Annotated in this window: 50 protein-coding genes (2 of these 50 cut by a window edge); 19 read left to right on the top strand and 31 right to left on the bottom strand. The window is 58.8% G+C overall.

The features are described from left to right. Positions 1–1,057, bottom strand: partial view of an S-(hydroxymethyl)glutathione dehydrogenase/class III alcohol dehydrogenase gene (locus KGB18_RS19185; protein ID WP_007907184.1) — the 5' portion only. The gene continues 56 nt to the left of window position 1, outside the view; only the first 1,057 of its 1,113 coding nucleotides appear in the window; its start codon is at positions 1,055–1,057; its stop codon lies beyond the left edge, outside the window. 106 nt (positions 1,058–1,163) lie between these two features. Between KGB18_RS19185 and KGB18_RS19180 the strand changes: the two genes are divergently transcribed. After that, positions 1,164–2,060 carry a LysR substrate-binding domain-containing protein gene (locus KGB18_RS19180; RefSeq protein WP_123719841.1) on the top strand — a complete coding sequence of 299 codons (897 nt, stop codon included), beginning with the start codon at positions 1,164–1,166 and terminating at the stop codon, positions 2,058–2,060. Positions 2,061–2,138: 78 nt separating this feature from the next. On the opposite strand, the gene ispD is transcribed toward KGB18_RS19180, so the two are convergent. The 23 genes from ispD to rpsB all read right to left on the bottom strand — a co-directional run bounded on the left by ispD (position 2,139) and on the right by rpsB (position 28,291). Continuing rightward, positions 2,139–2,846, bottom strand: coding sequence for a 2-C-methyl-D-erythritol 4-phosphate cytidylyltransferase (gene ispD / locus KGB18_RS19175; protein WP_201059890.1), 708 nt, complete (start codon positions 2,844–2,846; stop codon positions 2,139–2,141). Then, on the bottom strand, positions 2,843–3,121 hold the full coding sequence (gene ftsB, locus KGB18_RS19170; protein WP_007907178.1) for a cell division protein FtsB: 279 nt from the start codon (positions 3,119–3,121) through the stop codon (positions 2,843–2,845). Before ftsB ends, ispD begins: the two co-directional genes overlap by 4 nt. 170 nt (positions 3,122–3,291) lie before the next feature. Next, a complete protein-coding gene (gene eno, locus KGB18_RS19165) occupies positions 3,292–4,581 on the bottom strand; it encodes a phosphopyruvate hydratase (RefSeq protein ID WP_007907175.1) in 1,290 nt (429 codons plus the stop codon). 156 nt (positions 4,582–4,737) lie between these two features. Further along, the gene (gene kdsA, locus KGB18_RS19160) at positions 4,738–5,583 is read right to left on the bottom strand and encodes a 3-deoxy-8-phosphooctulonate synthase (RefSeq protein ID WP_008072675.1); all 846 of its coding nucleotides are present in this window, start codon (positions 5,581–5,583) and stop codon (positions 4,738–4,740) included. Positions 5,584–5,588: 5 nt separating this feature from the next. Then, positions 5,589–7,220, bottom strand: a complete 1,632-nt coding sequence (locus tag KGB18_RS19155; protein ID WP_007907172.1) for a CTP synthase — start codon at positions 7,218–7,220, stop codon at positions 5,589–5,591. Between the two features lie 274 nt (positions 7,221–7,494). Further along, positions 7,495–8,823 (bottom strand): tRNA lysidine(34) synthetase TilS, encoded by a 1,329-nt coding sequence (gene tilS, locus KGB18_RS19150; RefSeq protein ID WP_223570349.1) that lies wholly within the window; start codon positions 8,821–8,823, stop codon positions 7,495–7,497. A 151-nt stretch (positions 8,824–8,974) separates the two neighbouring features. After that, complete coding sequence (locus KGB18_RS19145) at positions 8,975–9,922, bottom strand: acetyl-CoA carboxylase carboxyltransferase subunit alpha (RefSeq protein ID WP_030127981.1); 948 nt, start codon at positions 9,920–9,922, stop codon at positions 8,975–8,977. Positions 9,923–10,074: 152 nt separating this feature from the next. After that, positions 10,075–13,596, bottom strand: coding sequence for a DNA polymerase III subunit alpha (gene dnaE, locus KGB18_RS19140; RefSeq protein WP_123719843.1), 3,522 nt, complete (start codon positions 13,594–13,596; stop codon positions 10,075–10,077). Between the two features lie 82 nt (positions 13,597–13,678). Then, entirely contained in the window at positions 13,679–14,320 is a 642-nt protein-coding gene (gene rnhB / locus KGB18_RS19135; RefSeq protein ID WP_201121226.1) for a ribonuclease HII, read from the bottom strand. Continuing rightward, positions 14,320–15,447 (bottom strand): lipid-A-disaccharide synthase, encoded by a 1,128-nt coding sequence (gene lpxB / locus KGB18_RS19130; protein WP_007907162.1) that lies wholly within the window; start codon positions 15,445–15,447, stop codon positions 14,320–14,322. The genes rnhB and lpxB overlap by 1 nt, the downstream gene beginning before the upstream one ends. A 2-nt stretch (positions 15,448–15,449) precedes the next feature. After that, a complete protein-coding gene (gene lpxA, locus KGB18_RS19125) occupies positions 15,450–16,226 on the bottom strand; it encodes an acyl-ACP--UDP-N-acetylglucosamine O-acyltransferase (protein WP_008010226.1) in 777 nt (258 codons plus the stop codon). Further along, positions 16,223–16,663, bottom strand: coding sequence for a 3-hydroxyacyl-ACP dehydratase FabZ (gene fabZ / locus KGB18_RS19120; RefSeq protein ID WP_007907157.1), 441 nt, complete (start codon positions 16,661–16,663; stop codon positions 16,223–16,225). The genes lpxA and fabZ overlap by 4 nt, the downstream gene beginning before the upstream one ends. A 108-nt stretch (positions 16,664–16,771) precedes the next feature. Further along, positions 16,772–17,827, bottom strand: a complete 1,056-nt coding sequence (lpxD, locus tag KGB18_RS19115; RefSeq protein ID WP_223570348.1) for a UDP-3-O-(3-hydroxymyristoyl)glucosamine N-acyltransferase — start codon at positions 17,825–17,827, stop codon at positions 16,772–16,774. 3 nt (positions 17,828–17,830) lie between these two features. Next, positions 17,831–18,334, bottom strand: a complete 504-nt coding sequence (locus KGB18_RS19110; RefSeq protein ID WP_007907155.1) for an OmpH family outer membrane protein — start codon at positions 18,332–18,334, stop codon at positions 17,831–17,833. Between the two features lie 45 nt (positions 18,335–18,379). Beyond that, positions 18,380–20,755 (bottom strand): outer membrane protein assembly factor BamA, encoded by a 2,376-nt coding sequence (gene bamA / locus KGB18_RS19105; protein WP_123719845.1) that lies wholly within the window; start codon positions 20,753–20,755, stop codon positions 18,380–18,382. 72 nt (positions 20,756–20,827) lie between these two features. Then, positions 20,828–22,180 (bottom strand): RIP metalloprotease RseP, encoded by a 1,353-nt coding sequence (gene rseP, locus KGB18_RS19100; RefSeq protein ID WP_123719846.1) that lies wholly within the window; start codon positions 22,178–22,180, stop codon positions 20,828–20,830. 50 nt (positions 22,181–22,230) lie between these two features. Beyond that, positions 22,231–23,421, bottom strand: coding sequence for a 1-deoxy-D-xylulose-5-phosphate reductoisomerase (gene ispC, locus KGB18_RS19095; RefSeq protein ID WP_123719847.1), 1,191 nt, complete (start codon positions 23,419–23,421; stop codon positions 22,231–22,233). Next, positions 23,418–24,221 (bottom strand): phosphatidate cytidylyltransferase, encoded by an 804-nt coding sequence (locus KGB18_RS19090; RefSeq protein ID WP_123719848.1) that lies wholly within the window; start codon positions 24,219–24,221, stop codon positions 23,418–23,420. The genes ispC and KGB18_RS19090 overlap by 4 nt, the downstream gene beginning before the upstream one ends. Further along, on the bottom strand, positions 24,221–24,976 hold the full coding sequence (gene uppS, locus KGB18_RS19085; protein ID WP_008015050.1) for a polyprenyl diphosphate synthase: 756 nt from the start codon (positions 24,974–24,976) through the stop codon (positions 24,221–24,223). The genes KGB18_RS19090 and uppS overlap by 1 nt, the downstream gene beginning before the upstream one ends. Positions 24,977–24,989: 13 nt before the next feature. Beyond that, on the bottom strand, positions 24,990–25,547 hold the full coding sequence (frr, locus tag KGB18_RS19080) for a ribosome recycling factor (protein ID WP_007907979.1): 558 nt from the start codon (positions 25,545–25,547) through the stop codon (positions 24,990–24,992). Next, on the bottom strand, positions 25,544–26,287 hold the full coding sequence (pyrH, locus tag KGB18_RS19075) for a UMP kinase (RefSeq protein WP_003172271.1): 744 nt from the start codon (positions 26,285–26,287) through the stop codon (positions 25,544–25,546). The genes frr and pyrH overlap by 4 nt, the downstream gene beginning before the upstream one ends. A 210-nt stretch (positions 26,288–26,497) precedes the next feature. Next, positions 26,498–27,361 (bottom strand): translation elongation factor Ts, encoded by an 864-nt coding sequence (tsf, locus tag KGB18_RS19070; protein WP_123719849.1) that lies wholly within the window; start codon positions 27,359–27,361, stop codon positions 26,498–26,500. A 192-nt stretch (positions 27,362–27,553) separates the two neighbouring features. Further along, positions 27,554–28,291 (bottom strand): 30S ribosomal protein S2, encoded by a 738-nt coding sequence (gene rpsB / locus KGB18_RS19065; RefSeq protein ID WP_007907989.1) that lies wholly within the window; start codon positions 28,289–28,291, stop codon positions 27,554–27,556. A gap of 373 nt (positions 28,292–28,664) precedes the next feature. Here rpsB and map point away from each other — a divergent pair, with 373 nt between their 5' ends. The 8 genes from map (at position 28,665) to KGB18_RS19025 (ending at position 38,008) form a co-directional block, all read left to right on the top strand. Then, complete coding sequence (map, locus tag KGB18_RS19060; RefSeq protein ID WP_123719850.1) at positions 28,665–29,447, top strand: type I methionyl aminopeptidase; 783 nt, start codon at positions 28,665–28,667, stop codon at positions 29,445–29,447. 45 nt (positions 29,448–29,492) lie between these two features. Next, a complete protein-coding gene (locus KGB18_RS19055; protein ID WP_201059895.1) occupies positions 29,493–32,195 on the top strand; it encodes a [protein-PII] uridylyltransferase in 2,703 nt (900 codons plus the stop codon). A 168-nt stretch (positions 32,196–32,363) separates the two neighbouring features. Beyond that, positions 32,364–33,563, top strand: coding sequence for a succinyldiaminopimelate transaminase (gene dapC, locus KGB18_RS19050; protein ID WP_223570347.1), 1,200 nt, complete (start codon positions 32,364–32,366; stop codon positions 33,561–33,563). Between the two features lie 224 nt (positions 33,564–33,787). After that, positions 33,788–34,555, top strand: coding sequence for a hypothetical protein (locus KGB18_RS19045; RefSeq protein ID WP_223570346.1), 768 nt, complete (start codon positions 33,788–33,790; stop codon positions 34,553–34,555). A gap of 269 nt (positions 34,556–34,824) precedes the next feature. Further along, entirely contained in the window at positions 34,825–35,187 is a 363-nt protein-coding gene (locus KGB18_RS19040; RefSeq protein ID WP_201059898.1) for an ArsC family reductase, read from the top strand. A gap of 33 nt (positions 35,188–35,220) precedes the next feature. Next, complete coding sequence (gene dapD / locus KGB18_RS19035) at positions 35,221–36,255, top strand: 2,3,4,5-tetrahydropyridine-2,6-dicarboxylate N-succinyltransferase (protein ID WP_123719855.1); 1,035 nt, start codon at positions 35,221–35,223, stop codon at positions 36,253–36,255. Between the two features lie 146 nt (positions 36,256–36,401). After that, entirely contained in the window at positions 36,402–37,607 is a 1,206-nt protein-coding gene (locus KGB18_RS19030; protein WP_123719856.1) for an aminotransferase class V-fold PLP-dependent enzyme, read from the top strand. After that, the gene (locus tag KGB18_RS19025) at positions 37,604–38,008 is read left to right on the top strand and encodes a SufE family protein (protein ID WP_223570345.1); all 405 of its coding nucleotides are present in this window, start codon (positions 37,604–37,606) and stop codon (positions 38,006–38,008) included. Before KGB18_RS19030 ends, KGB18_RS19025 begins: the two co-directional genes overlap by 4 nt. A 36-nt stretch (positions 38,009–38,044) precedes the next feature. Here KGB18_RS19025 and tcdA read toward each other — a convergent pair whose 3' ends face one another. Continuing rightward, positions 38,045–38,854: a tRNA cyclic N6-threonylcarbamoyladenosine(37) synthase TcdA gene (gene tcdA, locus KGB18_RS19020; RefSeq protein ID WP_187326390.1), complete on the bottom strand. Its 810-nt coding sequence runs from the start codon at positions 38,852–38,854 to the stop codon at positions 38,045–38,047. Positions 38,855–39,141: 287 nt separating this feature from the next. Between tcdA and KGB18_RS19015 the strand changes: the two genes are divergently transcribed. The 4 genes from KGB18_RS19015 (at position 39,142) to KGB18_RS19000 (ending at position 44,367) form a co-directional block, all read left to right on the top strand. Further along, positions 39,142–41,733 (top strand): glycosyltransferase, encoded by a 2,592-nt coding sequence (locus tag KGB18_RS19015; RefSeq protein ID WP_123719918.1) that lies wholly within the window; start codon positions 39,142–39,144, stop codon positions 41,731–41,733. A 211-nt stretch (positions 41,734–41,944) separates the two neighbouring features. Continuing rightward, the gene (gene dapE / locus KGB18_RS19010; RefSeq protein ID WP_123719859.1) at positions 41,945–43,096 is read left to right on the top strand and encodes a succinyl-diaminopimelate desuccinylase; all 1,152 of its coding nucleotides are present in this window, start codon (positions 41,945–41,947) and stop codon (positions 43,094–43,096) included. Continuing rightward, the gene (locus KGB18_RS19005; protein WP_123719860.1) at positions 43,096–43,905 is read left to right on the top strand and encodes a putative RNA methyltransferase; all 810 of its coding nucleotides are present in this window, start codon (positions 43,096–43,098) and stop codon (positions 43,903–43,905) included. Before dapE ends, KGB18_RS19005 begins: the two co-directional genes overlap by 1 nt. An 84-nt stretch (positions 43,906–43,989) precedes the next feature. Beyond that, positions 43,990–44,367 carry a hypothetical protein gene (locus KGB18_RS19000; RefSeq protein ID WP_038979139.1) on the top strand — a complete coding sequence of 126 codons (378 nt, stop codon included), beginning with the start codon at positions 43,990–43,992 and terminating at the stop codon, positions 44,365–44,367. 136 nt (positions 44,368–44,503) lie between these two features. Here the strand turns inward: KGB18_RS19000 and KGB18_RS18995 are convergent, their stop codons facing one another. Further along, positions 44,504–44,713 carry a cold-shock protein gene (locus tag KGB18_RS18995; protein WP_007964248.1) on the bottom strand — a complete coding sequence of 70 codons (210 nt, stop codon included), beginning with the start codon at positions 44,711–44,713 and terminating at the stop codon, positions 44,504–44,506. A 164-nt stretch (positions 44,714–44,877) separates the two neighbouring features. Here KGB18_RS18995 and plsB point away from each other — a divergent pair, with 164 nt between their 5' ends. From plsB to KGB18_RS18975, 4 genes are all read left to right on the top strand, one after another. Then, complete coding sequence (plsB, locus tag KGB18_RS18990; RefSeq protein WP_201059901.1) at positions 44,878–47,376, top strand: glycerol-3-phosphate 1-O-acyltransferase PlsB; 2,499 nt, start codon at positions 44,878–44,880, stop codon at positions 47,374–47,376. Positions 47,377–47,473: 97 nt separating this feature from the next. After that, entirely contained in the window at positions 47,474–48,160 is a 687-nt protein-coding gene (locus tag KGB18_RS18985) for a hypothetical protein (RefSeq protein WP_123719862.1), read from the top strand. A gap of 51 nt (positions 48,161–48,211) precedes the next feature. Next, positions 48,212–48,610, top strand: coding sequence for a YbaY family lipoprotein (locus KGB18_RS18980; RefSeq protein ID WP_123719863.1), 399 nt, complete (start codon positions 48,212–48,214; stop codon positions 48,608–48,610). A 27-nt stretch (positions 48,611–48,637) separates the two neighbouring features. After that, positions 48,638–49,327, top strand: coding sequence for a DUF4197 domain-containing protein (locus KGB18_RS18975; RefSeq protein ID WP_123719864.1), 690 nt, complete (start codon positions 48,638–48,640; stop codon positions 49,325–49,327). Positions 49,328–49,437: 110 nt separating this feature from the next. Here KGB18_RS18975 and KGB18_RS18970 read toward each other — a convergent pair whose 3' ends face one another. From KGB18_RS18970 to KGB18_RS18960, 3 genes are all read right to left on the bottom strand, one after another. Continuing rightward, entirely contained in the window at positions 49,438–50,784 is a 1,347-nt protein-coding gene (locus KGB18_RS18970) for a Fic family protein (RefSeq protein ID WP_123719865.1), read from the bottom strand. 160 nt (positions 50,785–50,944) lie between these two features. Continuing rightward, on the bottom strand, positions 50,945–54,016 hold the full coding sequence (locus KGB18_RS18965) for an efflux RND transporter permease subunit (protein WP_123719866.1): 3,072 nt from the start codon (positions 54,014–54,016) through the stop codon (positions 50,945–50,947). Between the two features lie 6 nt (positions 54,017–54,022). Next, complete coding sequence (locus KGB18_RS18960) at positions 54,023–55,123, bottom strand: efflux RND transporter periplasmic adaptor subunit (protein WP_052967484.1); 1,101 nt, start codon at positions 55,121–55,123, stop codon at positions 54,023–54,025. Positions 55,124–55,216: 93 nt separating this feature from the next. On the opposite strand from KGB18_RS18960, the gene KGB18_RS18955 reads away from it, so the two are divergent. Continuing rightward, positions 55,217–55,861 (top strand): TetR/AcrR family transcriptional regulator, encoded by a 645-nt coding sequence (locus KGB18_RS18955; protein ID WP_123719867.1) that lies wholly within the window; start codon positions 55,217–55,219, stop codon positions 55,859–55,861. A 120-nt stretch (positions 55,862–55,981) separates the two neighbouring features. Here KGB18_RS18955 and KGB18_RS18950 read toward each other — a convergent pair whose 3' ends face one another. Next, entirely contained in the window at positions 55,982–56,764 is a 783-nt protein-coding gene (locus KGB18_RS18950) for a class I SAM-dependent methyltransferase (protein WP_008012270.1), read from the bottom strand. 93 nt (positions 56,765–56,857) lie between these two features. Here KGB18_RS18950 and KGB18_RS18945 point away from each other — a divergent pair, with 93 nt between their 5' ends. Beyond that, positions 56,858–57,478, top strand: a complete 621-nt coding sequence (locus KGB18_RS18945) for an energy transducer TonB (protein WP_123719869.1) — start codon at positions 56,858–56,860, stop codon at positions 57,476–57,478. A gap of 3 nt (positions 57,479–57,481) precedes the next feature. Here the strand turns inward: KGB18_RS18945 and KGB18_RS18940 are convergent, their stop codons facing one another. Continuing rightward, positions 57,482–57,671, bottom strand: the 3' end of a protein-coding gene (locus KGB18_RS18940; protein ID WP_123719870.1) for an extensin family protein. Its footprint extends 506 nt past the window's final position; the window shows 190 of its 696 coding nt (coding positions 507–696); its start codon lies off the right edge, out of view; it ends in the stop codon at positions 57,482–57,484.

Here is a 57,671-nt window from a genome sequence, read left to right as displayed (position 1 = left end):
TGTTGATATCTTCCAGGCCCATCGTGTGGGTGATGAAGGTATCCAACGGGATCTCGCCGGTCTGGGCCATTTCAACATAGCTCGGCAACTCGGTACGCCCACGCACACCACCGAACGCCGAACCGCGCCAGACGCGACCGGTCACCAACTGGAACGGACGAGTGGAGATTTCCTGACCGGCGCCGGCCACGCCGATGATCACCGACTCACCCCAACCTTTGTGGCAGCACTCAAGTGCAGCACGCATCAACTGGACGTTGCCGATGCATTCGAAGGAAAAGTCGACGCCGCCATCGGTCATGTCAACGATCACTTCCTGAATCGGACGATCGAAGTCTTTCGGGTTTACACAATCGGTCGCGCCCAATTGCTTGGCGATCTCGAACTTGGCCGGGTTGATGTCGATGGCGATGATCCGCCCTGCCTTGGCTTTGACCGCGCCAATCACCGCCGACAGACCGATGCCGCCCAGACCGAAGATGGCGACGGTGTCACCTGGTTTGACCTTGGCAGTGTTGATTACCGCGCCGATACCAGTGGTGACACCACAACCCAGCAGGCAGACTTTTTCCAAGGGTGCTTCTTTAGGAATTTTGGCGACGGAGATTTCCGGCAGCACGGTGTACTCGGAGAAGGTCGAGGTGCCCATGTAGTGGAAAATCGTTTCGCCCTTGTAGGAAAAACGCGAAGTGCCATCCGGCATCAGGCCTTTACCCTGAGTCGCACGAATCGCCTGACAGAGGTTGGTTTTGCCCGACAGACAGAATTTGCACTTGCCGCATTCCGGGGTGTACAGCGGGATCACATGGTCGCCGACCGCGACCGAAGTCACGCCCTCGCCGATCGCTTCGACCACCGCGCCACCTTCGTGACCCAGGATCGACGGGAAAATACCTTCCGGGTCTGCGCCCGAGAGGGTGTAGGCATCGGTATGGCAAACACCGGAGGCAACTACACGCAGCAGGACTTCACCAGCCTTGGGCATGGCGACATCGACTTCAACGATCTCGAGGGGTTTCTTGGCCTCGAAGGCAACGGCGGCGCGCGACTTGATCATGCTGGCTCTCCAGTGAATAAAAACAAGACAAGGAGTGTAATACAGCGGCTTACGATGAATAATCAGGACAAAAGCAAAACATTATTGCCATACAGGGATAATCATGATGTCCGAAAATCGCTGGGAAGGCATCGATGAGTTCGTTGCCGTGGCCGAGTGCAGCCAATTCACCGCTGCGGCTGAACGCCTCGGGGTGTCTTCCTCTCACATCAGTCGCCAAATCGTACGACTGGAAGAGCGCCTGCAAACCCGTTTGCTCTATCGCAGCACCCGCCGTGTCACACTGACCGAGGCCGGGCAAACCTTCCTGCAACATTGCCAGCGTTTGCAGGACGGTCGCGAAGAAGCACTGCGCGCGGTCGGCGACCTGACCAGCGAACCCAAGGGCATGCTGCGCATGACCTGTGCCGTGGCCTACGGCGAACGATTCATCGTGCCACTGGTGACTCGCTTCATGGGGTTGTATCCGCAACTGCGCGTCGACATCGAACTGAGCAACCGCCCGCTCGACCTTGTGCATGAAGGGTTGGACCTGGCCATCCGCCTCGGCCGTCTGCAGGATTCAAGATTGGTCGCCACACGTCTGGCACCACGGCGCATGTACCTGTGCGCCTCACCGTCCTACCTGGAAAGGTATGGTCGCCCACACAGCTTGTCGGAATTGAGTCGCCATAACTGCCTCATCGGTAGCTCGGACATCTGGCAACTGGAACAGAACGGGCGGGAATTTTCCCAGCGAGTGCAGGGAAACTGGCGCTGCAACAGTGGGCAGGCAGTGCTGGATGCCGCGCTACAAGGGGTTGGGTTGTGTCAGTTACCGGATTACTACGTGCTGGAATACCTGAAAAACGGCGAATTGATCTCGCTGCTGGAAGCCCATCAACCGCCAAACACAGCGGTTTGGGCGCTTTATCCACAGCAACGGCATCTGTCACCGAAGGTGCGCAAGTTAGTGGATTACTTGAAGGAAGGGTTGGCCGAACGGTCGGAGTATCGAACTTAAGATCAAAAGATCGCAGCCTTCGGCAGCTCCTACAAGGTTATGTGTACACCCGTAGGAGCTGCCGAAGGCTGCGATCTTTTAGCGGCGGTTAGCCCAACGCTGCCGCAACCACTCCAGGTCTTCGGGGCGAGTGACTTTGATGTTATCGGATCGCCCTTCAATCAGACGCGGCGCCTGGCCCGACCATTCCATGGCCGAGGCTTCATCGGTGACGACAACGTCCGCCACCAGACTGTCCGCCAACGCCCGATGCAACGCGCCAAGGCGAAACATTTGCGGCGTATAGGCCTGCCAGATCACGCTGCGATCCACCGTTTCCAGCACGCGCCCATGCTGGTCGACCCGCTTGAGAGTGTCGCGTGCAGGCACGGCCAACAGACCGCCCACCGGATCGTCGGCCAGCTCACTGAGCAATTTATCGAGATCATCACGTGCCAGATTCGGTCGTGCGGCATCGTGAACCAACACCCAGTCCTCATCGTCAGCGCCTTGGGCATGCAGATGCAGCAAGGCATTGAGCACTGACCCGGAACGCTCGGCGCCACCCTCGACCCGTTGAATACGCGGATCAGCAGCACATGCCAGGTTCGGCCAGTAAGGATCGTCGATTGCAAGACTGACCACCAACCCCTTCAGGGCAGGATGATCGAGGAAACAGCCAAGGCTGTGTTCGAGAATAGTGCGCCCGCCCAGTTGCAAGTATTGCTTGGGACGGTCCGCGGCCATACGGGCACCGACGCCCGCGGCAGGAATCACGGCCCAGAAGGCCGGTAACGAATTAATCATTGGGCCAACTGGTAAAGGGTTTCACCGTCCTTGACCATGCCCAACTCATGACGAGCCCGTTCTTCAACGGTCTCCATGCCCTTTTTCAATTCGCTGACTTCGGCGTCCATCACCCGATTGCGCTCCAGCAACGCCTCGTTTTCGGCGTGTTGATCCGCAATCTGCTGCTTCAGCTCGGCCACTTGCGCCAGACTGCCATTACCCACCCACAGGCGGTACTGCAGGCCAGCCAGCAGCAAGAGCAAGACGAGGAACAACCAATTGGGACTGCGCATCGAATATCAGGTATCCAGTGAAAAAAGACAGCCATGCCAAAACTTGAAGCTTCTGATAGCACGAAGCCTGGAAGAACCAGGCTTGTGCTCTTAAGGCATCAGATTAGTGGCAAATCCATCGCTGCTGCGATTTTTTCGACACAATCCGGTGTCTTTTTACCAGTTAACGATTAACCGCGAAATTCGCTGCGACCGTTGTACTTGGCTTTGCCATTCAACTGCTCTTCGATACGCAGCAGTTGGTTGTACTTGGAAACACGGTCGGAACGGCACAGGGAGCCGGTCTTGATCTGGCCAGCCGCAGTGCCCACAGCCAGGTCGGCAATGGTCGAATCTTCGGTTTCGCCGGAGCGGTGCGAGATTACGGCGGTGTAACCAGCAGCCTTGGCCATCTGGATCGCTTCCAGAGTTTCGGTCAGGGTGCCGATCTGGTTGAACTTGATCAGGATCGAGTTGGCGATCTTTTTATCGATGCCTTCTTTCAGGATCTTGGTGTTGGTCACGAACAGGTCGTCGCCCACCAGCTGAGTCTTCTCGCCGATTTTGTCGGTGAGGATTTTCCAGCCAGCCCAGTCGGACTCGTCCAGACCGTCTTCGATGGAGATGATCGGGTAACGCTCGGTCAGACCTTTCAGGTAATCGGCGAAACCTTCAGCGGTGAACACCTGGCCTTCGCCGGACAGGTTGTACTTGCCGTCTTCGTAGAATTCGCTGGCTGCGCAGTCCAGAGCCAGGGTCACGTCGGTGCCCAGCTTGTAACCGGCATTGGCCACGGCTTCGGAGATCACTTTCAAAGCGTCTTCGTTGGAGGCCAGGTTCGGCGCGAAACCACCTTCGTCACCGACGGCAGTGCTCAGGCCGCGAGCCTTCAGTACAGCTTTAAGGTGATGGAAAATCTCGGTGCCCATGCGCAGACCTTCCGAGAAAGACTTGGCGCCTACTGGCTGAACCATGAATTCCTGGATGTCGACGTTGTTATCGGCGTGCTCGCCACCGTTGATGATGTTCATCATCGGAACCGGCATCGAGTAAACACCCGGGGTGCCGTTCAGGTTAGCGATGTGTGCGTACAGCGGCAGGTCCTGGTCCTGTGCTGCTGCCTTGGCCGCGGCCAGGGAAACGGCGAGGATCGCGTTGGCGCCCAGGGTCGCTTTGTTTTCGGTGCCATCCAGCTTGATCATCGCGTGATCCAGCGCTTTCTGGTCGCTTGGGTCTGCACCCAGCAACAGGTCGCGGATTGGACCGTTGATGTTGGCGACGGCTTTCAGAACGCCTTTGCCCAGGTAACGGCTCTTGTCGCCATCACGCAGCTCGAGTGCTTCACGCGAGCCAGTGGAAGCACCGGATGGCGCGCAAGCGCTGCCGATGATGCCGTTATCGAGAAGCACGTCTGCTTCCACAGTGGGATTGCCACGGGAGTCGAGAACTTCACGACCTTTGATGTCGACGATTTTTGCCATTGTTGTAAACACTCCAAAGTTGACGAAAACGACGCAGCTGAAGGAAATCTTTTATCGTCGGCAAGTGATAGACAGCGGGCAGGCTTGCGGACGACAAGGCTCAAGCCCGAGGGCTTGAGCATTAAATCGTGCGGTACTTTACCGGAGAATTGAGGTTTACGCGGTTTCTACCGTCGGAAAACTCTTCACCAGTTCGTCCAGTGCTTTGAGCTGGGCCAGGAAGGGTTCCAGTTTGTCCAGACGCAAGGCGCAAGGGCCGTCGCATTTGGCGTTATCAGGGTCCGGGTGCGCTTCAAGGAACAAACCGGCCAGCGACTGGCTCATGCCGGCCTTGGCCAGGTCGGTAACCTGGGCGCGACGACCGCCAGCGGAATCGGAGCGACCGCCGGGCATTTGCAGCGCGTGGGTCACGTCGAAGAACACCGGGTATTCGAACTGCTTCATGATGCCGAAGCCAAGCATGTCGACGACCAGGTTGTTGTAGCCGAAGCTCGAACCACGTTCGCAGAGGATCAACTGATCGTTACCGGCTTCTACGCATTTGTTCAGGATGTGTTTCATTTCCTGAGGCGCAAGGAACTGGGCTTTCTTGATGTTGATCACCGCGCCAGTCTTGGCCATCGCGACCACGAGGTCGGTCTGGCGCGACAGGAAGGCCGGCAACTGGATGATGTCGCAGACTTCAGCGACAACCGCGGCCTGATCAGGTTCGTGGACGTCGGTGATGACTGGCACGCCGAAGGCTTGCTTGATGTCCTGGAAAATCCGCATGCCCTCTTCCAGGCCGGGGCCACGGTAAGAGGTCACAGAAGAACGGTTCGCCTTGTCGAAACTGGCCTTGAACACGTAAGGGATACCGAGTTTTTCGGTGACCTTTACGTACTCTTCGCAGACCTGCATCGCCATGTCGCGGCTTTCCAGCACGTTCATGCCACCGAACAGCACCATTGGCTTGTCGTTGGCAATCTCGATGTTGCCTACGCGGATGATCTTCTGCGCCATCAGGTTTATGCCTTCTTCTGGTGTTGGGTCAAAGCGGCTTTAACGAAGCCGCTGAACAATGGGTGACCGTCACGTGGCGTCGAGGTGAACTCAGGGTGGAACTGGCAAGCGACGAACCATGGATGGTCCGGCGCTTCGACCACTTCAACCAGTGCGCCATCACCGGAACGACCGGAGATTTTCAGACCGGCCTCGATGATTTGCGGCAGCAGGTTGTTGTTCACTTCGTAGCGATGACGGTGACGCTCGACGATCACGTCCTTGGCGTAGCAATCGTGCACCAGGGAACCTGGCTCAAGCAGGCAATCCTGAGCGCCAAGGCGCATGGTGCCGCCCAGATCAGAGGTTTCGGTGCGGGTTTCGACTGCGCCGGTGGCATCTTCCCACTCGGTGATCAGACCCACGACCGGATGACCGCTGGTGCGATCGAACTCGGTGGAGTTGGCGTCTTTCCAACCCATGACGTTACGAGCGAACTCGATAACGGCCACTTGCATGCCCAGGCAGATACCCAGGTATGGAACCTTGTTTTCGCGAGCGTATTGAACGGCAGTGATCTTGCCTTCAACGCCACGCAGACCAAAGCCGCCCGGTACCAGAATCGCGTCGACGCCTTCCAGCAGCGCGGTGCCCTGGTTTTCGATGTCTTCGGAATCGATGTAGCGCAGGTTGACCTTGGTGCGGTTGCTGATGCCGGCGTGACTCATCGCTTCGATCAGCGACTTGTAGGCGTCCAGCAGTTCCATGTACTTGCCGACCATCGCGATGGTGACTTCGTGTTCCGGGTTCAGCTTGGCATCAACCACCGCTTCCCACTCGGACAGATCGGCGCTGTCGCATTGCAGGCCGAAACGCTCGACAACGAAATCATCCAGGCCCTGGGAGTGCAGAATGCCCGGGATCTTGTAGATGGTGTCGGCGTCTTCCAGCGCGATCACCGCACGTTCTTCAACGTTGGTGAACTGGGCGATCTTGCGACGCGAAGAGATGTCGATCGGGTGATCGGAACGGCACACCAGCACGTCTGGCTGCAGGCCAATGGAACGCAGTTCCTTGACCGAGTGCTGAGTCGGCTTGGTTTTGGTTTCGCCTGCAGTGGCGATGTACGGCACCAGCGTCAGGTGCATCAGCATCGCGCGCTTGGCGCCGACTTCGAAACGCAATTGACGGATCGCTTCGAGGAACGGTTGCGACTCGATGTCACCCACGGTGCCACCGATCTCGACCATGGCCACGTCGGCATCGCCGGCGCCCTTGATGATCCGGCGCTTGATTTCGTCGGTGATGTGCGGGATCACCTGAATGGTTGCGCCCAGGTAATCACCACGGCGCTCTTTGCGCAGGACGTGTTCATAGACACGGCCGGTGGTGAAGTTGTTGTTCTGGGTCATGGTCGTGCGGATGAACCGCTCGTAGTGGCCCAGGTCCAGGTCGGTCTCGGCGCCGTCGTGGGTGACGAACACTTCACCGTGCTGGAACGGGCTCATCGTGCCCGGGTCAACGTTGATGTACGGGTCCAGCTTCAGCATGGTGACCTTAAGTCCCCGCGCCTCCAGGATGGCCGCCAATGAAGCCGAGGCAATGCCTTTCCCCAATGAAGAAACAACACCGCCCGTGACGAATATGTAGCGCGTCATGAAAAACCCTAGAAGTCTGCGTTAAAGCGGTCCGAGCCGCCGGGGAAAGCGAAGGAAGGCCGAAGCCCCCGATCACCTGCATTAATCACAGTGCACCTTTCAAAAAAACCGCCGCGTTGGGACAGACCGGTAGATGAAACACCGGTAGGTTGCTCGCTACACATTTTTTGGAATCGCCCAGCAAAGACTGCTTGGTAATCGGCAACTCCTGCGATTCAGGCGAATCCACAGAAGTTGTATCAAGAAGGGAGCGTAGTCTACCGGAAAGCCCCTTTCAGCTCAAACCTTGATCTTCGATCAGCGGCTGCCAATGCAAATACCAGCCACCTTGCTCACCGCCATTTAGCCCCCGCAGGTTCGCCACCGCCAGCAATTGCTGGCCTCTGTAGACCAGCGGCAATCTGCCACGGGCAAAGCCCGGCACACCGCTTTCGTTGAGCAAACGCTTCAAGTCACGGTGGCCGCGATCGGGCAGATTCATGACCTCGCCACCTTCACGATAGCGGATCTGCAGCGGGCCAACGGGGATCTGACCGGTGAACTTAAGGACACCGTTATCCGGCAACGCCAGTGATACCGTGGGATCAGCCCAAGACACTGGGGGTGGTGGAATGTGCAGCCAGCCACCAGACAACCACCAGAGACGCCCGCCTGCGCGATGCAATTCACCCGCCGCGAGCCGCCAGACCGGATGCGCATCGCCGGTCGCATCACGCAAACTTTCCCAACCCGACCAATGGTCACTGTCAGGCAAAGTCGTCAACGGTTTGAGCCAGTGACTTAGCGCGTTGCGCTGGCGCGCATCAGACAGTTTTTCCAGTGGTGCCAGCGCCAGCGACGGCAAGCCCAGCCAATCGAAATCGCTGACCGTGGTGGCATGGGCCAGATCGATTTGCGCCAATTCGTCGAGCAGTCCCTGAGCTTCGCTCAGATGCGCTGCGCTGCGGGCCATGGTCGCCACCGCTTGCGGCCAGCGCGCGATCAACACCGGGAACACCTGATGTCGCAGATAATTGCGCGAGAACTGGCGGTCCTGGTTCGACGGATCCTCGATCCAGCTCAACCGATATTCCGTCGCGTAGGCCTCAAGCTCGGCGCGAGTGACGTCGAGCAACGGTCGCAGCAGATGCCCCCCGCCCAAAGGACGCTCGTTCGGCATCCCCGACAAGCCTCTCACCCCTGCCCCACGCATCAGCCGAAACAACAGGGTTTCCGCCTGATCGTCACGGTGTTGGCCTGTGAGCAGCACTTCACCAGCATGAGTCGCCGCATTGAAGGCGCCATAACGCGCATCCCGCGCCGCACGCTCAAGGCTGGCGCGGGGTTCAACCTGAACACGCACGACCTCTAGCGGCACTCCCAGCGCATCACAGACCGACTGACAATGTTCCGGCCACGCATCAGCCGCAGCCTGGAGGCCGTGGTGGACATGGATGGCGCTCAGCGCCGGCAGGGGTTGGGTTTTCGCAAGGTGCGCGAGAAGGTGCAGCAGGACGGTGGAGTCGAGACCACCGGAGAACGCGATGCGCCAGGTTGTGGCGGTGCGCCAAGGTGCAAGATTCAGCAGGAGCCTGGTAGGCAAATCAATCTTCGAAGGATTCATAGACGTCGACACTTCACATAGACCCAATGTGGGAGCGAGCCTGCTCGCGAAGGCTGCTTAACATTCAACAAATTCGCTGTCTGTTATACCGCTATCGCGAGCAGGCTCGCTCCCACATTGGTTTTGCGTCGCTTGCCGAAGCAGCGTCAGATCAGAGACCGTAGCTCATCAGACGCTCATAACGACGGGCCAACAGCGCCTCGTTGTCGAACTTCTTCAGCATCGCCAGTTGCGAGCTCAGCTCGGCGCGGATCGAGGCAGCCGCAGCGGCCGGATCACGATGAGCGCCGCCCAATGGCTCGCCGATCACTTTATCGACAATGCCCAGGCCCTTCAGACGCTCGGCAGTAATACCCATGGCTTCAGCAGCATCCGGGGCTTTCTCGGAAGTTTTCCACAGAATCGAAGCGCAACCTTCCGGCGAAATCACCGCGTAGGTCGAGTACTGCAGCATGTTCAGCTGATCGCAGACACCGATCGCCAGTGCACCACCGGAACCACCCTCACCGATCACGGTGGCGATGATTGGGGTTTTCAGGCGAGCCATGACGCGCAGGTTCCAGGCAATTGCTTCGCTCTGGTTGCGCTCTTCGGCGTCGATGCCTGGGTAAGCACCCGGGGTGTCGATGAAGGTCAGGATCGGCATTTTGAAACGCTCGGCCATTTCCATCAGACGGCACGCCTTGCGGTAGCCTTCCGGACGCGGCATGCCGAAGTTGCGGCGAACCTTCTCGCGCACTTCGCGGCCTTTCTGGTGACCGATGATCATCACCGGCTGGTCGTCCAGACGGGCAATGCCGCCAACGATCGCAGCGTCGTCGGAGAAGTGACGGTCGCCGTGCAGTTCGTCGAACTCGGTGAAGATGTGTTCGATGTAGTCCAGGGTATACGGACGTTTCGGGTGACGCGCCAGACGAGCGATCTGCCAGCTGGTCAGCTTGCCGAAGATGTCTTCGGTCAGCGTGCTGCTCTTGTCCTGCAGGCGGGAGATCTCATCGCCGATATTCAGCGAATTGTCATTACCGACCAAGCGCAACTCTTCGATCTTGGCTTGCAGGTCGGCGATCGGCTGTTCGAAATCTAGAAAATTCGGGTTCATAGGCGTCCGTCTTGGGTCGACCTTCCAAGAGAGCTTGGGCCGGCCGGTTGTCTATTCGCGCCCTACCTTAAGGGACAGGCGCGTTCAGGTCGAGATTAAAAATTTGGGTCGGGATCAGGCGCGCTCTAATGGTAAAGAATGGCACCTGACCGTCAACGGTATTGGAGGAAGACGTTGTCTCGCCCGAACTGGTCACGCAAGGCTTGAATCAAGGCATCCGCCGGGTCGATCCGCCAGGTCTCGCCGAACTGCAACAAAGCCTTCGCATCGGGACTGGTGTACTCCATGGTGATCGGGCACGCGCCGCGGTGGCGCTTGAACAGCTCACCCAGCCAGCGCAGCTGATCGCCCTTCAAATCCTTGGTGTGCAATTTCAGGCGCAGGCTTTCGGCCAGGTTGGTGCGCGCGTCTTCCATGCTCATCACACGCTTGACCCGCAACCGCAGGCCACCAGAGAAGTCGTCGTTGCTGACTTCGCCTTCGACCACCACCATCGCGTCGGTCTGCAACAGCGACTGCGCGGAGTGGAAGGCGTCGGCGAACAGCGAGGCTTCGATCCGTCCGGAGCGGTCATCGAGGGTGATGAAACCCATCTTGTCGCCCTTTTTGTTCTTCATCACTCGCAGGGCGATGATCATGCCCGCGACCGTCTGCGTATCGCGAGCCGGCTTCAGGTCGATGATGCGCTGACGGGCGAAACGACGGATTTCGCCTTCGTATTCGTCGATCGGGTGACCGGTCAGGTACAGGCCGAGGGTGTCTTTCTCCCCTTTCAGGCGCTCCTTGAGGGTCAGCTCCTTAGCCTTGCGATGATTGGCGTAGACATCCGCGTCTTCTTCAACGAACAGGCCCCCAAACAGATCGGCGTGACCACTGTCATGGGTGCGAGCAGTTTGTTCGGCAGCCTTGATCGCCCCTTCCATCGCGTTCAACAAGACCGCGCGGTTCTGGTCGATGCTGGCTTGATAGGCTTTTGGTTCGTCATGGAAATACGGGCCCAGACGATCCAGCGCGCCGCTGCGGATCAAACCGTCCAGGGTGCGCTTGTTGATCCGTTTGAGATCGACACGGGCGCAGAAATCGAACAGATCCTTGAACGGTCCATCCTGACGCGCCTCGGTGATCGCTTCCACCGGCCCTTCGCCCACACCCTTGATTGCGCCGAGGCCATAAATAATGCGGCCTTCGTCATTCACCGTGAACTTGAACTCCGAAGTATTCACATCCGGCGCGTCGAGACGCAGCTTCATGGTGCGAATTTCTTCGATCAAGGTCACGACCTTGTCGGTGTTGTGCATATCCGCCGACAGTACCGCGGCCATGAACGGCGCCGGGTAGTGGGTTTTCAGCCACGCTGTCTGGTACGACACCAGGCCGTAAGCGGCGGAGTGGGATTTGTTGAAGCCGTAACCGGCGAACTTTTCTACCAGGTCAAAGATGTTACCGGCCAGGTCGGCGTCGATATTGTTGGTGGCGCAACCCTCAATGAAACCGCCGCGTTGTTTGGCCATTTCTTCGGGTTTTTTCTTACCCATGGCTCGACGCAGCATGTCTGCACCGCCAAGGGTGTAACCGGCCATGACCTGGGCAATCTGCATCACCTGTTCCTGATACAGGATGATGCCGTAAGTCGGCGCCAGGACTGGCTTGAGGCCTTCGTACTGGTAATCCGAGTGCGGGTACGCGAGCTCCGCGCGACCGTGCTTACGGTTGATAAAGTCGTCAACCATGCCTGATTGCAACGGGCCCGGACGGAACAGGGCCACCAGTGCGATCAAGTCTTCCAGGCAGTCGGGCTTGAGCTTTTTGATCAGCTCTTTCATGCCGCGCGACTCGAGCTGGAACACCGCGGTGGTTTCAGCTTTTTGCAGCAGCGTGTAAGTCGGTTTGTCGTCCAGCGGAATGAACGCGATATCCAGCGGCGGCTCGTTGACCTTGGCGCGATCGCGGTTGATGGTTTTCAGCGCCCAGTCGATGACCGTCAGGGTCCGAAGTCCCAGGAAGTCGAACTTCACCAGACCGGCAGCCTCGACGTCATCCTTGTCGAACTGGGTAACCAGGCCATCGCCCGCTTCGTCGCAATAAATCGGCGAGAAGTCGGTCAGCTTGGTCGGCGCGATTACCACACCACCGGCGTGCTTGCCGACGTTACGCACAACGCCTTCAAGCTTGCGCGCCATCTCCCAGATTTCCGCAGCCTCTTCATCGACCTTGATGAAGTCGCGCAGGATTTCTTCCTGCTCGTAGGCCTTTTCCAGGGTCATGCCGACTTCGAACGGAATCATCTTCGACAGACGATCCGCCAAGCCGTAGGACTTGCCCTGCACCCGCGCCACGTCACGGACCACCGCTTTCGCCGCCATGGAACCGAAGGTGATGATCTGGCTAACCGCGTTACGGCCGTATTTCTCGGCCACGTAATCGATCACCCGGTCACGGCCGTCCATGCAGAAGTCGACGTCGAAGTCGGGCATGGAAACCCGTTCCGGGTTAAGGAAACGTTCGAACAGCAGGTCATATTCCAGCGGGTCGAGGTCGGTGATCTTCTGCACATAGGCCACCAGCGACCCGGCACCCGACCCACGACCCGGACCTACCGGCACGCCGTTGCTCTTGGCCCACTGGATAAAGTCCATCACGATCAGGAAGTAACCGGGAAAGCCCATCTGGATGATGATATCCAGCTCGAAATTCAGCCGGTCGACATAGACCTGACGCTTGGCTTCGTAGTCTTCGGTGGTGTCCTTGGGCAGCAGAACGCTGAGGCGCTCTTCCAGACCGTCGAAGGAAACCTTGCGGAAGTACTCGTCGATGGTCATGCCATCGGGAATCGGGAAGTTGGGCAGGAAGTGCTTGCCCAGTTTCACGTCGATGTTGCAGCGCTTGGCGATCTCGACGGTGTTTTCCAGCGCCTCGGGCAAGTCGCTGAACAGCTCGGCCATTTCCTCGGCGCTTTTGAGGTATTGCTGATCGCTGTAATTCTTCGAACGCCGCGGATCGTCGAGGGCGCGGCCCTCACCGATACACACGCGGGTTTCGTGGGCTTCGAAGTCTTCCTGCTTGATGAAGCGCACATCGTTGGTCGCCACCAGCGGCGCGCCGATTTTCGCCGCCAGGGCCACGGCGCCGTGCAGTTGCTCTTCGTCATTGGGGCGGCTGGTGCGCTGGACTTCCAGATAGAAACGATCCGGGAACACCGCCATCCACTCGCGCGCAAGGTTTTCGGCTTCGTCCGGGTTGCCGCTGAGCATGGCCAGACCGATCTCGCCCTCTTTCGCCGCCGACAGCATGATCAAGCCTTCGCTGGCTTCAGCCACCCACTCGCGCTCGATGATGACCGAGCCATTGCGCTGGCCGTCGATGAAGCCGCGAGAGATCAGTTCGGTGAGGTTGCGATAGCCCACGGCGTTCATCGCCAGCAGGCTGATCCGGCTCAAGGAGTTGTCCGGATCCTTGTTCGACAGCCACAGGTCGGCGCCGCAGATTGGCTTGATCCCCGCACCCATGGCAGCTTTATAGAATTTGACCAGGGAACACATGTTGTTCTGGTCGGTGACCGCCACGGCAGGCATGTTCATGCCGACCAGGGTCTTGACCAGCGGTTTGATCCGCACCAGACCGTCGACCAGGGAATATTCAGTGTGCAGGCGTAGATGAACGAATGAAGCCGGCATAGTGATCCTGTCTAGAAACTAGAAACGTAAAGACAACAAGGCCCGGATTGTACCGGGCCTTGAGTAAAACATCAGCCTGCGACTAACTACCGATCAGGTTTTCCCGCGCTTCATACGCCAAGCGGACCGGGGCGAACGAGCGGCGATGAATCGGGGTCGGCCCCAAGCGGGCCAGCGCTTCCAGATGAACGGGCGTCGGGTAGCCTTTATGGCCTCCGATCCCGTAACCCGGATAAATCAATTCGAACGCCGCCATTTCTCGATCACGGCTGACCTTGGCCAGAATCGATGCCGCGGCAATGGCCGGCACCTTGCCGTCACCCTGAATTACCGCTTCGGCGCGCATAGAGAGTTTCGGGCAACGGTTGCCGTCGATCATCGCCAGTTTCGGCTGAATGTGCAGCCCCTCGACGGCACGCTGCATGGCCAGCATGGTGGCGTGAAGAATGTTCAGTTCGTCGATTTCTTCTACTTCAGCGCGAGCGACATACCAGCTCAGGGCCTTTTCGCAGATTTCGTCGTAAAGCGCATCACGGCGAGCTTCGGTGAGCTTCTTCGAGTCGTTGAGGCCCTGGATGGGGCGGCTCGGATCGAGGATCACTGCCGCCGTCACCACTGCGCCACACAGCGGGCCGCGACCGACTTCATCGACACCCGCCACCAGATCTTCAAGTTCATCGACTAGCATAAAATCCAGGCCCAGCTGCTTACTTGCTTTGCTCATTATGCTCTGCCAATCAGGTTCAGTACCGCGTCCGCTGCCTGATTGGAGGCGTCCAAGCGCAGGGTTCGGTGGATTTCGTCAAAGCCTCGGGTCTGCTCCTGGCCACCTTCGATCAGCGGCGACAGGGTTTGGGCCAAGGCCTCTACCGTCGCATCGTCCTGCAACAACTCCGGCACCAGCAGGCGCTGGGCCAGCAAATTCGGCAAGGAGACGTAGGGACTTTTCACCATCCGTTTGAGAATCCAGAACGTCAGCGGCGCCAAGCGATAAGCGACCACCATCGGCCGCTTGTACAACAATGCTTCCAGCGTAGCCGTGCCCGAAGCGATCAACACCGCGTCGCAAGCAGCCAGGGCCAGATGGGATTTGCCGTCGAGCAAGGTCAGCGGCAGATCGCGACCGGCCAGCAGCTCTTCAAGCTGGGCCCGGCGCTGCGGGCTCGCGCATGGCATGACGAACCGCACGCCCGGGCGCATGGCCCGCAAGCGCTGGGCGGTGTCGAGGAACAGCGCACCAAGGCGCCCAACCTCACCACCGCGGCTACCCGGCATCAGGGCGACCAGCGGCCCATCCGGCAAGCCAAGTTCGGCCCGCGCTGCGGCGCGATCAGCCTCAAGCGGAATCGCATCGGCCAGGGAATGGCCGACAAACCGCACCGGCACGCCCTTCTCTTCATAAAATTTAGCTTCGAACGGGAACAGCGTCAGCATCAGGTCGCAACCTTCGCGAATCTTCAGCACCCGCTTCTGCCGCCAGGCCCAGACCGACGGACTGACGTAATGCACGGTCTTGATCCCGGCCTGACGCAGCTTGAGTTCGATATTGAGGTTGAAGTCCGGGGCATCGATACCGATGAACACGTCCGGCTTCTCGGCGATCAGGTCCGCGACCAGTTTCTTGCGACGCGCCAACAGCTCGCGCAAACGGCCCAGCACTTCCACCAAGCCCATGACAGAAAGGCGCTCCATGGGGAAATACGACGTCAGGCCTTCGGCCTGCATCAGCGGACCGCCGACACCGATGAACTCGACTGCCGGATGCCGAGCCTTGAGCGCGCGCATGAGGCCCGCACCCAGAATGTCACCGGAAGCCTCTCCCGCCACCAGCGCAATACGCAAATTGGCCATGGTTAACGGGTGATGCCGCGAGTCGAAGACTGGATGGAGTCACGGAATACCGCGACTTCCGGGAACTGAAGCGAGGGTTCGGCCAGCTCGGCAAGCGCCTGTTCGACCGTCAGGCCCTGGCGGTAAACCACCTTGTAGGCACGACGTAGCGCGTGGATCGCATCTTCGCTGAAACCACGACGGCGCAGGCCTTCGAAGTTCATGCTGCGGGCTTCGGCAGGGTTGCCAAATACCGTGACGTAGGCTGGAACGTCCTTGCCAATGGCAGTGCCCATGCCCGAAAAGCTGTGGGCGCCAATGTGGCAATACTGGTGAACCAGGGTAAAACCGGACAGGATCGCCCAGTCTTCAACGTGCACATGGCCCGCCAACGCGGTGTTGTTGACCAGAATGCAGTGGTTACCGATAACGCTGTCGTGACCGATGTGGGCATAGGCCATGATCAGGTTGTGATCGCCCAGGGTCGTTTCCGAACGATCCTGAATGGTCCCGCGGTGGATCGTCACACCTTCGCGAATGACGTTATGGTCACCGATGACCAGACGCGTTTCTTCGCCCTTGTATTTCAAATCGGGCGTGTCCTCGCCTACCGAAGAAAACTGGTAGATGCGGTTGTGCTTACCGATTCGGGTCGGGCCCTTGAGAATCACATGCGGCCCGATCACTGTCCCCTCGCCGATTTCCACACCTGCGCCGATGATCGACCAAGGGCCGACTTCGACGTCGTCGGCCAGAATGGCCGTCGGATCGATGATTGCGCGAGGGTCAATCAAACTCATAGTTTGCGTTCCGCGCAGATGATTTCAGCGGAGCAGACTGGTTTGCCATCGACCGACGCCTGGCATTCGAACTTCCAGATCTGACGCTTGCAGCTCAGGAACTTGGCTTCCAGGATCAGCTGATCGCCTGGCAGCACGGGCTGACGGAAGCGCAGCTTGTCGGAGCCGACGAAGTAATAAAGCGTGCCGTCGGCAGGCTTCACGTCGAGCATTTTGAAACCAAGGATCCCGGCAGCCTGAGCCATCGCTTCGATGATCAATACGCCCGGCATGATTGGATGCGCAGGGAAGTGACCATTGAAGAACGGTTCGTTGATGCTGACATTCTTGTAGGCGCGAATGCGCTTGCCTTCCACATCCAGATCCACGACCCGATCCACCAGCAGGAACGGGTAACGGTGAGGCAGGTATTCGCGAATCTCGTTGATGTCCATCATTTCGGGGGGAAGCCTATGTAAAGATTGGGAGCGCGCGACTGACGCGCACTCCTCTAGCAAATCAAGGAGGCAGTCTAGCGGCTGTGCACACTTGATATGGAAATGGTATCAGCCATCTGATGAAGCATTACCGTCAGGGGTCACGTCCCCTACACGCTTTTCCAGCTGTCGCAGTCGTCGCGCGATGTCATCGAGCTGACGGATACGTGCCGCGCTTTTGCGCCATTCGGCTGCCGGTTGCATCGCCGTACCGGAAGAATAGGAACCCGGCTCGGTAATCGAGTGGGTCACCATGGTCATCCCGGTCAGGAAAACGTTGTCGCAAATCTCGATATGCCCCACCAGCCCTACACCACCGGCGAGCATGCAATGCTTGCCGATTTTGGTGCTGCCGGAGATCCCCACACACGCGGCCATGGCGGTGTGGTCACCGACCTGGACGTTGTGAGCAATCTGAATCTGGTTGTCGAGCTTCACACCATTGCCGATAACGGTATCGGCCAGTGCGCCGCGATCGATAGCGGTATTTACGCCTATTTCCACGTCATCGCCGATCGAGACACCACCGATCTGCGCGATTTTCTGCCAGACACCTTTCTCGTTGGCAAAACCGAAGCCTTCACCGCCGAGCACGGCACCGGATTGAATCACCACCCGTTTGCCGATGCGCACGTCGTGATATAGCGTGACCCGCGGGGCCAACCAGCCGCCCTCGCCGATTTCGCAGCGCGCACCGATGAAGCAATGAGCCCCTACGGTCACACCTGCGCCAATACGCGCTGCACTTTCGATCACCACAAAAGCACCGATGCTCGCCGCCGGGTCGACCACTGCATCCGCTGCCACCACCGCTGTCGGATGAATACCGGCAGGCGCTTTGGGCTTGGGATCGAACAGATGGGAAACGCGCGCGTAGGCCAGATACGGATCCGGCACCACCAATGCATCACCGGCAAAACCTTCAGCGTCAGCGGCCTTCAGCAATACAGCTGCGGCCTGACTGTCAGCCAGGTATTTACGGTATTGAGGATTTGCCAGAAAGCTCAACTGAGCTGGGCCAGCCTCTTGCAAAGTGGCTAGCCCAGTAATTTCTTTCTTCGGGTCGCCACGTAAAGTGGCGCCGAGGAACTCGGCCAACTGGCCGAGCTTTATAGTCGCTGTCATGGGTTACTTCAGCTGATTCATGCGCTCGATAACCTGGCGAGTGATGTCGTACTGAGGCTTGACATCAATCACTGCGCCACGCTCGAAGACCAGGTCAAAAGCACCTTTCTTGATAACTTCTTCCACAGCGCTGTCCAGTTTCGGCTTGAGCTGTTTCAGCATTTCACGGTCGGCAACGGCCTTGGCTTCGTTCAGTTCCTTGGACTGGAACTGGAAATCACGGGCCTTTTGCTTGAATTCGAGTTCCAGACGCTCACGCTCGCCTTGTTGCATTTTATCGCCGCCAGCCATCAGACGGTCCTGGATACCTTTGGCGCTGCTTTCCAGGCTTTTGAGCTTGGTCAGTTGCGGGCCGAACTTCTTCTCGGCATCCACGGCGTATTTTTTCGCCGCGTCGGATTCCAGCAATGCCATTTGATAATTCAGCACGGCGATTTTCATGTCGGCAAAAGCCGGACCTGCTACCAGTACGGTCGCCAGGAGAACCAATTGAGTCAACTTACGCACGATGCACTCCTACAAAATCCATTGTCGTTATCTTGGGTCAGACGCTTAGAACGTCTGGCCGAGGGAGAATTGGAACACTTGAGTCTCAGCGTCATCCGGTTTCTTGACCGGCATCGCCAGCGCAAAGCTCAAAGGACCGAGCGCGGTAACCCATGTCACGCCGATACCAACGGAACTGGCCATGTTGCTCAGGCTAATGTCGTTGCACTGCGTATTGGACTTCGAACCGTCAGCGTTCCTGGTTTCTTTGCACGTCGAGTCGAACACGTTACCCACGTCCCAGAATACCGAAGTACGCAGGGAGCGCTGATCCTTGACGAACGGCAGAGGGAACAGAACCTCAACACCACCCTGGATCAGGACATTACCACCGAATGGCAGTGGATCCTGATCAGGATCTCGAGACGTACCCGGGTTAGTGCCCTGGCTTGGTGTACTGCGAGGACCAAGGGTACTGTCCTTGAAGCCACGAACCGAGTTGAAACCACCAGCATAGTAGTTCTCATAGAACGGCAGGCCGTCGGTAGAACCGTAACCATCGCCGTAACCCAGTTCAGTGTGCAGGCGCATGGTGTAGTTTTCAGACAACGGCTGGAACAACTGGCCACGGTAATCGAGTTTGAAGAACGACAAGTCACTGCCAGGGGTGGTGGCTTCCAGGGTCAGGCTCTGGGAACGACCACGGGTCGCCAATACACCTTTGTTCAGCGTGGACTCGGACCAACCGGCCGAGGCCTTGAAGTTCAGATAGTTATCGCCTTCCTGGTTAACGAAGTCGAAAATCTCATCAACGGTGTAGCGACCCGTCTTGATCTTGTCCTGTTGCGCGGTCAGGCCGAAGGTCAGACGCGAAGTCTCGCTGATAGGGTAGCCGACGCTCACGCCCGCACCCAGGCTGTCTACGGCATAGCTGGCCACGTCGACGTCGAGGTCGTCGTAGTCGGTGGTGCGATAGAACGCGTTGTAACCCAGGCTCACACCGTCAGCAGTCCAGTAGGGGTCGACATAACCGAAGTTATAGCGGCTCTGGTATTCACTGCGGGTCAAGCCGACGCTGACTCGGTTACCGGTACCGAGGAAGTTGTTCTGGGTGATCGAACCACCGAGGATCAGACCGGCGCTCTGGGCGAAACCGACGCTGGCGGTAATCGAGCCGGACGCCTGTTCTTCAACGCTGTAGTTCACATCAACCTGGTCATCGACACCGGGCACGGCCGGCGTTTCAACGTTGACTTCCTTGAAGAAGCCCAGACGTTCCAGGCGCGTCTTGGATTGATCGATCAGGTAGGTCGAAGCCCAGCCGCCTTCCATCTGACGCATTTCACGGCGCAGCACTTCGTCTTCGGACTTGGTGTTGCCACGGAAGTTGATGCGGTTCACGTAAGCACGCTTGCCCGGATCGACAGCGAACGTGATGTCGACCGTGTGGTCTTCATCGTGAGGCTGAGGCACGCCGTTGACGTTGGCGAAGGTGTAACCCTCGTTACCCAGGCGACGGGTGATCAGTTCGGACGTGGTGGTCATCAGCTTGCGCGAGAACACCTGGCCTTTCTGAACCAGCAGCAGGGACTTGACCTGGTCTTCAGGCACTTTCAGGTCGCCGCTGAGCTTGACGTCACGAACGGTGTACTTCTCGCCTTCGTTGACGTTGACGGTGATGTAGACGTGTTTCTTGTCCGGGGTGATGGACACCTGGGTCGAAGCGATATCCATATTGATATAGCCGCGATCCAGATAGTAGGAACGCAGACGCTCCAGGTCACCGGAGAGTTTTTCACGAGCGTACTTGTCATCGTTCTTGAAGAACGACAGCCAGTTGCTGGTTTTGAGTTCGAACAGGTCGATCAGGTCTTCATCAGGAAAAACCGTGTTACCCACCACGTTGATGTGCTGGATAGCTGCAACGGTGCCTTCGTTGATGTTGACCTTCAGGCCCACGCGGTTACGCGGTTGCGGCACCACTTCGGTATCGACGGTGGCCGAGTAACGGCCCTGAGCGACATATTGACGCTGCAGTTCGTTACGCACACCTTCAAGGGTGGCGCGCTGGAAGATCTCGCCTTCGGCCAGACCGGATTGTTTGAGGCCCTTCATCAGGTCTTCAGTGGAGATCGCCTTGTTGCCCTCGATCTCGATACTGGCGACCGACGGACGCTCGACTACAGTGATGACGAGGACGTTGCCATCGCGACCCAGCTGGATATCTTGAAAGAACCCGGTTTTGAACAGCGCACGAGTGGATTCCACCAGGCGACGATCATCCGCCTGTTCGCCGACGTTCAACGGCAAGGCACCAAAGACGCTACCCGCGGAGACCCGCTGGAGGCCATTGACGCGAATATCAGAGATAGTGAAGGACTCGGCGTGAACTTCGGCGATCATCAATACGGTGAGAACCGCAGTTAGCAGCAGACGTTTCATGAAGTCCTTTCTTATTCCAACTGGCAATAAAAACTGCCGCAAAATGCGGCAGATTCGCAATTCAGCGAAGCGTTACAGTCGACCCAGATCATTGACCAGAGCAAGTAACATCACCCCGACCACCAAACTGATACCGATCTGTATCCCCCAACCTTGCACCCGATCCGACAAGGGACGACCACGCGCCCACTCGATCAGATAAAACAACAAATGTCCCCCATCCAGTACAGGAATGGGCAACAAATTCAGAACCCCCAAGCTAATACTCAGATAAGCAAGGAAATTCAGGAAATCAGCGACGCCCGACTGGGCAGAAGCGCCCGCCACTTTAGCAATGGTTATCGGTCCACTCAAGTTTTTTACCGAGAGCTCACCGAACAACATTTTCTTGAGCGAATCGAGGGTCAGTACACTCATGGTCCAGGTACGTCGGGCACCCTCGCCAATCGCAGCCACCGGACCGTAACTGACTTCGCGAATCATCTCTGGTGGCCAATCGACCGCTTTCACCCCGGCGCCCAGATAACCACTGGGTGACTTGCTCTCGCCGCGAGCGGCCAACGTCACAGGGACGTCAATTTGAGCACTATCGCGCTCGACACGCAGCATGATTTTGGTATCCGGATGCATACGGACGATGTCGACTACCTGCTGCCAGTCGTCCAGCGCCTTACCATCAAGGGCCAACAAGCGGTCACCCGGCTTCAGGCCCGCAGCCTTCGCCGGCCCTTTCGGATCAAATTCGGCCAGGACTGGAGGCAACGCCGGACGCCAAGGACGAATACCCAGCGAGCGAATCGGATCTGGCTCCTCAGCACCCTTGAGCCACTTGTCCAGCACCAGCTCACGGGGTGAGTCCACCGTGGAGCCCTGTTCGCGGACCAGCAATTGAAGGGAGCCGCTCTCACCCAGACGACGGATCAGCTGCAGGTTCACCGCGGCCCAACCGGAGGTTGGCTCGCCATCGATGGCCATAATTTCCTGGCCCGGGCTCAAACCTGCCTTGGAGGCAATACTGCCGGACTCGACCGCACCGATAACCGGCCGCACCTGCTCGCTGCCCAGCATTGCCAATGCCCAGAAAAACACCATTGCCAATAGAAAGTTGGCGATCGGGCCGGCGGCGACGATGGCGATGCGCTGACGGACAGATTTGCGATTGAAGGATTGATCGACCTGATCGGCCGGGACCTCGCCTTCGCGCTCGTCGAGCATTTTCACGTAGCCACCCAACGGGATGGCGGCGATCACGAATTCAGTGCCTTTGCTGTCGTGCCAGCGCAGCAGCGGCATGCCGAAGCCCACGGAGAAACGCAGCACTTTGACCCCACAGCGACGCGCGACCCAGAAATGGCCGAACTCGTGGAAGGTAACCAGCACACCCAGCGCTACCAGGGTGCCGACAATCATATAGAGCGCGCTCATGTATTTTCTCCGCAACTATCGGTGCTGCATGGGGCAACGTATTGCAGCACTTATCGCCCGTGACGGCTCAGCCATTGCCCGGCCAGTACCCGTGCTTTCGCATCAGCCGTAAACACTGCCTCGAGATCATCTACCGCAACCACAGGCTCGAGGTTCAACACTTCCTCGATAATACTCGCGATTTCCAGGTAGCGAACCCGTCCGTCGAGAAAGGCCGCCACAGCCACTTCATTCGCGGCATTGAGCATGGCCGGCGCGCTGTTGCCAGCCTCGGCGGCTTGACGCGCAAGGCGCAGGCAAGGGAAACGCTCTTCATCCGGCGCCTGGAAATCCAGGCGAGCGATGGCAAACAGGTCCAGCGGCGCAACACCCGAGTCGATTCGCTCTGGCCAGGCCAGGGCATTGGCAATCGGTGTGCGCATGTCCGGATTGCCCAACTGCGCCAATACCGAGCCATCGACGTAGTCGACCAGCGAATGAATCACGCTCTGCGGGTGAATCACCACTTCGACCTGGGAAGGCGTGGCGTCGAACAGCCAGCAGGCCTCGATCAGCTCGAGCCCTTTGTTCATCATGCTGGCCGAATCCACCGAAATCTTGCGCCCCATGGACCAATTCGGGTGCGCACACGCTTGTTCGGGGGAAACATGCGCCAACTCGGCCATGGGTGTCTGCCGGAACGGGCCACCAGAGGCTGTCAGTAAAATCCGACGCACACCGACCGCGCCAAGCCCACGAGCGAAATCCTGTGGCATGCACTGGAAAATCGCGTTGTGCTCGCTGTCGATCGGCAGCAGCACCGAACCGCTTTTACGCACGGCCTGCATGAACAGCGCACCGGACATCACCAGTGCTTCTTTATTGGCCAGAAGAATCTTCTTGCCGGCCTCGACCGCCGCCAGGGTCGGACGCAAGCCCGCCGCACCGACAATAGCCGCCATCACCGCATCGACTTCCGGATCGGAGGCGACCTGACACAGGCCCTCTTCCCCCACCAGAACGCGGGTCGACAGACCGGCCGCGCGCAAATCGTCCTGCAAGCCCCGGGCAGCGCCAGATTCCGGCACGACCGCGAAGCGCGGCGAATGACGCACACACAGCGCCAGCAACTCACTCAAACGAGTGAAACCGCTCAAGGCGAAAACCTGATAACGCTCGGGATGACGGGCAATGACGTCGAGAGTACTCAGACCAATCGAACCGGTCGCTCCCAGCACGGTAATCTGTTGTGGGCGGTTCATACTGCCATCCACAGCAGCACGGCAAATACCGGAATCGCCGCCGTCAGGCTATCGATGCGGTCCAGCACGCCGCCGTGACCGGGCAGCAGATTACTGCTGTCCTTGATCCCCGACTGGCGCTTGAACATGCTTTCGGTGAGGTCGCCCACCACTGAAATGAATACGATAATTGCGGCACCGAACAGGCCCATCAGCATCTGAGCGAAACTCCAGTCCCGCACAAAACCGACGATTGCTGTAATCACCAGGCTCAGCAGCAAGCCACCGTAAACGCCTTCCCAACTCTTGCCAGGGCTGACCTGCGGCGCCAGCTTGCGCTTGCCGAAAGCCCGACCGGAAAAGTACGCACCGATATCGGCCCCCCAGACCAGCACCATCACCGCCATGATCAGCCAATTGCCCAAGGGCTCCTGCTTGATCAACACCAGACCTTGCCAGGCCGGTAACAGAATCAACAAACCGATCACCAGTTTGCAGGCTGCGCTAGCCCAGTGTTCGCTGGACTGTGGATAGGTCAATACCAGATAGGTAGCCGCGCCCCACCAGAGCACTGAAGCGCCCAACACCCAAGGCGCGAGCCCCGGCACGATATGCATGACAAACAGCACCAACGCGACCACAGCCGCATAGGCCACGCGAATCGACTGAGCAGCGAAACCTGCCAGGCGCGCCCACTCCCACGCCCCGAGCGTCACCACCAGCCCGATGAACAGCGCAAAACCGGACCCTTCGAGCAGGAAAAACCCGCACAGGGCAATCGGCAGCAAGATCAGCGCCGTGATGATTCGTTGTTTAAGCATTAAACCCGGGCTCCAGCCTCGACCTGCTCGCTCGTTTTACCGAAGCGACGCTGGCGAGAAGCGAAATCAGCTAGCGCATTGCGCATGGCGTCGTGTTTGAAGTCCGGCCAGAACAGGTCGGAGAAGTACAACTCGGCGTAAGCCAGTTGCCACAGCAGGAAGTTGCTGATGCGATGCTCGCCACCGGTACGGATGCACAAGTCCGGTAACGGCAGGTCACCGGTCGCCAGACAGGTTTGCAACAGCTCAGGGGTAATGTCTTCCGGACGCAGATGCCCGGCCTGAACCTCTCGGGCCAGACGCTGCGCGGCTTGCGCGATATCCCACTGACCGCCGTAGTTGGCGGCGATCTGCAGGACAAAGCGGTTGGCACCGACAGTCATCGCCTCGGCTTCGCGCATGGCGGCCTGAAGCTCCGGGTGAAAACGCGAACGATCGCCAATGATGCGCAAACTGATGTTGTTGTCGTTGAGGCGCTTGGCCTCGCGACGCAACGCCTTGAAGAACAAATCCATCAAGGCGCTGACCTCATCGGCCGGGCGCTGCCAGTTCTCGCTGGAGAAGGCGAACAAGGTCAGTACTTCGACCTTGGCCTCGGCACACACCTCGATTACCGCACGCACTGCATCCACACCCGCTTTATGCCCGGCGACACCCGGCATAAAGCGTTTTTTCGCCCAGCGATTATTACCATCCATGATGATCGCGACATGGCGCGGCACCGCGGACGGCGCAGTCTGCTTTGTCTTATCCATTAAAACGTGACCCTTATACGGCCATCAGGTCTTTTTCTTTCTGCGCCAAATTCGCGTCGATTTCAGCCACGTACTTTTTGGTCAGATCATCAATTTCGCCAGTAGCGCGACGTTCTTCGTCTTCGCTGATTTCCTTTTCCTTGACCAGATCCTTGAGCTGGCTGTTCGCGTCACGACGGATGTTGCGCACCGCAACACGGGCATCTTCAGCGACATCGCGAGCCTGCTTGGTGAAGCCCTTGCGGGTTTCTTCGGTCAGGGCCGGCATGGAGATCAGCAGCAACTCACCCAGGTTTGTCGGGTTGAGGTTCAGACCCGCGCTACCGATGGCTTTGTCGACGGCACCCAGCATGTTGCGCTCAAAGGCAACTACTTGCAGGGTACGGGCGTCTTTAACGGTGATATTCGCCACTTGCTTGATCGGAGTGTCGGAGCCGTAGTACGGAACCATCACACCTTCCAGAATGCTTGGGTGCGCCTGGCCCGTACGAATACGACCGAAGTTATGCGCCAGCGATTCCACGGATTTTTTCATGCGCTCTTGAGCGTCTTTCTTGATTTCGTTGATCATTGTTGGCCTTCCTCGATCAGGGTCCCTTCAGCGCCGCCATGTACGATGTTCAGCAGGGCGCCGGGCTTGTTCATGTTAAATACGCGCAACGGCATCTTGTGGTCGCGGCACAAGCAAATAGCCGTCAGATCCATTACACCCAGCTTGCGATCCAGCACTTCATCATAAGTCAGATGATCGAACTTCTCGGCATGCGGGTCTTTGAATGGATCAGCCGTGTAAACGCCATCGACCTTGGTTGCCTTGAGCACGACGTCAGCGTCGATTTCGATTGCACGCAAGCAGGCTGCCGAATCCGTGGTGAAGAACGGATTACCAGTACCGGCCGCAAAAATCACGACTTCCTTGGCGTTCAGGTGGCGCATGGCTTTGCGGCGATCGTAGTGATCGGTCACACCAACCATGGAAATGGCCGACATCACGATGGCCGAGATATTGGCACGTTCCAGCGCATCGCGCATCGCCAAGGCGTTCATCACAGTGGCCAGCATGCCCATGTGGTCGCCAGTAACCCGATCCATGCCCGCCGCGCTGAGCGCCGCGCCGCGGAACAGGTTGCCACCACCGATCACCAGACCGACCTGAACACCGATGCCGACCAGTTGGCCAACTTCCAGTGCCATGCGATCCAGAACTTTGGGGTCGATCCCGAACTCTTCCGAGCCCATCAGGGCCTCGCCGCTAAGCTTGAGTAGAATGCGTTTATAGCGAGCCTGATAACCACTGCCCTGCTGAGCCATTGCGAATCTCTCCTGCGGCGTATTTTAAAAATTCTTTGCGAGCTGTTTACAGCTGGCGTTCACTCTAGCTTGGCACTGCTTCAGCGCCATCGGAACATGGCTTTGTAAGCCAGTTCCAAAAGGAAACCAATTAAAATTGGCAACCCCATCTGAAAAGAGGCTGCGCGCGTGAGCGGGCAGCCTCTTCAGGGCGACAGTTAAAAAACCGTCTTATTGCTTGGCGGCAGCCAGCTGGGCAGCAACTTCTTCAGCGAAGTTGTCGACCGGCTTCTCGATGCCTTCGCCTACTTTGAAGTAGGTGAAAGAAACGATTTCTGCACCGGCTTTCTTGGCCAGTTCGCCAACCTTGATTTCAGGGTTCTTGACGAACGCCTGCTCAACCAGGCTCGCTTCAGCCAGGAACTTGCTGATACGACCTTTGACCATGTTTTCAACGATGTTTTCTGGCTTGCCAGCGATCTTGTCAGCGTTGAGGGTCAGGAACACGCCTTTCTCGCGCTCGACCGCTTCAGCGGAAACTTCCGATGGCAGCAGGAATTCAGGGTTGGTGGCCGCTACGTGCATAGCGATGTCCTTGGCCAGCTCAACGTTGCCGCCTTTAAGAACAACCGCAACACCGATCTTGTTGCCGTGCAGGTAACCACCAACAACATCACCTTCAACGCGAGCCAGGCGACGGATGTTGACGTTTTCGCCAACCTTGCCGACCAGAACCAGACGATCGGCTTCTTGGGATTCGATCAGCGGAGCGACGTCAGTCAGCTTGTCAGCGAACGCTTTTTCTACGCTGGAAGCAACAAATGCCTTGAAGTCGTCTTGCAGGGCCAGGAAGTCGGTCTGCGAGTTCACTTCCAGCAGAACGGCGGATTTACCGTCTTCTTTAAGAGCGATCGCGCCTTCAGCGGCAACGTTGCCAGCTTTTTTGGCAGCCTTGATGGCGCCCGAAGCACGCATGTCATCAATGGCTTTTTCGATGTCGCCGCCAGCCTTGGTCAAGGCCTTTTTGCAGTCCATCATGCCTTCGCCGGTACGCTCGCGCAGTTCTTTGACCAACGCTGCAGTAATCTCTGCCATTTTAAAATTCCTCTTGGATAGGTTTTCAACCATTCCACCCGATCGAACGGGCGTTCAATTCTTCCCGAACCACCCTTGTTAGCCGCTGCACGTTACAAATGCTGTAGCTGCGCTGCTCACAAATGGTTTTCGAGGTGGCAAAAAGGGGGCCAAGCCCCCTTTTTGCTTACTGAGTCAACGCCAGGGCGTCAATTACTCAGCTGCAGCTGCCGGAGCTTCTTCAACGAACTGCTCGGTGCCGCCAGCAACGTGGTTGCGACCGCGGATTACAGCGTCAGCCATCGAACCCATGTACAGCTGGATAGCGCGGATTGCGTCATCGTTGCCTGGGATGATGTAGTCAACGCCTTCCGGGCTGCTGTTGGTATCGACTACGCCGATAACCGGGATGCCCAGCTTGTTGGCTTCGGTGATCGCGATGCGCTCGTGATCAACGTCGATAACGAACAGAGCGTCTGGCAGACCGCCCATGTCCTTGATACCACCCAGGGAACGATCCAGCTTCTCAAGATCGCGAGTGCGCATCAGCGCTTCTTTCTTGGTCAGCTTGGCGAAAGTACCGTCTTCGGCTTGCACTTCAAGGTCACGCAGACGCTTGATGGAAGCACGGATGGTTTTGAAGTTGGTCAGCATGCCGCCCAACCAGCGGTGATCGACGTACGGCGAACCGCAACGTGCTGCTTCTTCAGCAACGATCTTGCCAGCGGAACGCTTGGTGCCGACGAACAGAATCTTGTTTTTGCCCTGGGCCAGACGCTCTACGAAAGTCAGAGCTTCGTTGAACATTGGCAGGGTTTTTTCAAGGTTGATAATGTGGATCTTGTTACGCGCGCCGAAAATGTATTTACCCATTTTCGGGTTCCAGTAACGGGTCTGGTGACCGAAGTGCACACCGGCCTTCAGCATATCGCGCATGTTGACTTGGGACATGATAGTTCCTTAATAAGTCGGGTTTGGCCTCCACGTATCCCAATGACCAACCAGCAGCATCAGCTGAAGGCACCCAGGTCATCGTGTCGACACGTGTGTGGATTTAAGCTTTCTAGGGTATCCCCGGAAAGCGGCGCATTTTATATCACAAGGCAGAAAAAAACGGAACCCGGATTCTGAAAACCAGGGGAATGCTTTTGGCCCCCACCTTGGAATCCCCCCAGAATGCGCCATCCTATAGAGAGAAGCGATGCACAGAGGCTCAGATTTGCGCTGATCGTCTGATAGAATCGTGTTTTTCAGGGCCGCGACAATTATTCGCGCAATGCCCATTTCGTTTTAGAAGGCGCCATTGAGCGCAGAGAGAGCCTGTATGACCGTCACCCTCAAAACCCCAGAGGACATCGCAAAAATGCGGATCGCCGGCAAATTGGCCGCCGATGTGCTGGAAATGATTGCCGATTATGTCAAACCGGGTGTCACCACCGAAGAGCTGGACCGGATCTGCCACGACTACATCGTCAATGAGCAGAAAGCCATCCCGGCCCCGCTCAACTACAAGGGCTTTCCTAAGTCGATCTGCACCTCGATCAACCACGTGGTCTGCCACGGCATCCCGAACGAGAAACCGTTGAAGGATGGCGACACGCTGAACATCGACGTCACCGTGATCAAAGACGGCTACCACGGCGACACCAGCCGCATGTTCCACGTCGGTTCCGTGCCGGTCTGGGCCGAGCGCCTGTCCCAGGTGACTCAGGAATGCATGTACAAGGCCATCGAGCTGGTCAAACCCGGCTGCCGCCTGGGCGATATCGGTGAAGTGATCCAGAAGCACGCGGAAAAGAACGGCTTCTCGGTGGTTCGCGAGTTCTGCGGTCACGGCATCGGCAAGGTGTTCCACGAAGAACCACAGATCCTGCATTACGGCCGCGCCGGCACCGGCATGGAACTGAAAGCCGGCATGACCTTCACCATCGAGCCGATGATCAACCAGGGCAAGGCCGACACCAAGGTGTTGGGCGACGGCTGGACCGCCATTACCAAGGACCGCAAGCTGTCGGCTCAATGGGAACACACCCTGCTGGTGACCGATACCGGTTACGAGATCTTCACTTTGCGCAGCGACGATACCATCCCGCGCGTTTCGGCCTGATCCCGCCCGCTCCGTTCCCAGCCTTATAGAAAGGAAAGCCAATCGATGCCGCAGGTGGATCCCGAACTCTTCGACCGCGGCCAGTTCCAGGCTGAACTGGCCCTGAAGGCAAGCCCTATCGCTGCTTTCAAGAAGGCGATCCGTCAGGCCCGCGAGGTGCTCGACGAGCGGTTCCGCAGTGGCCGGGACATTCGCCGGCTGATCGAGGATCGCGCCTGGTTTATCGACAACATCCTGCAACAAGCCTGGGAACAGTTTAACTGGAGCGAAGATGCCGATATCGCCCTGGTGGCGGTCGGCGGCTACGGTCGCGGCGAGTTGCACCCCTACTCCGACATCGATCTGCTGATTTTGCTGGACAGCGCCGATCACGAAATTTTTCGGGATTCCATCGAACGCTTTCTGACGTTGCTGTGGGACATCGGCCTGGAAGTCGGCCAGAGCGTTCGTTCGGTGGACGAATGCGCCGTCGAGGCCCGTGCCGACCTGACGGTCGTTACCAATCTGATGGAAAGCCGCACCATTTGCGGCCCCGAGCGGCTGCGCCAGCGCATGCTGGATGTCACCAGCACCGCGCACATGTGGCCGAGCAAGGACTTCTTCCTGGCCAAGCGCGCCGAGCAAAAGGCCCGTCACCACAAATACAACGACACTGAATACAACCTGGAACCCAACGTCAAAGGCTCGCCCGGTGGCCTTCGGGATATTCAGACGATTCTGTGGGTGGCCCGTCGCGAATACGGCACTCTGAACCTGCGGGCCCTGGCGGGTGAAGGTTTCCTGGTGGAGAGCGAAAACGCCCTGCTGGCCTCGTCCCAGGAGTTTCTGTGGAAGGTACGTTACGCCCTGCATATGCTCGCCGGCCGCTCCGAAGACCGCCTGCTGTTCGATCACCAGCGCTCGATTGCGGGGCTGCTGGGTTTCGAAGGCAATGACGCCAAGCAAGCCATCGAAAACTTCATGCAGCAGTACTACCGGGTGGTCATGAGCATTGCCCAGCTCAGCGACCTGATCATCCAGCACTTCGAAGAAGTGATCCTGGCCCCCGAAGACGAAGCACCACCACAACCGATCAATTCGCGGTTCCAGCTGCATGACGGCTACATCGAAGCGCGTAACGACAACGTGTTCCGCCGTACGCCATTCGCCATGCTCGAGATCTTTGTGCTGATGGCCCAGCAACCGGAGATCAAAGGCGTACGCGCCGATACCATCCGCCTGCTGCGCGAGAATCGTCATTTGATCGATGACGATTTCCGCAACGATATTCGTAATACCAGCCTGTTCATCGAACTGTTCAAGTGCAAGATCGGCATCCACCGCAATCTGCGGCGGATGAACCGTTACGGCATCCTTGGGCGCTATCTGCCGGAGTTCGGTTTCATTGTCGGGCAGATGCAGCATGACCTGTTTCACATCTATACGGTCGACGCGCATACCCTGAACCTGATCAAGCACCTGCGTAAGTTGCAGTACACCCAGGTGTCGGAAAAATTCCCGCTGGCCAGCAAGCTCATGGCCAAACTGCCCAAACCCGAACTGATTTACCTGGCCGGTCTGTACCACGACATCGGCAAGGGCCGGCACGGCGATCACTCGGAAATCGGCGCCGTGGATGCCGAAGCCTTTTGCCAGCGCCACCAGTTGCCGATCTGGGACAGCCGCCTGATCGTCTGGCTGGTGCAGAACCACCTGATGATGTCGACCACGGCCCAGCGCAAGGACCTGTCCGACCCGCACGTGATCCACGATTTCGCGCAGACGGTCGGCGATGAAACCCGTCTCGATTATCTGTATGTGCTGACCGTTGCGGACATCAACGCAACCAACCCGACGCTGTGGAACTCCTGGCGCGCGAGCCTGTTGCGCCAGCTCTACACCGAGACCAAGCGCGCCTTGCGTCGTGGCCTGGAAAACCCTGTGGATCGCGAAGAGCAGATCCGCCAGACCCAGAGCGCTGCGCTGGACATCCTGGTACGCGGCGGCAACGATCCGGACGATGTCGAGCAGTTGTGGGCGCAATTGGGCGATGACTACTTCCTGCGCCACACCGCCGGCGACGTGGCCTGGCACACTGATGCGATCCTGCAGCAGCCGGCCGATGGCGGCCCGCTGGTACTGATCAAGGAAACCACCCAGCGCGAGTTCGAGGGCGGTACGCAGATTTTCATCTATGCACCGGACCAGCACGACTTCTTCGCCGTGACCGTGGCGGCGATGGACCAGCTCAATCTGAACATTCACGACGCCCGGGTCATCACCTCCAGCAGCCAGTTCACCCTCGATACTTACATCGTGCTCGACACCGATGGCGACTCGATCGGTGACAACCCGGCACGGGTCAAGCAGATCCGCGAAGGCCTGACCGAAGCCCTGCGCAACCCGGACAACTACCCGACCATCATCCAGCGTCGGGTGCCGCGCCAGCTCAAGCATTTCGCGTTTGCGCCCCAGGTGACGATCCACAATGACGCCCAGCGTCCGGTGACGGTGCTGGAGCTTAGCGCCCCGGATCGCCCCGGCCTGTTGGCGCGGATCGGCACGATCTTCCTTGAGTTCGACCTGTCGCTGCAGAACGCCAAGATCGCCACTCTGGGCGAGCGCGTGGAAGACGTGTTCTTCATCACCGACGCCAACAATCAGCCGCTGTCCGACCCGTTGCTGTGCAGCCGTTTGCAGGATGCAATCGTCGAGCAGCTGAGCGTCAGCCAGGAACCCGATATCAAACTGTCACGCATCAGCATCTGAATTAATAACTTTCCCTGTGGGAGCGCCTGTGGCGAGGGGGCTTGCCCCCGTTTGAGTGCGTAGCGCTCACAAGATCTTTGGTACACCAGAGAATTTGGGGCTGCTTTGCAGCCCAACGGGGGCAAGCCCCCTGACCACAAGCTCGCCCCCACATTGAACGAGGCCTCCATGAACAACGCTCTGAACCAGTTGCAGCCCTACCCGTTCGAAAAGCTCCGCGCCCTGCTCGGCAGCGTCACGCCAAACCCGGACAAACGCGCCATTGCGCTGTCCATCGGCGAGCCGAAACACCGTTCGCCGAGCTTCGTCGCCGAAGCATTGGCGAGCAATCTGGATCAGATGGCCGTATACCCGACCACCCTCGGCATCCCGGCCCTGCGTGAAGCCATTGCCGCCTGGTGCGAACGTCGCTTTAGCGTCCCGAACGGCTGGCTCGACCCTGCGCGCAACGTGTTGCCAGTCAACGGCACCCGTGAAGCGCTGTTCGCCTTCACCCAGACCGTGGTCAATCGTGGCGACGACGCGCTGGTGGTCAGCCCGAACCCGTTCTATCAGATCTACGAAGGCGCCGCGTTCCTGGCCGGGGCCAAGCCGCATTACCTGCCATGCCTGGACGAAAACGGCTTCAACCCGGACTTTGACGCCGTTTCACCAGACATCTGGAAACGCTGCCAGATCCTGTTCCTGTGCTCGCCGGGTAACCCGACCGGTGCACTGATTCCGGTCGAAACGCTGAAGAAGCTGATCGCTCTGGCCGACGAATACGACTTCGTGATCGCCGCCGACGAGTGCTACAGCGAGCTGTATTTCGACGAACAAACCCCACCGCCAGGCCTGCTCAGCGCGTGCGTGGAACTGGGCCGCAAGGACCTCAAACGCTGCGTGGTGTTCCACAGCCTGTCCAAGCGCTCCAACCTGCCGGGACTGCGTTCCGGTTTTGTCGCCGGTGACGCAGACATTCTCAAAGGCTTTCTGCTGTATCGCACCTACCACGGCTGCGCGATGCCGGTTCAGACCCAACTGGCCAGCGTTGCCGCATGGAATGATGAAGTGCATGTGCGCGCCAACCGTGCGCTGTATCGCGAGAAATACGATGCGGTGCTGGAGATTCTCAGCCCGGTGATGGATGTGCAGCGTCCGGACGGTGGTTTCTACCTGTGGCCTAATGTGAATGGCGATGATGCGGCGTTCTGCCGGGATCTGTTCGAGCAAGAACACGTGACTGTCGTGCCGGGCTCCTATCTGTCCCGCGACGTGGATGGCGTCAATCCGGGTGCCGGGCGTGTGCGTTTGGCGCTGGTGGCACCGCTGGCCGAGTGCGTGGAAGCCGCCGAACGCATTCGTGCGTTTATTACCCGCCAGCGTTAATAACGTTCAAACCCCGCATAGCGCAATGCCGTGCGGGGCATTCAAACATCAAGCAATATAATCAACTTAATTTAATATTCACCCCGCCTCTCGTTTGGGCTTACCCTGCTCGCTCGCAACATATCAACTTCCAACTTATGCCACCCGCGAAGAATGTTGCGATCGCAGACTGAAAACAACCTTAAATCAGACTCAACTTAATTAATAAACAAGGATGCTTATTCATGGATGACACATTCCCATGCTTCGTTAAAATCCCGGAAGACATTAATGCTTCTTACGAGGCGGCCATTACCGAAAATCCGGCAAATCGCGGTACATCTTCTTCTGGTCGTCAAAAGAGAGCGGTAGCCAGTCACACCAAGTTCTGGTCACCGGGCCGAACCTTGCGGATCGCCTTTCTGGATGGCGAGCAAGACTTCAAGGACGCCGTGAAGGCCGCAGCACAGGCCTGGCTCCCCCACATCAATCTGAAGTTCGACTTCGTCGAGGGCACGGAAGGCGATATCCGCATCACCACTAAGCGCGGTAATTGGTCTTACATCGGTACCAACGCATTGTTGGAGAAAGAAAATCCAACCATGAGCCTCGAGCCCTATCTGTGGTGGCCACGTTTCACCGCCAATGTGATTCACGAGTTCGGGCATTTACTGGGTGCTGAACATGAACATCTGCACCCTACTGGAAACATCCCCTGGGACAAGGAAGCGGTATACGCACACCATCATGCGGCAGATGAGGAAGATGAAAGTTATTATTATAAAAGGGGCATTGTCGATGAACGCTACTTTAATCTTCTTGATGCCAGCGAAGTCAACTACTCACCATACGACCCGCTATCCATCATGCACTATGAAATTCGTCCGGAATGGACCGTAGGTGATTTCAAAGTTGACTTCAACTTAACCCTCAGCGAAGCGGATAAAGCTTTCATGGCCAAGGCTTATCCTTATCCCGATCCCGAAACAGAAACAGAAACAGAAACCGAGTGACTCAAGAGGGCGGTCGCTTGACCTGCCCCGGGTTGGCTTCACCCAAGTCCAGTTCCCGACACTTCTCCCAGCACGTCATCACCCATCTGGTGATGACGGCTCAGGCCGTACAAACTCCAGGCACTACGCTCGTAGCGCTTTCACGTAGCTGCTTAGACAGCGGATAACCACAACAAAAAGACAAACCCGACCACAGCCGACGCGAAACCGTCCGGTCATGGCATAATCCGTCACCTTTTATTTTCAGCACCTGCAAAGGGGGCAATTCCTTGACCGCTTCAAGCAAAACGTTGCACCTTTTCGGCATCAAAGCCTGCGACACCATGAAAAAGGCGCGCACCTGGCTCGATGAACACGCTGTCAGCTATGACTTCCATGATTACAAAACGGTCGGTATCGACCGTGAACACCTGAGCCAATGGTGCGACGAGCACGGCTGGCAAGTGGTTTTGAACCGTGCAGGCACGACCTTTCGCAAGCTCGACGACGAACGCAAAGCCGATCTCGACCAGCCGAAAGCCATCGAACTGATGCTCGCGCAACCCTCGATGATCAAGCGCCCGGTGCTCGATCTCGGTGACCGAACCCTGATTGGCTTCAAGCCAGATATCTACGCGGCAGCGCTCAAGTAAGGCAGCCCGTTCCATTTTGTTAGAGGTATCAACATGTCCACTACCCTGTTCAGCCTGGCCTTTGGTGTCGGCACTCAAAACCGTCAAGGCGCATGGCTGGAAGTGTTTTACGCGCAGCCACTGCTCAACCCGTCGGCCGAACTGGTCGCTGCCATTGCGCCGGTTCTGGGCTACACCGAAGGCAATCAGGCCATCGCCTTCAGCACCGCTCAGGCGTCGCAACTGGCCGAAGCGCTGAAAAGCGTCGACGCTGCACAAGCTGCACTGCTGACCCGTCTGGCCGAGAGCCACAAGCCGCTGGTCGCCACGCTGCTGGCCGAAGACGCGCAGTTGAGCTCCACGCCTGAGGCTTACCTCAAGCTGCACTTGCTGTCCCATCGTCTGGTCAAGCCACATGGCTTGAACCTGGCCGGGATCTTCCCGTTGCTACCGAACGTGGCCTGGACCAGCCAGGGCGCGATCGACCTGGCCGAACTGGCCGAGCATCAACTGGAAGCCCGCCTGCGCGGCGAGCTGCTGGAAGTGTTCTCGGTGGACAAGTTCCCGAAAATGACCGACTACGTGGTACCGGCCGGCGTGCGTATCGCTGACGCGGCGCGTATTCGTCTGGGCGCTTACGTGGGCGAAGGCACCACCGTGATGCACGAAGGTTTCGTCAACTTCAACGCCGGCACCGAAGGCCCGGGCATGATCGAAGGTCGTGTGTCGGCGGGCGTATTCGTTGGCAAGGGCTCGGACCTGGGCGGCGGTTGCTCGACCATGGGCACCCTGTCGGGTGGCGGCAACATCGTGATCAAGGTCGGCGAAGGCTGCCTGATCGGCGCCAACGCTGGTATCGGCATCCCGTTGGGCGATCGCAACACTGTTGAGTCGGGCCTGTATGTGACGGCCGGCACCAAGGTTGCGCTGCTGGACGAGCACAACAAACTGGTCAAAGTCGTTAAAGCCCGTGAACTGGCCGGTCAGCCTGACCTGCTGTTCCGCCGCAATTCGGAGACCGGTGCCGTGGAGTGCAAAACCCACAAATCGGCCATCGAACTGAACGAAGCGCTGCACGCTCACAACTAAGCAGAGCGTTACACGATCACCTGATCTTGTAGGAGCGAGGCTTGCCCGCGAAGCTTTTGGCGACCTCAAGGGCCCCTTCGCGAGCAAGCTCTGCTCCTACACAGGTCAGGCGTTCCACCCGCCCATGTTCAGCAGGGCCCGATAGCATGATGATTCCCTCTCCCTGGCGCGCCGATTTTCCGGCCATCGCCGCATTGCAACGGCAAGACCAGACTTATCTGGACAACGCCGCCACCACGCAAAAACCTCAAGCCCTGCTGGATGCCCTGGCGCATTACTACGCCAACGGCGCGGCCAACGTGCATCGGGCGCAACACTTGCCCGGCGCCCATGCCACCCAGGCGTTCGAGGACAGCCGCAGCAAAGTTGCGCAATGGCTCAATACCGGCGATTGCGGACAGATCATCTTTACCCACGGCGCGACGTCCGCGCTGAACCTCCTGGCCTATGGCCTGGAACACGTATTCAATCCGGGCGATGAAATTGTCATCAGCGCTCTGGAACACCACGCCAACCTGTTGCCGTGGCAGCAACTGGCCCACCGTCGCGACTTGAAGCTGGTGATCCTGCCGCTGGATGCCGACGGTTTGATTGACCTTGAAGCCGCCGCTCGCCTGATCGGCCCGCGTACTCGTTTGCTGGCGGTCAGCCAGCTCTCCAACGTGCTCGGCGCCTGGCAACCGCTGCCCGCGTTACTGGCGATGGCCAAAGTGCACAACGCGCTGACCGTAGTCGACGGCGCTCAAGGCGTGGTGCATGGTCGGCATGACGTACAGGCACTGGGCTGCGACTTCTATGTGTTTTCCAGCCACAAGCTCTATGGCCCGGATGGCCTGGGTGCGCTGTTCGGTCGTCATGAAGCGCTCGAGCAACTGCGTCCCTGGCAGTTCGGCGGCGAAATGGTGCTGGATGCCAACTACCACGACGCACGCTTTCGTCCTGCGCCACTGGGGTTCGAGGCGGGTACGCCACCGATTTCCAGCGTGATTGGCCTGGGGGCGACCCTGGATTATCTGGCCGGGCTGGATCAGGACGCCGTGTCCGCCCACGAAGCCGCGCTGCATGACTATTTGCTCAAAGGCCTTGAGGCGCGCAACGGCATTCGTCTGCTGGGCAAGCCGCAACTGGCACTGGCCAGTTTTGTCGTCGAGGGTGTGCATAACTCTGATCTGGCGCATTTGCTGACCGAACAGGGAATCGCCGTACGCGCCGGTCATCATTGCGCCATGCCGTTGCTCAAAAGCTTTGAGCTGGCCGGGGCGATTCGGGTGTCGTTGGCGTTGTACAACGATTCAGAAGACCTTGAGCGCTTTTTTGAAGCGCTGGATCAGGCCCTGGAGTTGTTGCGATGACCTTGCCCGCCGATGCCATCATGGCGCTGGATACTTTTCAGAATACTGCGAGTTGGGAACAGCGGGCGCGGTTGCTGATGCAATGGGGCGACCGCCTGCCTGCGTTGAGCGATGTGGATAAAGTCGAGGCCAACCGCGTGCATGGCTGTGAAAGCCAGGTGTGGCTGGTCGGTGCGCTGCAGGATGGTCATTGGCAGTTCAGCGCCAGCAGCGATGCGCGGCTGATTCGCGGGTTGGTGGCGCTGCTGCTGGCACGGGTCAATGGGTTGTCCGCTGCCGAGTTGCAGCAGGTGGATTTGCCGGATTGGTTTAATCAGTTGGGCCTGTCGCGGCAGTTGTCGTCGTCGCGCAGCAATGGCCTCAATGCCGTGCTACAGCGGATGCGAGAACTCGCCGCCTGAATGATCGTTCCCACGCTCTGCGTGGGAATGATCCGGTTAGGCCGGTTTGACCCGATCCGCCGGGCGCCGAACCCCGGCCACAATCTTATCCACAGCCTTGGTCGCCGCGACCATGCCGAACGTCGCCGTCACCATCATCACCGCGCCAAAGCCCCCGGCGCAGTCGAGCTTCACGCCGTCACCGACAAAACTCTTCTGCAAGCAAATGCTGCCATCCGGTTTCGGGTAGCGCAGTTGCTCGGTGGAAAACACGCAGGGCACGCTGTAGTGACGGGTCACGGTGCGGGAGAAGCCGTAGTCGCGGCGTAGCGTGGAGCGCACTTTCGACGCCAGCGGATCGTTGAACGTGCGGTTCAGGTCGCAGACCTGGATCAGTGTCGGGTCGATCTGCCCGCCCGCGCCGCCGGTGGTGATGATCTGGATTTTGCGTCGCTTGCACCAGGCGATCAGCGCCGCTTTGGCGTTGACGCTGTCGATGCAGTCAATCACGCAGTCGATGTTCGGCGTGATGTACTCGGCCATGGTTTCGCGGGTGACGAAGTCCGCCACCGCATGCACCGTGCAGTCCGGGTTGATCCCGCGCAGGCGCTCGGCCATCACCTCGACCTTGGGCTTGCCGACGGTGCTGTCCAGCGCATGCAGTTGACGGTTGACGTTGCTGACGCAGACGTCGTCCAGGTCGAACAGCGAAATCTCGCCCACGCCACACCGGGCAACGGCTTCCGCCGCCCAGGAACCGACGCCACCGACGCCGACGATCGCCACATGGGCCGCGCGCAGGCGCTCAAGGCCTTCGATGCCATACAAGCGGGCGATGCCAGCAAACCGCGGATCTTCTGTACTCATGACCATTACCCCAAAAACCGGCGCGCATTATAGGGCCGTCGGCGGTCAAGAGCACCTTTGGGCTATGGATGGCAGTCTTGACGGCTTCAAATGACTACAAATTATTGGAATTGAGCTACAGCGTCCCCGGTCAAAGAACTTAAGTCGACCTGGATTGCCCAATGTCGGGCGTTTCCCTGTTCGCTGTACGGTCAGAGAACCTCCAGTGTAGGATGCGCGCCCCTGCCACCTGGCAGCCGGCCGCCAACCGTTCCTTCGTTCCACAGCCTTTGGAACCCGAAAAAGCTATGTCATCGCGTAAATTTGGACTCAACCTGGTCGTGGTGCTCGCCATCGCAGCCTTGTTTACCGGCTTCTGGGCGCTGGTCAATCGCCCGGTCACCGCCCCCAACTGGCCTGAACAGATCTCCGGCTTTTCGTACTCGCCGTTTCAACAAGGCCAGTATCCGCAAAAAGCCCAGTACCCGACCGACGATGAAATGCGTCGCGATCTGGAGATCATGAGCAAGCTGACGGACAACATCCGGACCTACTCGGTCGACGGCACCCTGGAGAACATTCCCAAACTGGCGGAAGAATTCGGCCTGCGGGTGACCCTGGGGATCTGGATCAGCCCTGACGAAGAGCGCAACGAGCGCGAGATCACCCGCGCCATCGAAATCGCCAACTCCTCGCGCAGCGTGGTTCGCGTGATTGTCGGTAACGAGGCAATCTTCCGTAAGGAAATTACCGCGGCAGAGCTGAGCCTGATCCTGGATCGCGTCCGCGCGGCCGTAAAGGTTCCGGTCACTACCTCTGAGCAATGGCACGTCTGGGAAGAAAACCCGAGCCTGGCCAAGCACGTTGACCTGATCGCGGCTCACGTTCTGCCCTACTGGGAGTTCGTTCCGGTGGACAAGGCTGGTCAGTTCGTTCTCGACCGCGCCCGTGACCTGAAAAAGATGTTCCCGAAAAAACCGCTGCTGCTCTCCGAAGTCGGCTGGCCGAGCAACGGCCGCATGCGTGGTGGCGCCGATGCGTCGCCGGCGGACCAGGCGATTTACCTGCGCACGTTGGTCAACAAGCTCAACCGCCAGGGCTTCAACTACTTCGTGATCGAAGCGTTCGACCAACCATGGAAAGCCAGTGACGAAGGTTCGGTGGGCGCGTATTGGGGTGTGTTCAACGCCGCGCGTCAGCAGAAATTCAACTTCGAAGGCCCGGTCGTCGCGATCCCGCAATGGCGCGTGCTGGCTATCGGCTCGGTAGTGCTGGCATTGCTGTCGCTGACCCTGCTGATGATCGACGGCTCAGCCCTGCGTCAACGTGGCCGCACCTTCCTGACCTTTATCGCGTTCCTGTGCGGTTCGGTGCTGGTGTGGATCGGTTATGACTACAGCCAGCAATACAGCACCTGGTTCAGCCTGACGGTGGGCTTCCTGCTCGCCCTCGGTGCACTCGGGGTGTTTATCGTTCTGCTGACCGAGGCCCATGAACTCGCCGAAGCGGTCTGGACCCACAAACGCCGGCGTGAATTCCTGCCGGTCGTGGGCGAATCGGACTACCGACCGAAGGTGTCGATTCACGTACCTTGCTACAACGAGCCACCGGAGATGGTCAAACAGACCCTCAACGCCTTGGCCAATCTCGACTATCCGGACTTCGAAGTCCTGATCATCGACAACAACACCAAAGACCCGGCGGTCTGGGAACCGGTGCGCGATTATTGCGAAACCCTCGGCCCACGCTTCAAGTTCTTCCACGTGGCACCGCTGGCTGGCTTCAAGGGCGGCGCGCTGAACTATCTGATTCCGCACACCGCCAAAGATGCCGAAGTGATTGCGGTGATCGACTCGGATTACTGTGTCGACCCGAACTGGCTCAAGCACATGGTGCCGCACTTCGCCGATCCGAAAATCGCAGTGGTGCAGTCGCCACAGGATTACCGCGACCAGAACGAAAGCACTTTCAAGAAGCTCTGCTACGCGGAATACAAAGGCTTCTTCCACATCGGCATGGTCACCCGTAACGACCGTGACGCGATCATCCAGCACGGCACCATGACCATGACCCGACGCTCGGTGCTCGAGGAACTGGGCTGGGCCGACTGGTGCATCTGTGAAGACGCCGAGTTGGGTCTGCGCGTGTTCGAAAAAGGTCTGTCGGCGGCGTATTACCACACCAGCTACGGCAAAGGCCTGATGCCCGATACCTTTATCGACTTCAAGAAACAGCGTTTCCGCTGGGCCTACGGGGCGATTCAGATCATCAAGCGTCACACCGCCAGCCTGCTGCGCGGCAAGGACACAGAACTGACCCGTGGCCAGCGTTACCACTTCCTCGCGGGCTGGTTGCCGTGGGTGGCGGACGGCATGAACATCTTCTTCACCGTCGGCGCGTTGTTGTGGTCGGCGGCGATGATCATCGTGCCGCAACGGGTCGATCCACCGCTGCTGATTTTCGCAATCCCGCCGTTGGCACTGTTCGTGTTCAAGGTCGGCAAGATCATCTTCCTGTACCGCCGTGCGGTCGGGGTCAACCTCAAGGATGCGTTCTGCGCAGCATTGGCAGGGCTGGCGTTGTCGCACACCATCGCCAAAGCGGTGCTGTACGGTTTCTTCACCAGCAGCATTCCGTTCTTCCGCACCCCGAAAAACGCCGATAACCACGGCTTCTGGGTAGCCATTTCGGAAGCACGCGAAGAGGTGTTCATCATGCTGCTGTTGTGGGGTGCGGCGCTGGGGATCTTCCTGGTACAGGGCCTGCCGAGCAACGACATGCGCTTCTGGGTGACCATGTTGCTGGTGCAATCGCTGCCGTACCTGGCGGCGCTGATCATGGCGTTCCTGTCGTCGCTGCCAAAACCGGTGGCCGAAGCCACGACCGCACCGGCTGTCTAAATCAGTACAGATGCACTAAACGGCGGCCAATGGTCGCCGTTTTGCTTTAAGATAACCGCCATTTTGCAGGCCTTGGCCTTTATGGCCTGACCCAATACCTGTGGGAGCGAGCCTGCTCGCGATTGCGGTCTGTCAATCAACATCAATGTTGAATGTACCGACCTCATCGCGAGCAGGCTCGCTCCCACATTTACAGTTTTCGGAGCTTTCCATGACGGCCCACGCCGACCTTTCGCCGACCCTTCAACTCGCCATCGACCTGATCCGCCGTCCGTCCGTGACGCCGGTTGACGCCGATTGCCAGAAGCAGATGATGCAGCGCCTGGGCGATGCCGGTTTCAAACTGGAACCGATGCGCATCGAAGATGTGGATAACTTCTGGGCGACCCACGGTAAACACGAAGGCCCGGTGCTGTGTTTCGCCGGTCACACCGACGTGGTCCCGACCGGTCCGGTAGCCGCCTGGCAGATCGATCCGTTCAACGCCGTGATCGATGAGCATGGCATGCTCTGCGGCCGTGGCGCGGCGGACATGAAAGGCAGCCTCGCGGCCATGACCGTAGCCGCTGAGCGCTTCGTCGCCGACTACCCGGACCACAAGGGCAAGGTCGCTTTCCTGATCACCAGCGACGAAGAAGGCCCGGCACATCACGGCACCAAGGCTGTGATCGAACGCCTCGCCGCCCGTAAGGAACGTCTGGACTGGTGCATCGTCGGCGAACCGTCGAGCACTACCCTGGTGGGTGACGTGGTCAAGAATGGTCGTCGCGGTTCCCTCGGCGCCAAATTGACCGTACACGGTGTGCAAGGTCACGTGGCGTATCCGCACCTGGCGAAGAACCCGATCCACCTCGCTGCCCCGGCGCTGGCCGAACTGGCCGCCGAGCACTGGGACCATGGCAACGACTTCTTCCCGCCGACCAGTTTCCAAATCTCCAATGTCAATTCCGGCACCGGCGCGACCAACGTGATCCCGGGTGATCTGGTGGCAGTGTTCAACTTCCGCTTCTCCACCGAGTCCACTGTCGAAGGCCTGCAAAAGCGTGTCGCCGATATTCTCGACAAGCATGGTCTGGACTGGCACATCGACTGGGCGCTGTCCGGCCTGCCGTTCCTCACCGAACCGGGCGCCCTGCTCGACGCGGTATCGGCGAGTATCAAGGACATCACCGGTCGCGAGACCAAGGCGTCCACCAGCGGCGGCACCTCCGACGGGCGTTTCATCGCGACCATGGGTACTCAGGTTGTCGAACTGGGCCCGGTCAACGCGACGATCCACCAGGTCAACGAGCGCGTGCTGGCGGCCGATCTCGACGTGCTGACCGAAATCTACTACCAGACCCTGATCAAGTTGCTCGCCTGATGCTTGCGTGTCCGATCTGCAGCGAACCGCTGAACGCGGTGGACAACGGCGTGGCTTGCCCCGCCGGGCATCGTTTCGACCGTGCGCGGCAGGGTTACTTGAACCTGTTGCCGGTGCAGCATAAAAACAGCCGCGACCCTGGGGATAACTTGGCGATGGTCGAAGCCCGTCGCGACTTTTTGAACGCCGGCCATTACGCGCCGGTGGCCAAGCGTCTGGCGGAACTGGCGGCGCAGTACGCGCCCCAGCGCTGGCTGGACATCGGTTGTGGCGAGGGTTACTACACCGCGCAAATCGCCGAAGCCTTGCCCAACGCCGACGGCTATGCGCTGGACATTTCCCGGGAAGCGGTCAAACGCGCCTGCAAACGCAACCCTGCGCTGACCTGGTTGATCGCCAGCATGGCGCGGGTGCCGTTGGCCTCCGGCAGTTGCCAGTTTCTCGCCAGTGTTTTCAGCCCGCTGGACTGGGAAGAAGCCAAACGCCTGCTCAGCCCCGGCGGCGGTTTGATGAAAGTCGGGCCGACCAGCGGCCATCTGATGGAATTGCGCGAGCGGCTGTACGATGAAGTGCGTGAGTACACCGACGACAAGCACCTGGCTCTGGTGCCGGAAGGCATGGCGCTGCAACACAGCGAAACCCTGGAGTTCAAACTGACGCTGGTTAACGGTCAGGATCGCGCGAACCTGTTGGCCATGACACCCCACGGCTGGCGCGCCAGTGCCGAACGCCGGGCAGCGGTCATCGAACAGGTTGAGCCGTTCGAGGTCACCGTGTCGATGCGCTACGATTATTTTGTTCTTCAATAAACTCTTAAATTTTGGTCTTGAGCAAACGGCTTGAGGCCGGCTAAATCCGCGAATGGATTTTTCAGACCCGCAGTGAGGACATCCATGCGCCAACCCGATATCGAGATTTACCTGAAAGACGCCGACGTCGACTACAAGGCCATCGCTGCCTGGCTCGGCGCGGCTTTAGGCCCATGCACCGATTGGGTTCAGAAAGGCCAGACTTACAAGTGCAAGGCCGGCAATGTGCCGGTTACCTGGCTGCCGAAAGCTGTCGGCAAATGGAACAGCCTGTACCTGGAAAGCGACCAGACCCCATGGGAAGACGACATTGCCTGCGCCCGCGCAGCCTTTGCCGCGCTGAACGTCGAAGTGCGTTGCGCGCCGGGCAGTTGGGTCGAGGAAGAAGGTGAAGAGACGGCGGATCGCTGGATGCGGATCAGCGTTGATGGTGAAGAAGAAATCACCTGGAAAACCGCGTAAAAATCCGTACGACGAACCTGTGGGAGCGGGCTTGCCCGCGATTGCGATTTGTCAGTCACATCATTGTTGGATGTGCCGCCGTCATCGCGGGCAAGCCTCGCTCCCACAGGGGTTTTGTGTGATCTGAGGAGTGGGGTTACAAGCCCACCACATCCTCAGCCTGCAAGCCCTTCTCCCCGGTCACCACTGCATACTCAACCTGCTGACCTTCAGTCAGCGAGCGATGCCCTTCGCCGCGGATCGCGCGGTAGTGCACGAACACGTCCACCCCGTCCTCGCGCTGAATGAAGCCATAGCCCTTGGCGTCGTTGAACCACTTCACATTGCCGGTTTCGCGCGTAGCCATATCTAATACCCCTTGTTTTTATTTTGAACGGCCGAGTATATGACAGCCGCGAAAACTCTCAACTCAAGTTTACTTAGGCGCTTTTTTGCCGATTTTCGGCGAATACGGCACACTATCGACCGCCCAAGCGATTGCTTGGTTTTATCCACTCACGCAGAAGCCGTATGACCCGTTCCCCGTTCCGCCGTCTTGTGTTTGGCACCTTGCGCCGACTGCTGTACCTCTGGGTTCGCTCGGAGACGATCAATCAGTCGTCGTTCACCCTTAACCTCGACCGCAGCCGACCGGTGTTCTACGTCCTGCAAAATCCTTCATTGACCGACCTCGCCGTGGTCGATACCGAATGCAGCAAGGCCGGCCTGCCCCGCCCGGTGTTGCCGGTATCGGTGGGTGCGTTGGTGGAGCCCGCCGCGTTCTTTTACCTGACGCCAGAGCCCGACTGGCTCGGCCGTCAGGACAAGCGCGGTGCGCCACCGACCCTGACCCGTCTGGTCAACGCCCTGAGCCAGAACGCCGCCGAAGACGCGCAGATCATTCCGGTCAGCGTGTTCTGGGGACAGTCGCCGGACAGCGAGTCGAGCCCGTGGAAACTGTTGTTCGCCGACAGTTGGGCGGTCACCGGGCGTTTGCGTCGGCTGCTAAGCATCATGATTCTGGGGCGCAAGACCCGGGTGCAGTTCTCGGCGCCGATTCATTTGCGTGAACTGATCGATCACAACAAAGGCCACGAGCGCACCGTGCGCATGGCCCAGCGGATTCTGCGGGTGCACTTTCGCAACCTGAAAGCCGCGGTGATCGGCCCGGACATTTCCCACCGCCGCAATCTGGTCAAAGGCCTGCTCAATCAGCCCTCGGTCAAACAGGCGATCCTCGACGAAGCCGAGCGCGAGAACATCTCGCCGGAAAAAGCCAAGGCCCAAGCCTTGCGCTATGGCAACGAGATCGCCTCGGACTACACCTACACCGCGATCCGTTTTCTGGAAGTGGTGCTGAGCTGGTTCTGGAACAAGATCTACGACGGGATCAAGGTCAACCACATCGAAGGTGTGCAGAAAGTCGCCCAGGGTCACGAAGTGATCTACGTGCCGTGCCACCGCAGCCACATCGACTATTTGCTGCTCTCTTATCTGCTGTTCCGCAACGGCCTGACCCCGCCGCACATCGCCGCCGGGATCAACCTCAACATGCCGGTGATCGGTAGCTTGCTGCGTCGCGGCGGCGCGTTTTTCATGCGCCGCACCTTCAAGGGCAACCCGCTCTACACCTCGGTGTTCAACGAATACCTGCACACCCTGTTCACCAAAGGCTTCCCGGTCGAATACTTCGTCGAGGGCGGCCGTTCGCGCACCGGGCGCATGTTGCAACCGAAAACCGGGATGCTCGCGATCACCCTGCGCAGCTTCCTGCGTTCGTCGCGCATGCCGATCGTCTTCGTGCCGGTGTACATCGGCTACGAGCGCGTGCTGGAAGGCCGCACCTATCTCGGCGAATTGCGTGGCGCGAGCAAGAAGAAAGAATCGATCTTCGACATTTTCAAAGTCATCGGCGCGCTCAAACAGCGCTTCGGTCAGGTTGCGGTCAACTTCGGAGAGCCGATCAAACTGGCGGAATTCCTCGACAGCGAGCAGCCAGACTGGCGCCAACAGGAGCTCGGCCCGCAGTTCAAACCGGCCTGGCTCAACGAAACCACCAACCGCCTCGGCGAGAAAGTCGCACAACATTTGAATGAAGCGGCGGCGATCAACCCGGTGAATCTGGTGGCCCTGGCGTTGCTGTCCACCAGCCGCCTGGCCCTGGACGATCGCGCCATGGCACGGGTGCTTGATCTGTATCTGGCGCTGTTGCGCAAGGTTCCCTACTCCTCGCACACCACCCTGCCGGAGGGCGACGGTCGGGCGCTGATCGAGCACGTGAAGGATATGGACCTGCTGTCCGAGCAAAGCGATGCGCTGGGCAAGATTCTGTACCTGGACGAACAAAACGCCGTCCTGATGACCTACTACCGCAACAACGTGCTGCACATCTTCGCGTTGCCGTCGTTGCTGGCGAGTTTCTTCCAGAGCACCTCGCGCATGAGCCGCGAGCAGATCCTGCGCTACACCCGCGCACTGTATCCGTACTTGCAATCGGAGCTGTTCATTCGCTGGTCGCTGGACGAACTCGATGGCGTGGTCGATCAATGGCTCGAAGCCTTCGTCGAGCAAGGCCTGCTGCGTTTCGAGAAAGACGTGTACCTGCGTCCGGCGCCGAGCTCGCGGCATTTCGTGCTGCTGACACTGCTGTCGAAAAGCATCGCCCAGACCTTGCAGCGCTTCTACATGACCGTTTCCTTGCTGCTCAACAGCGGCCAGAACAGCATCAGCGCCGAAGAACTCGAAGACCTGTGCACGGTCATGGCCCAGCGCCTGTCGATCCTCCACGGCCTGAACGCCCCGGAGTTCTTCGACAAGAGCCTGTTCCGTCACTTCATCCAGACAATGCTGGACCTCGACGTGCTGCGCCGCGACGAGGCCGGGAAGTTGAGCTACCACGAATTGTTAGGCGAACTGGCCGAAGGCGCCGCCAAACGGGTGTTACCGGCGGAGATTCGTTTGTCGATCCGTCAGGTGGCGCTGCATCGCAGTGAAGATGCGGCAGAAACCGGTGCACTTACCGAAGTCTGAAACTTGCAGATAACTAACCGGAAGGCACGGATGTTTTCCGGTTACTTGATTCATGAATTAATAGGCTTTTTTAACCGATCACGATAAGGACATCGCGATGAGCCTCTTAAATGATACGAACCCTCACGTCACTGTAACTTTCAGCCTGCCTCCAGACTTTGTCGCTGCCGATGATGGCGAGCGCGAAACCGTTATCAGCGTCCAGACTGCCAATTCAACGCCGCCGATAAAAGTGCTGGACTGGCACCACCCTTCAATTGCCGATGGCCAATGGAATTTTTCATTCCCGCACCTCTACAGCAACATCGGCGTCAAGTATCAGATCAACATCCAGATGTTCCACGATCGACGGGCGTTACTGCTGGAACAGGATTACTTCGTTATCGTGAATCGCACGCCCCATCGCCAGACCTTGCACTTGAGCCCGATCGGGCTGTTGTATATCGAAGCTCAAGAGCCTGCGGCCTTCGCGACAGAACAGGCAGTGACTATCAGTCTGCATGAAAGCGAGCAACCTGAAGTTCAACTGGTTTGCGTCAGCCACAACGAACAAACCGCCACTTCGTTTTACCTGAAGTACGATCCGGATAGCGTATTACCCGGCAAACGTTACGCACTGACCGGCATCGAAAACCGTTATCACCAACGTATTAACGTGTCTCCAAGTCAGGTCGAACTTGCACCGGCATCGCACTTGTCACGCTCAAGTCGGTTACAGACATTTAACCAGTGGCTGACCCGGTCATTACGTTTGTTCACGGACGCTCCTGGCAAAATCCGCTAAATTCCTTTGAGCGCCGGGCTTCTTCCGGCGCTTATGTCATAGAGGCTCTCAATGAAAAAACTCTCACTCGTCCTGCTGACTACCCTGCTCGGTGCCTGCCAGTCGACACAACCGACCGCCAACGCCAGCCTCGACGGCGAAGTGTTCTACCTGCAACGCATTGCTCTGCCACCGAGCGCGACTTTGAGCGTCAGCTTGCAAGATGTGTCTCTGGCCGACGCTCCGGCGGTAGTGCTCGACGAACAGAAAGGCCCGGTCAAAGGCCAGGTGCCGTTGCCGTTCCATTTGAGCTACGATCCGGCGCAGGTCAAACCCGGCCATCGCTATTCGGTTAGCGCTCGCATCGAAGTGGACGGCAAGCTGATGTTCATCACCACTGAAAATCACGCCGTGCAACTGGACGGCAAAGACCCGCAGCCACTGAAAATCCGCGTCGACGCCGCCCGCTAATTCTATTTTTTGAACAAGGAAGCCGCCATGCTCCGCCCTACCCTTCGCTTCGCCGGCCTGTGCGCAGGCTTGATGATCTGCGCCAACGCCCTGGCAGGGGCTCTCAGCGACCTGTCGCAACAAGACGCCACCGGCGGTCTCAAGGACGCTCTGACCCAAGGCGCGCAACTGGCCGTTAAACAACTCGGCACACCCGGCGGCTTCAGCAACAACCCGGACGTGAAGATCGAACTGCCGGGCAAGCTGGGTAAAGTCGCCAAGAAAATGAAACAGTTCGGCATGGGTGATCAGGTCGATCAACTGGAAACCAGTATGAACAAAGCGGCTGAAACGGCCGTGACGCAAGCCCAGCCGATCCTGGTGGATGCGGTGAAGAAAATGACCGTGGAAGATGCCAAGGGGATCCTCAGCGGCGGCAAGGACTCGGCGACTCAGTACCTGAGCAAAACCAGCCGCGAACAGATCCGCACCAAGTTCCTGCCGATCGTCAAACAAGCCACCGACCAGGTCGGCTTGGCCCAGCAGTACAACGCATTCGCCGGACAAGCCGCAACCCTGGGCGCGCTGGATGCGAAAAATGCCAACATCGAAAGCTACGTGACCGAGCAGGCGCTGAACGGTTTGTTCGAGATGATCGGCAAGCAGGAAGAAACCATTCGCCAGAACCCTGCTGCGGCGGCGACCAGTTTGGCGAAGAAGGTGTTTGGTACGCTCTAAACCTCAACTCCGATCCTGTGGGAGCGAGCCTGCTCGCGATTGCGGTGTTTCAGCCACAGTTGATGTCGACTGACACAGCCTCATCGCGAGCAAGCCCGCTCCCACGAAAATCAGATCATCGACGCTGCCCGCAGAAAGAATACCCACTCGCGCCCCATCTTCCTTTTCTCGAACACCTTCAACTCGACCAACCCGTTCAGGGTGGCCGACGCGGTGTTGTAAGAGCAGTTCAGATTCTCCTTCACATTGACCGCCGTGAACTCCTTGGCCATTCCACTCTTGGCCACTTGGTATACGGCTCGCTGTTTCTCGGTGAGCTGGTCGAAGAAACCTGACTCCAGCAGCCATCGATCAAAGCTTTCGGTGTAGGCAAGGCTTTTTCGATAAGCCTCAGTAAAAGCGCTGACTGCCCGGAAGATCACTGAACACTGGAAGTCGATGAAATAGGTCATGTCCAGATCATCGGCCTCGGTATTCAGATACGAGCGCCCATATTTCACCGGCGCATTGCGCAGCAACAGGCTAATCGCGATGTAGCGAAAGGCCGAAAAATCATTCTTGAACATGAACCAGTAAAACAGTGCCCGCGCGACCCGACCGTTGCCATCGCGAAAAGGATGCTCATAGCCCAGCGCAAAATGCAGCGCGATACCTTTGATCAATGGATGAAGGTAATCCACTTGATCGGGATCGTCGTGAGACTGGTTGATCCACTTCGACAGCACCTGCAATCGTGACGCGAGTCCCGCTGCGGGGGGCGGCGTATGAACAGTGTTGCCCTCACCGTCCTGCACCACCACGTCATCGTTGATCCTGAAAGCACCCGGTGAATATTGCGGGTCATCGATACCTTCAACGCCAACACGATGCATCGCCGTGATCAGTTCGATGCTCAAGGGGTCATAACGCTTTTCCCAAGCGAAGTTCATCATCTTGTAGTTGCCGATGACCATCCGCTCATCCGGCGTACGCGGCAGGCGTTTGCGCTTGAGCATGTCCTTGGCCACGCGGGTGGTGGTCGCTGCACCTTCGAGCTGGCTGCTGCTGATGGCTTCGTCTTCGATCAGATCGTTGAGCAGATAGCTGAAATGCGCTCGTTCGCCGATCTGTCCGGTCATGTATTCAAGGGCTGCCGTCGTCGCTTGTCGATCAACGGCCGAAACAGCTTTCTGGGCCAATGGGGTCAGCACAAATTTCCCCCACTGAATGGGCTCGCCCAATGGCAAAAGGCTGGAATACTGCGCGGTCCGGGCTTTCTTGACCAAGGCCCAGCACAGATTCGAATCCAGCCCCGGCGCCCAGCGGTAGCGCAACTCATCGAACGGAAGATAGCGCCCCTGATCGTCCAGAGGCTTGAGCAGTGCGAGGTAGTCCGAGAGGCGTTCCTTGTGGGGAGATTGCCCCAAACGATCGAACACCGGGTCGGATCTGCCCTTCAGCATGGGCGGCTTTTTCATTATTGGTGTCTCAACAACTCACGAAATTGAGTCTTGAGTACACCAGTGCACCTACGTTGACTCAATATCAGACGGATCTGAAATATGTGTAGGAGCCTGGACCACCTTCGCGGGCAAGCCTCGCTCCTACAGTGGAGCTGCGTATACACGCCCCAAAGAGTCAGACCGGCTCTTGCTTGACCCTGAACCAAGCCGCATACAACGCCGGCAAAAACAGCAACGTCAACGCCGTCGCCACAATCAGCCCGCCCATGATCGCCACCGCCATCGGCCCGAAAAACACACTGCGCGACAATGGAATCATCGCCAACACCGCCGCCAACGCCGTCAGCACAATCGGTCGGAACCGCCGCACCGTCGCCTCGATAATCGCCTGCCAAGGCTTAAGCCCGGCAGCGATATCCTGCTCAATCTGATCCACCAGAATCACCGAGTTGCGCATGATCATCCCGGACAAGGCGATCGTCCCGAGCATCGCCACAAAACCGAACGGCTGGCGGAACACCATCAGAAACAGCGTCACACCAATCAGCCCCAGTGGCGCCGTCAGAAACACCATCACCGTGCGTGAGAAACTGCGCAGTTGCAGCATCAGCAACGTCAGCACCACCACGATAAACAGCGGCACACCGGCCTTCACCGAGTTCTGCCCGCGAGCCGAGTCTTCCACCGTACCGCCGACGTCCAGAAGATAGCCGTCCGGCAGTTCGGCGCGAATTGGATCGAGGGTCGGCATGATTTGCTGCACCAGCGTCGCCGGTTGTTCCTTGCCATAGATATCGGCGCGAACCGTCACGTTGGGCAGGCGGTTACGGTGCCAGATGATGCCTTCCTCAAAGCCGTATTCCAGCGTTGCAATCTGCGACAGCGCCACGCTGCGACCATTGTCGGTCGGCACGGCCAGGCTTGGCAGCAACGCCAGTTCGGTGCGCTCATGCACCGTGCCGCGCAGCAGGATCTCGATCAACTCGTTGTCTTCGCGGTACTGGCTGACGCTGGCACCGGTCAGCGAGCTTCGCAGGAAACCCGAGAGGTTTGCCGTGCTCACACCCAGCGCCCGCGCGCGGTCCTGATCGACGTTCAGGTAAACGACTTTGCTCGGCTCTTCCCAATCCAGATGCACGTTGGCAACGTGTGGGTTCTCGCGAACCTTGGCCGCTACTTTACGGGCCAATGCGCGGACTTCCTCGATGTGCTCACCGGTCACCCGGAACTGCACCGGGTAGCCAACCGGCGGGCCGTTCTCCAGCCGCGTGACCCGCGAGCGCAAGGCCGGGAATTGTTCGTTGAGGGTTTCGATCAGCCAGGTACGCAGGGTTTCGCGATCCTCGATGGTTTTGGCCAGCACGACAAACTGCGCAAAGCTCGCTGCCGACAGTTGCTGATCCAGCGGCAGGTAGAAGCGCGGCGAGCCGGTACCGACGTAAGCCACGTAATTGTCGATCCCGGCGTGATCCTTGAGCAGGCCCTCAAGGCGTTTGACCTCCTCGGCAGTATTGCTCAGAGACGCACCTTCGGTCAGTTTCAAATCGACCAACAATTCCAGTCGCCCCGAAGCCGGGAAGAACTGCTGTGGCACGAAACGGAACAGCACCACTGACGCGACGAACATCACGATGGTCAGGACGATCACCGTTTTGCGCCGACGCACGCACCATTCCACCAACCGTCTGACGCGCTGATAGAACGGCGTGCCATAAGGGTCGGGTTGGCCGTCGCCGATGCCATGCTTGGCGGCGTGAATTTTCGCCAGATCCGGTAGGAGTTTTTCCCCCAGATAAGGCACAAAGACTACGGCGGCAATCCACGATGCCAGCAGCGCGATGGTCACCACCTGGAAGATCGAACGGGTGTATTCGCCGGTGCCCGATTGCGCGGTGGCAATCGGCAGGAAACCGGCAGCAGTGATCAACGTACCGGTGAGCATCGGGAACGCGGTGCTGGTCCAGGCATAACTGGCGGCTTTGACCCGGTCGAAGCCCTGCTCCATTTTGATCGCCATCATTTCCACAGCGATGATCGCGTCGTCCACCAGCAACCCCAGAGCCAGTACCAGCGCGCCGAGGGAAATCTTGTGCAGGCCGATGCCGAGGTAATACATGCAGGCGAAGGTCATCGCCAACACCAGCGGAATCGCCAGTGCTACGACCATGCCGGTGCGCACACCGAGGGAGAAGAAACTCACCAGCAACACAATCGCCAGCGCCTCCACCAATACCTGAACGAACTCGCCGACACTGGTTTTCACCGCGGCGGGTTGATCGGACACTTTGCGCAGCTGCATGCCGGCCGGAAGGTTCTTCTGGATTCGGGTGAATTCGACTTCCAGCGCCTTACCCAAAATCAGTATGTCGCCGCCATCCTTCATGGCCACCGCCAGACCGATGGCGTCTTCAGCCATGAAGCGCATGCGCGGCGCCGGTGGATCGTTGAAACCACGGCGAACGTTCGCCACATCGGCGATGCGGAACGTGCGATCACCCACGCGGATCGGGAAATTCTTGATCTCATCGACCGTCTGAAAATTCCCCGAAACCCGTAGCTGCAAACGCTCGCTGGTGGTTTCGAAGAAGCCTGCGGTGGACATCGCGTTCTGCTCTTCAAGCGCCTGCTGCACCACCGCCAACGGCAACCCGAGGGTGGCCAGTTTGACGTTGGAGAGCTCGATCCAGATCTTCTCGTCCTGCAGCCCGAGCAGATCGACCTTGCCCACATCCTTGACCCGTTGCAGCTGAATCTGGACACGGTCGGCGTAGTCCTTGAGCACCGCGTAATCAAAACCTTCGCCAGTCAGGGCGTAGATGTTGCCGAAGGTGGTGCCAAACTCATCGTTGAAGAATGGCCCCTGGATGCCCGGTGGCAGGGTGTGGCGAATGTCGCTGATCTTCTTGCGGACTTGATACCAGAGCTCCGGGATCTCCACCGAATGCATCGAATCCCGAGCGATGAACGTGACCTGAGACTCACCCGGGCGGGAGAATGAAGCGATCCGGTCGTACTCGCCGGTTTCCATCAGTTTCTTTTCAATACGCTCGGTAACCTGGCGCGACACTTCCTCGGCCGTGGCCCCCGGCCAGGTGGTGCGAATCACCATGGCCTTGAAGGTGAACGGCGGGTCTTCGCTTTGGCCGAGCTTGGTGTAGGACAACGCGCCTACGACGGCCAGCAAAAGCATCAGGAACAGGACGATCTGACGGTTACGCAGCGCCCATTCGGAAAGATTGAAACCCATCGGGGATTACTCCTTGTGCGCCAGATTGACCACGCGGTTGGAGCGATCCACCGGGCGCACTTGCTGCCCGTCGTGAAGCACATGAACACCGGCCGCCACCACCCAATCGCTGGCGTTCAGGCCTTCGAGCACCGGCACGGTTTTCTCACCGAATGCACCGACCCGCACCGGGGCTTTTTTCAAGGTATTGTTGGCGCCGACCACCCACACATAAGTGGCACCGTTTTCCGCGGTGACCGCCGACAGCGGCACCGACAACGACACCACATCGGCGGTCTGGATGAACACCCGGGCGCTCTGGCCGAGTTCGGCGGGAACCTTGCCGGCGGTAAAGGCGATACGGGCGGCGAAGGTGCGGGATTTCGGATCGGCCGCAGGCGACAGTTCACGGATGCGTCCGGGGAAACGTTGATCGGGCTGGGTCCAGAGTTCCACCGAGACCGGCTGGCCGACCTTGAAACGACCGAAGCTCTGCTCCGGCAGGCTGATCAACACTTCACGCTCGCCATCGGTGGCGAGGGTAAACACGGTTTGCCCGGCCGCGACCACTTGCCCGACTTCTACCGCACGTTTGGCCACCACGCCATCCTGGGGCGCGCGCAGCACCGCGTAACTGGCCTGATTGGTCGATACGTTGAATTCGGCTTTGATTTGCTTGAGGCGTGCTTCACCGGAGCGGTAGAGGTTTTCCGCGTTGTCGTACTGCGAACGGCTGACCATTTGCCGCTCCATCAGGGTCTTATAACGATCGCGCTCGGCGCGCACCAGGCTCAGGTTGGCCTCGGCGGCGGCGACCTGGGCACGGGTGGCTTCCAGTTGCAGGCGCACGTCCTGAGGATCGAGTTCCGCCAGAGGCTGGTCAGCCTTGACCCGCTGACCTTCCTCGACCAGTCGTCGGCTGACTTTGCCGCCAATGCGGAAGGCCAGATCTGGCTCATAGCGCGCACGGACTTCACCGGGATAACTTTCCATGGCCTGAGCCGAGGGCTCTGGCTGTACGACCATGGCCGGGCGGACGGTGACTTGAGGCGCCTCTTCATGGCCACACGCAGACAATAAAAAAGCCAGACTGACCGGCAATGCGAGGGGCAAGGCATAGCGGAACATGGAGAAGGACCTTTCGCTAATGGTGCTTGGAATAATTATACTGACCAGTATGTTATTAATAGCAAACTCACCAGTCCAGTATTAAAGCGAAGAATGTCGAACAATCTTTCAACACCCAGCGGTCCGGGCCGTCCCAAGGATCTGGCCAAGCGCCAGGCAATCCTCGACTCGGCGAAAATCCTGTTTCTGAGTAAGGGATACGCCAACACCAGCATGGATGCCGTGGCGGCCGAGGCCGGCGTGTCGAAGCTGACGGTCTACAGCCATTTCAATGACAAAGAGACGCTGTTTGCCGCCGCGGTGATGGCCAAGTGCGAGGAGCAACTGCCAACGCTGTTTTTTGAGTTGCCGGACGGCATTGCGGTGGAAACCGTGCTGCTGAACATCGCGCGCGGTTTTCATCAGCTGATCAACAGCGACGAATCGGTGAACCTGCACCGGTTGATGGCGACGCTGGGCAGCCAGGACCCGAAACTTTCGCTGATTTTCTTCGAGGCCGGGCCAGAACGCATGCTGCACGGCATGGAGCGGTTGTTGACCAAGGTCAATCAGAGCAGCGCGTTGAGCATCGATAAACCGCGCAATGCGGCAGAGCATTTCTTCTGCCTGCTCAAGGGCGCGGGGAATTTCCGCTTGCTGTATGGCTGCGGCGAGCCGGTGACCGGGGATGCGGCTGAAGCCCATGTGCGGGAAGTGGTGGGGTTGTTTATGCGGGCTTATCGGCCGGAGTCGGTCTGATGATCGTTCCCACGCTCTGCGTGGGAATGCAGCCCGGGACGCTCCGCGCCCCTTTCGAAGCGGACGCAGAGCGTCCATTGAGGCATTCCCACGCAGAGCGTGGGAACGATCAGTATCGAATCAGGGCTTGAGCGCTTTCTTCGGATAAATGTCGTATCGGCTGGACTTGCCATCCAGCGCATGACTCGGCTTCGGCCCGTCGATGCACGGCGCCTTGCGTGGGCGTTTGACCACTACCCGGTGACTGGCCAGGGCCAACGCCGCTTCGAGCAATGCCGGCGCATCCGGGTCATCGCCTACCAGCGGCCGGAACAGGCGCATTTCCTTCTTCACCAACGCGGTTTTCTCACGATGGGGAAACATCGGGTCGAGGTAGATCACCTGCGGCGGCTCGCCTTCCCAGTTGCGCATCACCTCGATCGAATTGCCCTTGAGCAAACGCATCCGCGCCACGATCGGCGCCACGTCGAAATCTTCCGCGCCGCGCGCCAGGCCATCTTCCAGCAACGCGCCGATCAGCGGCTGGCGCTCGATCAGGCTCATCTCGCAGCCCAGGCTGGCCAGCACGAACGCGTCCTTGCCCAACCCCGCCGTGGCGTCCAGCACGCGCGGGCGCACGCCTTGGGCGACGCCGACCGCTTTGGCGATCATCTGACCGCTACCGCCGCCGTACAACCGACGATGGGCCGCGCCACCTTCAACGAAATCCACCCGCACCGGTCCCGGTGCGTCCGGCCCGAGTTGCTGCAGCTGCAACCCCTGCTCGCCCACCTGCAAGGCAAACTCGCCGTCATCCACCTGCAACGGCAACCCCAGGCGCTCGGCCCATTGCTCGGCCTGTGGCTGAAAGGTCGTGCCCAAGGCCTCGACATGGATGCGGCAGGCCGCAGGTTGCTCAATCATGGGAAAACACGCTCAAAAAATTAATGATCGGCAAAAACGGCCGATAACCAAACTATCGAGCATTTTGCCAGAGCTGAGCGTCGACCGAGAGAAATGTCAGACATTCAACGCACATCGATAGGTTACATCTCGCCCCACGGCGATTTTGGCCTGCGAAATTCCCAAGCACTGAGCGGCGTCAGTCACCTGTGGCAGGATTTTTTTGCCCAGGCCCTGGCCGATCAGTCGGGCGATGTCGTGCCCGTGTCTGGCACCTTCCCGCCGGTTGATCTCGACAGCCCGGTCGAACCGACCGTTGGCAGCGAGCTGCTGGCGCACATCATTTCCCAGCGCGAATGTGATGTGATGGAAACACCAGTCCGCCCACCCGAACCACTGTTCCTGCCGATTGCCGAGTTCGAAATGGACCTGGCCGATAAACCTTTCCCGCCGTTCCCGCCGGAAGAAATCGTCGCGCAACAGAAACAACAGGACTTCGACAGCGGCTGGGTACGCCCGATTGTGCTCACCGCCGGTCGCCCACTGCCGGAGCCTGGCACCGCACCGCAAGCGCGACCGCTGCACTTGCCGATCGCCGAGTTCGAGCTCGACCTGCTGGACAAACCATTCCCGCCGTTCTCGCCCGAAGAGCTGGTGGAGCAACAAAAACAATTCGATTTCGATAACGGCTGGGCACGCCCGATCGTTCTGCAGAACCTGCGCATCGCCGCGTAACCCTCAGCGACACCGCCACCACGGCCCGACATCCACATGAAAGTGATTGCGATGGGCGGCGTTGTAGTCCGGGCTCAATACCACACTGAACATGTCGCAGGCGCCGTCGCGAACCTGATGGAGAAATCTCGCGTCCTGGTTATCCTTCGGCCAATCCTTGAGCACACTGATGAATCGACCGTCCGCCAGCCGG

Origin of the sequence: Pseudomonas sp. BF-R-26, from assembly GCF_019947395.1 — a bacterium.
GTDB classification, from domain to species: domain Bacteria; phylum Pseudomonadota; class Gammaproteobacteria; order Pseudomonadales; family Pseudomonadaceae; genus Aquipseudomonas; species Aquipseudomonas farris.
Note: the sequence above shows the minus strand (reverse complement) of the source record. Positions and strands in the feature narration are given on the sequence as shown.

Coding starts and splice junctions, on each gene's coding strand:
- KGB18_RS19180 (WP_123719841.1), top strand. CDS start 1,164: ATGTCCGAAAATCGCTGGGAAGGCATCGATGAGTTCGTTGCCGTGGCC.
- ispD (WP_201059890.1), bottom strand. CDS start 2,846: ATGATTAATTCGTTACCGGCCTTCTGGGCCGTGATTCCTGCCGCGGGC.
- ftsB (WP_007907178.1), bottom strand. CDS start 3,121: ATGCGCAGTCCCAATTGGTTGTTCCTCGTCTTGCTCTTGCTGCTGGCT.
- eno (WP_007907175.1), bottom strand. CDS start 4,581: ATGGCAAAAATCGTCGACATCAAAGGTCGTGAAGTTCTCGACTCCCGT.
- kdsA (WP_008072675.1), bottom strand. CDS start 5,583: ATGGCGCAGAAGATCATCCGCGTAGGCAACATCGAGATTGCCAACGAC.
- KGB18_RS19155 (WP_007907172.1), bottom strand. CDS start 7,220: ATGACGCGCTACATATTCGTCACGGGCGGTGTTGTTTCTTCATTGGGG.
- tilS (WP_223570349.1), bottom strand. CDS start 8,823: ATGAATCCTTCGAAGATTGATTTGCCTACCAGGCTCCTGCTGAATCTT.
- KGB18_RS19145 (WP_030127981.1), bottom strand. CDS start 9,922: ATGAACCCGAATTTTCTAGATTTCGAACAGCCGATCGCCGACCTGCAA.
- dnaE (WP_123719843.1), bottom strand. CDS start 13,596: ATGCCGGCTTCATTCGTTCATCTACGCCTGCACACTGAATATTCCCTG.
- rnhB (WP_201121226.1), bottom strand. CDS start 14,320: ATGAGCAAAGCAAGTAAGCAGCTGGGCCTGGATTTTATGCTAGTCGAT.
- lpxB (WP_007907162.1), bottom strand. CDS start 15,447: ATGGCCAATTTGCGTATTGCGCTGGTGGCGGGAGAGGCTTCCGGTGAC.
- lpxA (WP_008010226.1), bottom strand. CDS start 16,226: ATGAGTTTGATTGACCCTCGCGCAATCATCGATCCGACGGCCATTCTG.
- fabZ (WP_007907157.1), bottom strand. CDS start 16,663: ATGATGGACATCAACGAGATTCGCGAATACCTGCCTCACCGTTACCCG.
- lpxD (WP_223570348.1), bottom strand. CDS start 17,827: ATGACAGCGACTATAAAGCTCGGCCAGTTGGCCGAGTTCCTCGGCGCC.
- bamA (WP_123719845.1), bottom strand. CDS start 20,755: ATGAAACGTCTGCTGCTAACTGCGGTTCTCACCGTATTGATGATCGCC.
- rseP (WP_123719846.1), bottom strand. CDS start 22,180: ATGAGCGCGCTCTATATGATTGTCGGCACCCTGGTAGCGCTGGGTGTG.
- ispC (WP_123719847.1), bottom strand. CDS start 23,421: ATGAACCGCCCACAACAGATTACCGTGCTGGGAGCGACCGGTTCGATT.
- KGB18_RS19090 (WP_123719848.1), bottom strand. CDS start 24,221: ATGCTTAAACAACGAATCATCACGGCGCTGATCTTGCTGCCGATTGCC.
- uppS (WP_008015050.1), bottom strand. CDS start 24,976: ATGGATAAGACAAAGCAGACTGCGCCGTCCGCGGTGCCGCGCCATGTC.
- frr (WP_007907979.1), bottom strand. CDS start 25,547: ATGATCAACGAAATCAAGAAAGACGCTCAAGAGCGCATGAAAAAATCC.
- pyrH (WP_003172271.1), bottom strand. CDS start 26,287: ATGGCTCAGCAGGGCAGTGGTTATCAGGCTCGCTATAAACGCATTCTA.
- tsf (WP_123719849.1), bottom strand. CDS start 27,361: ATGGCAGAGATTACTGCAGCGTTGGTCAAAGAACTGCGCGAGCGTACC.
- rpsB (WP_007907989.1), bottom strand. CDS start 28,291: ATGTCCCAAGTCAACATGCGCGATATGCTGAAGGCCGGTGTGCACTTC.
- map (WP_123719850.1), top strand. CDS start 28,665: ATGACCGTCACCCTCAAAACCCCAGAGGACATCGCAAAAATGCGGATC.
- KGB18_RS19055 (WP_201059895.1), top strand. CDS start 29,493: ATGCCGCAGGTGGATCCCGAACTCTTCGACCGCGGCCAGTTCCAGGCT.
- dapC (WP_223570347.1), top strand. CDS start 32,364: ATGAACAACGCTCTGAACCAGTTGCAGCCCTACCCGTTCGAAAAGCTC.
- KGB18_RS19045 (WP_223570346.1), top strand. CDS start 33,788: ATGGATGACACATTCCCATGCTTCGTTAAAATCCCGGAAGACATTAAT.
- dapD (WP_123719855.1), top strand. CDS start 35,221: ATGTCCACTACCCTGTTCAGCCTGGCCTTTGGTGTCGGCACTCAAAAC.
- KGB18_RS19030 (WP_123719856.1), top strand. CDS start 36,402: ATGATGATTCCCTCTCCCTGGCGCGCCGATTTTCCGGCCATCGCCGCA.
- KGB18_RS19025 (WP_223570345.1), top strand. CDS start 37,604: ATGACCTTGCCCGCCGATGCCATCATGGCGCTGGATACTTTTCAGAAT.
- tcdA (WP_187326390.1), bottom strand. CDS start 38,854: ATGAGTACAGAAGATCCGCGGTTTGCTGGCATCGCCCGCTTGTATGGC.
- KGB18_RS19015 (WP_123719918.1), top strand. CDS start 39,142: ATGTCATCGCGTAAATTTGGACTCAACCTGGTCGTGGTGCTCGCCATC.
- dapE (WP_123719859.1), top strand. CDS start 41,945: ATGACGGCCCACGCCGACCTTTCGCCGACCCTTCAACTCGCCATCGAC.
- KGB18_RS19005 (WP_123719860.1), top strand. CDS start 43,096: ATGCTTGCGTGTCCGATCTGCAGCGAACCGCTGAACGCGGTGGACAAC.
- KGB18_RS19000 (WP_038979139.1), top strand. CDS start 43,990: ATGCGCCAACCCGATATCGAGATTTACCTGAAAGACGCCGACGTCGAC.
- KGB18_RS18995 (WP_007964248.1), bottom strand. CDS start 44,713: ATGGCTACGCGCGAAACCGGCAATGTGAAGTGGTTCAACGACGCCAAG.
- plsB (WP_201059901.1), top strand. CDS start 44,878: ATGACCCGTTCCCCGTTCCGCCGTCTTGTGTTTGGCACCTTGCGCCGA.
- KGB18_RS18985 (WP_123719862.1), top strand. CDS start 47,474: ATGAGCCTCTTAAATGATACGAACCCTCACGTCACTGTAACTTTCAGC.
- KGB18_RS18980 (WP_123719863.1), top strand. CDS start 48,212: ATGAAAAAACTCTCACTCGTCCTGCTGACTACCCTGCTCGGTGCCTGC.
- KGB18_RS18975 (WP_123719864.1), top strand. CDS start 48,638: ATGCTCCGCCCTACCCTTCGCTTCGCCGGCCTGTGCGCAGGCTTGATG.
- KGB18_RS18970 (WP_123719865.1), bottom strand. CDS start 50,784: ATGAAAAAGCCGCCCATGCTGAAGGGCAGATCCGACCCGGTGTTCGAT.
- KGB18_RS18965 (WP_123719866.1), bottom strand. CDS start 54,016: ATGGGTTTCAATCTTTCCGAATGGGCGCTGCGTAACCGTCAGATCGTC.
- KGB18_RS18960 (WP_052967484.1), bottom strand. CDS start 55,123: ATGTTCCGCTATGCCTTGCCCCTCGCATTGCCGGTCAGTCTGGCTTTT.
- KGB18_RS18955 (WP_123719867.1), top strand. CDS start 55,217: ATGTCGAACAATCTTTCAACACCCAGCGGTCCGGGCCGTCCCAAGGAT.
- KGB18_RS18950 (WP_008012270.1), bottom strand. CDS start 56,764: ATGATTGAGCAACCTGCGGCCTGCCGCATCCATGTCGAGGCCTTGGGC.
- KGB18_RS18945 (WP_123719869.1), top strand. CDS start 56,858: ATGTCAGACATTCAACGCACATCGATAGGTTACATCTCGCCCCACGGC.